The 56,782-nt window shown below is 71.7% G+C and carries 52 protein-coding genes, 1 pseudogene and 1 riboswitch (1 of these 54 cut by a window edge); of the genes and pseudogenes, 14 read left to right on the top strand and 39 right to left on the bottom strand.

Going from position 1 to position 56,782, the window contains the following annotated elements:
• Positions 1-928: the 5' portion of an amidohydrolase gene (locus ACFVYS_RS35190; RefSeq protein ID WP_389508771.1), read on the bottom strand. Its footprint begins 689 nt before the window's first position; only the first 928 of its 1,617 coding nucleotides appear in the window; the start codon lies at positions 926-928; its stop codon lies off the left edge, out of view.
• A 77-nt stretch (positions 929-1,005) separates the two neighbouring features.
• Positions 1,006-1,446: an Lrp/AsnC family transcriptional regulator gene (locus ACFVYS_RS35185; RefSeq protein WP_020128917.1), complete on the bottom strand. Its 441-nt coding sequence runs from the start codon at positions 1,444-1,446 to the stop codon at positions 1,006-1,008.
• 276 nt (positions 1,447-1,722) lie between these two features.
• On the opposite strand from ACFVYS_RS35185, the gene ACFVYS_RS35180 reads away from it, so the two are divergent.
• Positions 1,723-2,184, top strand: coding sequence for a hypothetical protein (locus ACFVYS_RS35180; RefSeq protein WP_389508769.1), 462 nt, complete (start codon positions 1,723-1,725; stop codon positions 2,182-2,184).
• 551 nt (positions 2,185-2,735) lie between these two features.
• On the opposite strand, the gene ACFVYS_RS35175 is transcribed toward ACFVYS_RS35180, so the two are convergent.
• Positions 2,736-3,911, bottom strand: a complete 1,176-nt coding sequence (locus tag ACFVYS_RS35175; RefSeq protein ID WP_389508767.1) for an acyl-CoA dehydrogenase family protein — start codon at positions 3,909-3,911, stop codon at positions 2,736-2,738.
• 230 nt (positions 3,912-4,141) lie between these two features.
• Here ACFVYS_RS35175 and ACFVYS_RS35170 point away from each other — a divergent pair, with 230 nt between their 5' ends.
• A complete protein-coding gene (locus ACFVYS_RS35170; protein ID WP_389508765.1) occupies positions 4,142-5,383 on the top strand; it encodes a glycoside hydrolase family 18 protein in 1,242 nt (413 codons plus the stop codon).
• Positions 5,384-5,532: 149 nt separating this feature from the next.
• Here the strand turns inward: ACFVYS_RS35170 and ACFVYS_RS35165 are convergent, their stop codons facing one another.
• From ACFVYS_RS35165 to ACFVYS_RS35155, 3 genes are all read right to left on the bottom strand, one after another.
• A complete protein-coding gene (locus tag ACFVYS_RS35165; protein WP_389508763.1) occupies positions 5,533-6,192 on the bottom strand; it encodes a TetR/AcrR family transcriptional regulator in 660 nt (219 codons plus the stop codon).
• 74 nt (positions 6,193-6,266) lie between these two features.
• Entirely contained in the window at positions 6,267-6,407 is a 141-nt protein-coding gene (locus ACFVYS_RS35160; protein ID WP_389508761.1) for an SCO1431 family membrane protein, read from the bottom strand.
• A 92-nt stretch (positions 6,408-6,499) separates the two neighbouring features.
• Complete coding sequence (locus ACFVYS_RS35155) at positions 6,500-7,867, bottom strand: peptidase C39 family protein (protein WP_389508759.1); 1,368 nt, start codon at positions 7,865-7,867, stop codon at positions 6,500-6,502.
• 192 nt (positions 7,868-8,059) lie between these two features.
• Between ACFVYS_RS35155 and ACFVYS_RS35150 the strand changes: the two genes are divergently transcribed.
• Together ACFVYS_RS35150 and ACFVYS_RS35145 are read left to right on the top strand one after the other, a co-directional pair.
• On the top strand, positions 8,060-8,680 hold the full coding sequence (locus tag ACFVYS_RS35150) for a uridine kinase (protein ID WP_389508779.1): 621 nt from the start codon (positions 8,060-8,062) through the stop codon (positions 8,678-8,680).
• Between the two features lie 438 nt (positions 8,681-9,118).
• Positions 9,119-10,981: an AAA family ATPase gene (locus tag ACFVYS_RS35145; protein WP_389508757.1), complete on the top strand. Its 1,863-nt coding sequence runs from the start codon at positions 9,119-9,121 to the stop codon at positions 10,979-10,981.
• Between the two features lie 18 nt (positions 10,982-10,999).
• Here the strand turns inward: ACFVYS_RS35145 and ACFVYS_RS35140 are convergent, their stop codons facing one another.
• The 9 genes from ACFVYS_RS35140 to ACFVYS_RS35100 form a co-directional block, all read right to left on the bottom strand.
• Complete coding sequence (locus tag ACFVYS_RS35140) at positions 11,000-12,124, bottom strand: hemolysin family protein (RefSeq protein WP_389508754.1); 1,125 nt, start codon at positions 12,122-12,124, stop codon at positions 11,000-11,002.
• Entirely contained in the window at positions 12,121-13,446 is a 1,326-nt protein-coding gene (locus ACFVYS_RS35135) for a hemolysin family protein (protein WP_389508752.1), read from the bottom strand. Before ACFVYS_RS35135 ends, ACFVYS_RS35140 begins: the two co-directional genes overlap by 4 nt.
• 206 nt (positions 13,447-13,652) lie before the next feature.
• Positions 13,653-14,120 carry a PH domain-containing protein gene (locus ACFVYS_RS35130; RefSeq protein ID WP_389508751.1) on the bottom strand — a complete coding sequence of 156 codons (468 nt, stop codon included), beginning with the start codon at positions 14,118-14,120 and terminating at the stop codon, positions 13,653-13,655.
• 14 nt (positions 14,121-14,134) lie between these two features.
• Positions 14,135-14,983, bottom strand: a complete 849-nt coding sequence (gene hisG, locus ACFVYS_RS35125) for an ATP phosphoribosyltransferase (protein ID WP_389508750.1) — start codon at positions 14,981-14,983, stop codon at positions 14,135-14,137.
• A gap of 86 nt (positions 14,984-15,069) precedes the next feature.
• The gene (locus ACFVYS_RS35120; protein ID WP_054239553.1) at positions 15,070-15,342 is read right to left on the bottom strand and encodes a phosphoribosyl-ATP diphosphatase; all 273 of its coding nucleotides are present in this window, start codon (positions 15,340-15,342) and stop codon (positions 15,070-15,072) included.
• 33 nt (positions 15,343-15,375) lie between these two features.
• Complete coding sequence (gene ribH / locus ACFVYS_RS35115; protein WP_020128903.1) at positions 15,376-15,861, bottom strand: 6,7-dimethyl-8-ribityllumazine synthase; 486 nt, start codon at positions 15,859-15,861, stop codon at positions 15,376-15,378.
• Positions 15,862-15,898: 37 nt separating this feature from the next.
• Positions 15,899-17,188, bottom strand: a complete 1,290-nt coding sequence (locus ACFVYS_RS35110) for a bifunctional 3,4-dihydroxy-2-butanone-4-phosphate synthase/GTP cyclohydrolase II (protein WP_389508748.1) — start codon at positions 17,186-17,188, stop codon at positions 15,899-15,901.
• The gene (locus ACFVYS_RS35105; protein WP_389508746.1) at positions 17,185-17,826 is read right to left on the bottom strand and encodes a nicotinamide riboside transporter PnuC; all 642 of its coding nucleotides are present in this window, start codon (positions 17,824-17,826) and stop codon (positions 17,185-17,187) included. Before ACFVYS_RS35105 ends, ACFVYS_RS35110 begins: the two co-directional genes overlap by 4 nt.
• Positions 17,823-18,428, bottom strand: a complete 606-nt coding sequence (locus ACFVYS_RS35100; RefSeq protein ID WP_389508744.1) for a riboflavin synthase — start codon at positions 18,426-18,428, stop codon at positions 17,823-17,825. Before ACFVYS_RS35100 ends, ACFVYS_RS35105 begins: the two co-directional genes overlap by 4 nt.
• Before the next feature lie 146 nt (positions 18,429-18,574).
• Positions 18,575-18,705, bottom strand: a riboswitch (FMN riboswitch).
• A 377-nt stretch (positions 18,706-19,082) separates the two neighbouring features.
• Here ACFVYS_RS35100 and ACFVYS_RS35095 point away from each other — a divergent pair.
• On the top strand, positions 19,083-19,826 hold the full coding sequence (locus tag ACFVYS_RS35095) for an SDR family oxidoreductase (protein ID WP_389508777.1): 744 nt from the start codon (positions 19,083-19,085) through the stop codon (positions 19,824-19,826).
• 15 nt (positions 19,827-19,841) lie between these two features.
• Here ACFVYS_RS35095 and ACFVYS_RS35090 read toward each other — a convergent pair whose 3' ends face one another.
• Complete coding sequence (locus tag ACFVYS_RS35090) at positions 19,842-21,098, bottom strand: ROK family transcriptional regulator (protein ID WP_389508742.1); 1,257 nt, start codon at positions 21,096-21,098, stop codon at positions 19,842-19,844.
• A 134-nt stretch (positions 21,099-21,232) separates the two neighbouring features.
• Here ACFVYS_RS35090 and ACFVYS_RS35085 point away from each other — a divergent pair, with 134 nt between their 5' ends.
• Positions 21,233-22,453 (top strand): MFS transporter, encoded by a 1,221-nt coding sequence (locus ACFVYS_RS35085; RefSeq protein WP_389508740.1) that lies wholly within the window; start codon positions 21,233-21,235, stop codon positions 22,451-22,453.
• Here the strand turns inward: ACFVYS_RS35085 and ACFVYS_RS35080 are convergent.
• Positions 22,413-22,872, bottom strand: a pseudogene (locus ACFVYS_RS35080) (acyl-CoA thioesterase). The gene ACFVYS_RS35085 and the pseudogene ACFVYS_RS35080 sit on opposite strands and share 41 nt — an antisense overlap.
• Before the next feature lie 329 nt (positions 22,873-23,201).
• Here ACFVYS_RS35080 and ACFVYS_RS35075 point away from each other — a divergent pair.
• Complete coding sequence (locus tag ACFVYS_RS35075; protein WP_389508738.1) at positions 23,202-24,425, top strand: RNA-guided endonuclease InsQ/TnpB family protein; 1,224 nt, start codon at positions 23,202-23,204, stop codon at positions 24,423-24,425.
• Between the two features lie 57 nt (positions 24,426-24,482).
• On the opposite strand, the gene ACFVYS_RS35070 is transcribed toward ACFVYS_RS35075, so the two are convergent.
• On the bottom strand, positions 24,483-25,601 hold the full coding sequence (locus ACFVYS_RS35070; RefSeq protein ID WP_389508736.1) for a glycoside hydrolase family 6 protein: 1,119 nt from the start codon (positions 25,599-25,601) through the stop codon (positions 24,483-24,485).
• A 142-nt stretch (positions 25,602-25,743) separates the two neighbouring features.
• Between ACFVYS_RS35070 and ACFVYS_RS35065 the strand changes: the two genes are divergently transcribed.
• Positions 25,744-26,472 carry a DUF5995 family protein gene (locus ACFVYS_RS35065; RefSeq protein ID WP_389508734.1) on the top strand — a complete coding sequence of 243 codons (729 nt, stop codon included), beginning with the start codon at positions 25,744-25,746 and terminating at the stop codon, positions 26,470-26,472.
• Positions 26,473-26,521: 49 nt separating this feature from the next.
• Here the strand turns inward: ACFVYS_RS35065 and ACFVYS_RS35060 are convergent, their stop codons facing one another.
• From ACFVYS_RS35060 to ACFVYS_RS35050, 3 genes are all read right to left on the bottom strand, one after another.
• Positions 26,522-28,234: a flavin monoamine oxidase family protein gene (locus ACFVYS_RS35060; RefSeq protein WP_389508732.1), complete on the bottom strand. Its 1,713-nt coding sequence runs from the start codon at positions 28,232-28,234 to the stop codon at positions 26,522-26,524.
• A gap of 67 nt (positions 28,235-28,301) precedes the next feature.
• Positions 28,302-29,090 carry a carbon-nitrogen hydrolase family protein gene (locus ACFVYS_RS35055; protein WP_389508730.1) on the bottom strand — a complete coding sequence of 263 codons (789 nt, stop codon included), beginning with the start codon at positions 29,088-29,090 and terminating at the stop codon, positions 28,302-28,304.
• Between the two features lie 214 nt (positions 29,091-29,304).
• Positions 29,305-30,408 (bottom strand): MFS transporter, encoded by a 1,104-nt coding sequence (locus ACFVYS_RS35050; protein WP_389508728.1) that lies wholly within the window; start codon positions 30,406-30,408, stop codon positions 29,305-29,307.
• 210 nt (positions 30,409-30,618) lie between these two features.
• On the opposite strand from ACFVYS_RS35050, the gene ACFVYS_RS35045 reads away from it, so the two are divergent.
• Positions 30,619-30,873: a hypothetical protein gene (locus tag ACFVYS_RS35045; protein ID WP_389508726.1), complete on the top strand. Its 255-nt coding sequence runs from the start codon at positions 30,619-30,621 to the stop codon at positions 30,871-30,873.
• On the top strand, positions 30,870-31,103 hold the full coding sequence (locus ACFVYS_RS35040) for a hypothetical protein (protein ID WP_389508724.1): 234 nt from the start codon (positions 30,870-30,872) through the stop codon (positions 31,101-31,103). Before ACFVYS_RS35045 ends, ACFVYS_RS35040 begins: the two co-directional genes overlap by 4 nt.
• Here the strand turns inward: ACFVYS_RS35040 and ACFVYS_RS35035 are convergent, their stop codons facing one another.
• From ACFVYS_RS35035 to rpe, 7 genes are all read right to left on the bottom strand, one after another.
• Positions 31,104-31,556, bottom strand: coding sequence for an Lrp/AsnC family transcriptional regulator (locus tag ACFVYS_RS35035; RefSeq protein WP_020128883.1), 453 nt, complete (start codon positions 31,554-31,556; stop codon positions 31,104-31,106).
• A gap of 10 nt (positions 31,557-31,566) precedes the next feature.
• A complete protein-coding gene (locus tag ACFVYS_RS35030) occupies positions 31,567-33,042 on the bottom strand; it encodes an amino acid permease (protein WP_389508722.1) in 1,476 nt (491 codons plus the stop codon).
• Positions 33,043-33,392: 350 nt separating this feature from the next.
• On the bottom strand, positions 33,393-34,841 hold the full coding sequence (locus ACFVYS_RS35025) for a GuaB1 family IMP dehydrogenase-related protein (RefSeq protein ID WP_389508721.1): 1,449 nt from the start codon (positions 34,839-34,841) through the stop codon (positions 33,393-33,395).
• Between the two features lie 122 nt (positions 34,842-34,963).
• Positions 34,964-35,269, bottom strand: a complete 306-nt coding sequence (locus ACFVYS_RS35020) for a barstar family protein (protein WP_314222064.1) — start codon at positions 35,267-35,269, stop codon at positions 34,964-34,966.
• Positions 35,266-35,685: a ribonuclease domain-containing protein gene (locus ACFVYS_RS35015; protein ID WP_389508718.1), complete on the bottom strand. Its 420-nt coding sequence runs from the start codon at positions 35,683-35,685 to the stop codon at positions 35,266-35,268. Before ACFVYS_RS35015 ends, ACFVYS_RS35020 begins: the two co-directional genes overlap by 4 nt.
• Before the next feature lie 49 nt (positions 35,686-35,734).
• The gene (locus ACFVYS_RS35010) at positions 35,735-36,778 is read right to left on the bottom strand and encodes a sugar-binding transcriptional regulator (RefSeq protein WP_389508716.1); all 1,044 of its coding nucleotides are present in this window, start codon (positions 36,776-36,778) and stop codon (positions 35,735-35,737) included.
• A gap of 90 nt (positions 36,779-36,868) precedes the next feature.
• The gene (gene rpe / locus ACFVYS_RS35005; RefSeq protein ID WP_389508714.1) at positions 36,869-37,555 is read right to left on the bottom strand and encodes a ribulose-phosphate 3-epimerase; all 687 of its coding nucleotides are present in this window, start codon (positions 37,553-37,555) and stop codon (positions 36,869-36,871) included.
• A gap of 161 nt (positions 37,556-37,716) precedes the next feature.
• On the opposite strand from rpe, the gene ACFVYS_RS35000 reads away from it, so the two are divergent.
• Together ACFVYS_RS35000 and argG are read left to right on the top strand one after the other, a co-directional pair.
• Entirely contained in the window at positions 37,717-39,879 is a 2,163-nt protein-coding gene (locus ACFVYS_RS35000) for an MMPL family transporter (protein ID WP_389508712.1), read from the top strand.
• 66 nt (positions 39,880-39,945) lie between these two features.
• Positions 39,946-41,400 carry an argininosuccinate synthase gene (argG, locus tag ACFVYS_RS34995; protein WP_389508710.1) on the top strand — a complete coding sequence of 485 codons (1,455 nt, stop codon included), beginning with the start codon at positions 39,946-39,948 and terminating at the stop codon, positions 41,398-41,400.
• Positions 41,401-41,487: 87 nt separating this feature from the next.
• Here argG and ACFVYS_RS34990 read toward each other — a convergent pair whose 3' ends face one another.
• Positions 41,488-42,915 (bottom strand): RsmB/NOP family class I SAM-dependent RNA methyltransferase, encoded by a 1,428-nt coding sequence (locus tag ACFVYS_RS34990; RefSeq protein WP_389508709.1) that lies wholly within the window; start codon positions 42,913-42,915, stop codon positions 41,488-41,490.
• Between the two features lie 201 nt (positions 42,916-43,116).
• Positions 43,117-44,049 (bottom strand): methionyl-tRNA formyltransferase, encoded by a 933-nt coding sequence (gene fmt, locus ACFVYS_RS34985; RefSeq protein WP_389508707.1) that lies wholly within the window; start codon positions 44,047-44,049, stop codon positions 43,117-43,119.
• Between the two features lie 223 nt (positions 44,050-44,272).
• Here fmt and ACFVYS_RS34980 point away from each other — a divergent pair, with 223 nt between their 5' ends.
• Entirely contained in the window at positions 44,273-44,914 is a 642-nt protein-coding gene (locus ACFVYS_RS34980; RefSeq protein ID WP_389508706.1) for a hypothetical protein, read from the top strand.
• A gap of 142 nt (positions 44,915-45,056) precedes the next feature.
• Here ACFVYS_RS34980 and ACFVYS_RS34975 read toward each other — a convergent pair whose 3' ends face one another.
• Entirely contained in the window at positions 45,057-47,210 is a 2,154-nt protein-coding gene (locus ACFVYS_RS34975) for a primosomal protein N' (RefSeq protein ID WP_389508704.1), read from the bottom strand.
• Positions 47,211-47,296: 86 nt separating this feature from the next.
• On the opposite strand from ACFVYS_RS34975, the gene ACFVYS_RS34970 reads away from it, so the two are divergent.
• Positions 47,297-47,962 carry a hypothetical protein gene (locus ACFVYS_RS34970; protein ID WP_389508702.1) on the top strand — a complete coding sequence of 222 codons (666 nt, stop codon included), beginning with the start codon at positions 47,297-47,299 and terminating at the stop codon, positions 47,960-47,962.
• A gap of 66 nt (positions 47,963-48,028) precedes the next feature.
• Here ACFVYS_RS34970 and metK read toward each other — a convergent pair whose 3' ends face one another.
• The 8 genes from metK to carB form a co-directional block, all read right to left on the bottom strand.
• Entirely contained in the window at positions 48,029-49,237 is a 1,209-nt protein-coding gene (metK, locus tag ACFVYS_RS34965; RefSeq protein ID WP_389508700.1) for a methionine adenosyltransferase, read from the bottom strand.
• A gap of 240 nt (positions 49,238-49,477) precedes the next feature.
• The gene (coaBC, locus tag ACFVYS_RS34960; protein ID WP_389508698.1) at positions 49,478-50,680 is read right to left on the bottom strand and encodes a bifunctional phosphopantothenoylcysteine decarboxylase/phosphopantothenate--cysteine ligase CoaBC; all 1,203 of its coding nucleotides are present in this window, start codon (positions 50,678-50,680) and stop codon (positions 49,478-49,480) included.
• A gap of 122 nt (positions 50,681-50,802) precedes the next feature.
• A complete protein-coding gene (rpoZ, locus tag ACFVYS_RS34955; protein WP_003988945.1) occupies positions 50,803-51,075 on the bottom strand; it encodes a DNA-directed RNA polymerase subunit omega in 273 nt (90 codons plus the stop codon).
• A 52-nt stretch (positions 51,076-51,127) separates the two neighbouring features.
• Entirely contained in the window at positions 51,128-51,721 is a 594-nt protein-coding gene (gene gmk / locus ACFVYS_RS34950) for a guanylate kinase (RefSeq protein ID WP_351767172.1), read from the bottom strand.
• 61 nt (positions 51,722-51,782) lie between these two features.
• Positions 51,783-52,106 carry an integration host factor gene (locus ACFVYS_RS34945; RefSeq protein ID WP_003977346.1) on the bottom strand — a complete coding sequence of 108 codons (324 nt, stop codon included), beginning with the start codon at positions 52,104-52,106 and terminating at the stop codon, positions 51,783-51,785.
• 279 nt (positions 52,107-52,385) lie between these two features.
• Complete coding sequence (pyrF, locus tag ACFVYS_RS34940; protein WP_389508695.1) at positions 52,386-53,228, bottom strand: orotidine-5'-phosphate decarboxylase; 843 nt, start codon at positions 53,226-53,228, stop codon at positions 52,386-52,388.
• Positions 53,225-54,331 carry a quinone-dependent dihydroorotate dehydrogenase gene (locus ACFVYS_RS34935; protein ID WP_389508693.1) on the bottom strand — a complete coding sequence of 369 codons (1,107 nt, stop codon included), beginning with the start codon at positions 54,329-54,331 and terminating at the stop codon, positions 53,225-53,227. Before ACFVYS_RS34935 ends, pyrF begins: the two co-directional genes overlap by 4 nt.
• A 78-nt stretch (positions 54,332-54,409) precedes the next feature.
• A partial coding sequence (gene carB / locus ACFVYS_RS34930) for a carbamoyl-phosphate synthase large subunit (RefSeq protein ID WP_389508691.1) occupies positions 54,410-56,782 on the bottom strand: 2,373 nt, incomplete at its 5' end.

The raw sequence follows: 56,782 nt of genomic DNA, 5'->3' as shown, positions 1-56,782 counted from the left end.
AGTCCGTGACGTGCGCGGCGATCTCGGCGGCGTCCAGGTAGCCGGTGCCGGTGTGGTCGGCGTCCGTGTAGGCGGCGTGCAGACAGGCGGTGTGGGAGCCGAGGGCGCCGTCGACGAACAGGTCTCCGGCGGCGCCGAGCGCGCCCAGCCGCCGGGCCTTCTCGACGTCCCGCTCGGCCCAGTAGCCGACGACCCGGGGGCCGGGCTCCTCGGCGGCGAGCCGCAGCAGGTCCGTGAAGTCGTCCTCGGAGGAGATCTCGGGTCCCGCGCACTCGTGGACCGAGCCGATACCGAGGGAGGCGGCGTGCGCGAGGGCGGCCCGCTGGGCCTCCGCGCGCTGAGCCGGCGTCACGGCTGCGAACGCGGCGGCGCGGACGGCGTGGTGGGCGTTCCGGGTGAGCGGCGCGCCGTCCGCGAACCCCGGCTCGGTGCGGGCCCCGGGCGCCAGATCCAGCAGCGCGGTGGTGGCCACGGCGGAGTGGACGTCGATCCGGCTGAGGTAGAGCGGACGGCCGCCGGTCGCCTCGTCCAGCTCCTCCCGTCGGGGCGGGCGGCCCTCCGGCCAGCGGGAAGCGTCCCAACCGTGCCCGAGCAGCACCTTGTCCTGTGGACGGGCCACCGCGAAGGCCCGTACGAGGGCGAGGGCGGCCGCCAGGGAGGGGGCGGTGGAGAGATCGAGACCGGTGAGCGCGAGGCCGGTGGACGTGGTGTGCACATGGGCGTCCGTGAAGGCCGGGGTGACCAGCGCGCCGTCCAGGTCGACCACCTCGTCGACGCCGTCCGCGAAGGCGTCGGCGGCGCCTTCGGAGCCGACCCAGGCGACCTGGCCGCGTTCGACGACCATCGCGGTCGCGAACGGATCGGCGGGGCTGTGTACCTCTCCTCGGCGGAGCAGGACGGTCTTCGGCTCGGCGGTGCGCTCACTCATGGGGAACAGTCTCGCGCCTCGCCCCGGCCGCTCGGCACGGGGACCCCCCGGATCCTTCCGGATCTCCTCGGATCCGCTCAGATGCGGGGCGGCCGGGCCTCGTACGGGGTGGACAGCACGACCGTCGTGCGCGTCGACACGCCGGCGAGCGCCCGGAGCCGCCCGAGCAGCTCCTCCAGCTCGTGCGGGGTGGCCACGCGCACCTTGAGGATGTAGTTCTCGTCACCGGCCACGCTGTGGCAGGCCTCGATCTCCGGTACGCCGGCCAGCCGCTCGGCGATGTCGTCGGGGGCGCTGGGATCGAACGGTTTCACCGAGATGAAGGCGGTCAGGGGCAGCCCGATGGCCTCGGAGTCGACGACGGCCGCGTATCCGCGGATGACGCCGCGCTGTTCCAGCCGGCGCACCCGTTGGTGCACGGCCGAGGTGGACAGGCCCGTGGCCTTGCCCAGGTCGGTGTAACTCATCCGCCCGTCCTTGACGAGCAGCTGCACGATTTGTCGGTCCAGCTCCTCCATGACGAAAGAACTTACCGTGCGCGCGATCTCCGCGTATACCTATGCAGCCCAGGTCATAGCCGGTTTGTGATGTGGCCGGGAATCGACGGCGGCCGGGTGCGGGTCGTTCGGGGCTCGACCGACGCACGAGGCACCTGCAAGCGGCATGTGACGAATGCCACAGCACTCGCCAACTCTTCGTGATGTCCTCGTGATTACCGCCGAGACGGGGCGGGAAGTGCTTGCTGTGGTCGAGGCCGCAGTGCCTTCACGGCCCAGCCCGAGGGGGAGAATCCCATGCAGAGTCTTAAGCGCCCTGGTCGCACCGCGCCCAAGCGGCTCCAGTCCGTCGTCGAACCCGAGCCGGAGGGCGTCGAACCCGACGCGGACTACTCCGACAGCTTCGACGTCGACGACGCCGATCACTTCGACGCGTACGACACGTTCGAGATGTACCGGGTGATCTGCCCGGACTGTGCGCAGCCCATCGCGCTGCTGGCGGACGAGGAGGTCCTGCCGGAGCACGCGCTGTGCGCCTCGCCGTGGAACCCCTTCGGGCTGACGGTCTGTGCCGGGACGGGACGGGGGGCCTCCGAGGCCCGGCCCGCGGACGAGTCCGTGGAGCCCCAGGAGCAGGACACCGCACTCCTGTTGACGCTCCCTCAGGGGCTGGACTGGCGCACACAGCCCTTCTCGCACGTCGGCGGCCCGGGCTCGCGCCCGATGCGCGTTCCGACGATGCGTCGCCTGGCCGCCTGAGCACCGCTTCCGCGCCCGTCTCACCGGCTCGACGCCCGTAGCTGCCCTGCACCATGGCCGGCAGGTCGCCGTGGTGCAGGATCAGTACGTCCGGAGCGTCCGGAACATTCGGGAGGCCGGCGGGGGCGAAATGCGCCTGTCGGTGGGCGATGCGCGCGGCGGGCGGGCGCGGCAACCTTGCTGATCCGTAAGGAATTTGACGGGTCGCCAGGTTGCATCGGACCGACCGGACACGTGTCGCGCCGGAATCGGGGGCACCCCCCGAACTCACGCTCGACCGTTCCTGCCGGTGACCTGTCCGGTGGCTTCGCGTTGCCCTGGTATGGCCCCCACCCAGTCAGTTGCGCCCGGGCGTCACCGCCAGCTCTTCGTCCCCGAGCGTCCGGAACCTGTCCGGGCAGAATCGGTTCCGCTGGCCCCGCCGCCCCCGCAGGACCCGCCCATCTACCGCGACCTTCTGCGCACCTGGGCCGACCGGGGCCGCACCCTTCCGGGACGCCACGACCCGGAGTGGGTACGGCTGGCGGCCCCGCAGGTGCGGCCGGGGCAGTTCAGCGGGTTTCCGGACCCAGTAGGTGACGGGCGATGACCATCCGCTGGATCTGGTTCGTGCCCTCGACGATCTGCAGGACCTTGGCCTCGCGCAGGTAGCGCTCGACGGGGAAGTCGGCGGTGTAGCCGTATCCGCCGAGGACCTGGACGGCGTCGGTGGTGACCTGCATGGCCGCGTCGGTGCAGTGGAGTTTGGCCATCGCCGCCTGCCGGCCGAACGGCCGTCCGGCGTCTCTCTGCCGTGCGGCCGCGAGGTACAGCGCCCGGCCCGCCTCGATCCGGGTCGCCATGTCGGCGATCAGGAAGCGCAGGCCCTGGAAGTCGGCGATCGGGTGCCCGAACTGCCGTCGCTGCCTCGCCCAGCCGACGGCCTCGTCGAGGGCCGCCTGGGCGAGGCCGACCGCGCAGGCCGCGATGCCGAGCCGCCCCGAGTCCAGCGCGGCCAGGGCGATCGCGAAGCCCTGGCCCTCGTCGCCGATGCGCCGGGTGTCGGGGATCCGTACCCCGTCGAGGTGCACCTGGGCGGTGGGCGACCCCTTCAGCCCCATCTTGCGCTCGGGGGCCGCGACGCTCAGTCCCGCGGCGTCACCGGGCACCAGGAACGCGGTGATGCCCGACGCGCCCGCGCCGCCGGTCCTGGCCAGGACGGTGTAGAAGTCGGCGAGTCCGGCGTGGGTGATCCAGGCCTTGGTACCGGTGATCACCCAGTCCCCGCCGCCCTCCCGCACGGCCCTGGTCCGCAGCGAGGCCGCGTCCGACCCGGAGGACGGCTCGGAGAGGCAGTACGCGCCGAGCTGCCCGCCGCCGAGCATGGCGGGCAGGTGCGCGGCCCGCTGCGCGTCCGTGCCGTGGGCGGCCAGCGGGTAGGAGGCCAGCGTGTGGACGCTGACGCCCAGCCCCACGGTGAGGCGGGCCGCGGCGAGCTCCTCGACGACCTGGAGGTACACCTCGTAGGGCTGGTCGCCGCCGCCGTACGCGGAGTCGTACGGCAGACCGAGCAGCCCCGATACGGACAGCAGGGTGAACAGCTCGCGCGGGAAGCGCCCGGCGTCCTCCTCCTCTGCGGCGGCCGGCGCGATCTCGCGCCGGGCGATGTCACGCACCAGCGCCATGAGTTCCCGGGCTTCGGCCGTGGGCAGGGAACGGTCCACCGCAGACGGCGCGCGGTCGGGCATGCGAGCTCCTCCTCCCGGACTGACCAGCGGCTTCGCGCTGTGAGTATGCCCGCGGGACACCGCCGCCGCACGGGCGGAACGCCGGAGGGACGGCAGGACGCACCGTCGGACGATTGGTCCGAACCATTGACCGAAGTGGTCTAGTCCTCCTACCGTTTCGCCCCAACGCTTCCCCGCGTTCATGCCAATCGGCGTGCGATCCCCTCTCTGTCCCTGCGAGGAGACACCCGATGCACACCCCGCTCCGCCCCCGCGCCCGGTTCCGGACGCTGCTGTCCGCCGTCTGTTGCGCCGCGCTCGGCGCCGCCCTCCTCGCCGGCGCGGGCACCGCCACCGCCGGCGAACCCCGCCCCGCCGAAGCCCGCGCGAACGGCTCCAAGGTCGTGGGCTACTTCACCGACTGGGGCATCTACGACCGCCAGTACTACGTCAAGAACATCGAGACGTCCGGCTCCGCGGACCGGCTCACCCACATCAACTACGCGTTCGGCAACGTCACCGACGGCAAGTGCGCCCTGGGCGACTCCTGGGCGGACACCGACCGGCCGTTCACCGCCGAGGAGTCCGTGGACGGTGTCGCCGACCCGGCGGACCAGCCGCTCAGCGGCAACTTCAACCAGCTGCGCAAGCTCAAGAAGCTGCACCCGAAGCTCAAGGTCATCTGGTCATTCGGCGGCTGGAGCTGGTCGGGCGGGTTCGGCGAGGCGGCCAAGGACCCGGCGGCCTTCGCCAGGTCCTGCCACGACCTGGTCGAGAGCTCACGCTGGGCGGACGTCTTCGACGGCATCGACATCGACTGGGAGTACCCGAACGCCTGCGGCCTCACCTGCGACACCAGCGGCCGCGAGGCCTTCCGGGACGTCATGAAGGCGCTGCGCGCCCAGTTCGGCGAGCGCGAGCTGATCACGGCCGCGATCACGGCGGACGCGACCGCCGGCGGCAAGATCGACGCGGCGGACTACGGGGGCGCGGCGCGGTACCTCGACTGGTACAACCCGATGACGTACGACTACTTCGGCGCATGGGCGGCCACCGGCCCCACGGCACCGCACTCGCCGCTGACCTCGTACCCGGGCATCCCGCAGCAGGGCTACGACACCGCCGCCACGATCGCCAAGCTCAAAAGCCTGGGCATCCCGGCACGCAAGCTGCTGCTCGGCATCGGCTTCTACGGGCGCGGCTGGACCGGCGTCACCCAGACGAAGCCGGGCGGCACGGCCACCGGTCCCGCGGCGGGGACGTACGAGGACGGCAACGAGGACTACAAGGTCCTCAAGGCCAAGTGCCCGGCGACCGGCACGGTCGGCGGCACCGCCTACGCCAAGTGCGGGAACGACTGGTGGAGTTACGACACCCCCGCGACCATCGCCACGAAGATGAAGTACAAGTCCCGGCAGGGGCTGGGCGGCACGTTCTTCTGGGAGCTGAGCGGGGACACGGCCGACGGTGAGCTGATCCGCGCGATCAAATAGCCCGGTCCATGCGGCACTTGGGGCGGAGGACCACGAGCCTCCGCCCCCCGGTGCGTCCGCCTCGCACGCCTGCCTCGCGCCTGCGCCCCGCGCCTCCGCCTAGCGCGCCGGTCCAGGCGCGTCAGTCCTCGTGCGTCGGTCCTCGTGCGTCAGTCCTCGCGGCGGGCCGGCTTCGGCGCGGCGAAGGCGGGGTCGAGTTCCTCGATGGCGCGCAGGCAGCCGCCCAGGGTCTTCACCAGCAGATCGCCCATGATCTCGCGGGAGAGTTCGGGACGGGCGATCCACTCCAGGGTGGCGCCCTCGACGCTGCACACCCAGGCGAGCAGGCCCATGCGGGGCAGTGCCGGAATGTCGCTGCTGCCGTACGCGCCCTCGGCGATGGTCGCCACGATCGCCGCGCGCACCCCGTCCCGGATGGCGTGCACCTCGGTGTCGAAGCCGACGCCGCCGCTGACGATCGTGCGGTAGGCGGCCGTATTGTGCTCGGCGTAGCGCAGATAGCTGTCGATGGTGCGGTGCACCCGGTCCACCTGGGGCAGTTCGAGGCCGCTCGCCGCGAAGGTGACCAGATCCGCGACGGAGTCCTGGATGATCGCCAGGTAGTAGCCGCGCTTGGACTGGAAGTAGTAGTAGATCAGCCCCTTGGCGACATGCGCCTGCCGGGCGATGTCGTCCATCGAGAGCGCGTCGTAGGACGTGTCGGCGAACAACTTCCGCCCGATGGAGATGAGTTCGGCGCGGCGCGCCAGTGAGCGCTCGGTGCCGCGTGCCCGGGGACGGGCGACTTCGCGCTGTTCACTGATATTCAATTTCGACCCTGGTCTCGGGCGGTCGGCGGGACCTCCGCAGTATGTCAGGTCAACCGTGCGTCAGGTCACGCCCGTCACAGCAGCCCGAGCTGGGTGACCAGCATCGCGACGACCGCGACGAGGACCCAGCCCATGAGGTGCTCGAGGATCTTCGGGCCGTCGGTCTCGGGGCCGCCGGTGCGGGTGCGGGTGGCGGTTGCTGTCTGTGCGGTCATGGTGTCTCGCTGAGGTCGGACGGACAGGGTGGTTCCCCCCACCGATCCGTCCACCTTGCCACCCGCCGGGGCTTTTGCGGCGGAGACCTTGCTCACACGGGGACCCCCACCGCCGTGAGGGCCTTGCACTGGCGGGCCGTCGGACGCGCCGGGAAGTAGAGGTAGCAGACGCCTCCGGTGCCCGACGCGACCTTGCCGCTCGCGTTGTACCGCTTGGTCCTGAGCCAGATGTTCTCGAACTCGCGCCGCCGGTACACGCGCCGCACCGCCGTGTCGTCCGCCGAGAACGGGTCGTTGGCGATCACATCGCCCTCGGCCGTGAAGCCGATCACGGTCATCAGGTGCCCGGAGGTGCCGTAGCCCGCGCCCGTGAGCTCCTCCTTGAGGAAGGACTGGGACGTTATGGCCGGGATCCCCGCCGCGATCAGGGTCTCCAGGTCGGTGAGCGAGCCGAGCCGGGTGACCACACCCTGGAGATCCTTGAAGGTGGCCGCGTAGGCGGCGTTGAACGGCCAGTTGCCGCAGCCGGCGTACTGGTGGTCGTACGTGTGCCTGGCCGCGTGGCAGACCTGCGGGTCGGCGTAGGACGGGTCGACCCACGCCAGCTGCTCGGCGGTGAGCCGGCCGCCCCAGTACTCGACGATCATCTGCGAGGAGGTGGGGCTGCACCAGGCCTCGCCGCCGTTGTCGTACTCGGGGTACTGGCCCAGGTGGATCTCCTGCGAGTAGCGCGGGACGGCCAGCTCCTGCGCGAGGCCGGGCACGGAGGCCGGGACGGTGAACCGGTCCGGGACGTCGGAGCCCATCACGCCCAGCCGCCACACGGTCGGGGTGAGCTTGGTGCCGGGGCGGCGGTACAGCGTGAGACGGAGTCGGCAGGAGGCGAGACGCAGGCCGGTCGAGGCGTCGTCGATCGCGAAGGTGTCGGTCCAGACGGTGCTCCGGCCGTCGGTCTGGTCGTCGACCGAGGTGCGCTTGATGTCCTGGTCGCCGGAGGCCCAGCGGCCCATCACGTACCAGGGGGTGTCCGTGCCGTCGGAGTACGTGCCCTTCAGCTCGACCTGGAGCCAGGTGCCGGCCGGGGTGCTCGCGTTCCAGGAGGCGATCACCTCCGTCGACGGGACGGCGAGCTTCTGAACCGGGGCCGTCCAGGTCGCGTACTCCCAGGTGGCCGTGGTCTTGGTGTGCGGGTCGGTGTAGTCGACGGTGCCGAGCGGGGCGCCGACGACCACACCCGGGCGCAGGCCCGCCACGGCACGGGTGCCCTTGGCCGTACCGGCGCGCCAGTCGGCGTACGTGGTCCAGGAGCGGTGGTCGACGGTCCGGGCCGGGGCCGACTCGGCGGTCGCGGTGTCCGTCGCGTCGGCGGCCGTGGCGGCCGGGGCCGAGCCCCCTGCCACCGCGGCGGCGACCGCGGCGACGAGGACCGTTCTGCGGGACGGCTGTTCGGCTCTGCTCATGTGCGGAAGACCCCCAGGGTGTCTGCGCGACTGTGCGCCAACTATGAACGGAGCGGGCCCCGCCTTCCAGCACTTCCGCCCGTGCCACGCCACCAATATTGGTCTGAGCCACTGGCGGCCCGGCCGGCCGACCGTAGACTTCGGCACCGTACGACGTCCCCCTTCACCCCGCTCTTCGTCCCGGGAATCGCCATCCATCAGCTCGCCTCCCGCCTGCGCCGTCTGCCGCCGTCCTGTGGACCGGTCCGGCTGATCGGTGTGGACGGACACGCGGGCTCGGGGAAGTCCACCCTGGCCGGGAGACTCGCCGAGGCGCTGGGGGGCGCGCCGGTGCTGCGTCTCGACGACCTCGCCAGCCACGACGAACTGTTCGACTGGACCGGGCGGCTGCTGACCCAGGTCATCGAGCCGTTCGGCCGCGGCGAGACCGCGCACTACGCCCCCTACGACTGGCACGCGCGTCGCTTCGGCCCGTCGCGGCCGCTGCCCGCGGCCCCCGTCGTCCTGGTCGAGGGGGTCGGCGCCGGCCGCCGGGCCCTGCGGCCGTTCCTGGCGTGTCTGCTGTGGATGGACATGCCACCCGAGGAGGCCTGGGCGCGCGGACGGTCCCGGGACGGGGAGGAGCAGCGGGAGTTCTGGGACGGGTGGGTCGCGGCCGAGAACCGTCACTTCGCCGATGACCCTTCGCGCCCCCATGCCGCCCTGCTGGTACGGCAGTTGAGGCAGGGATACGAGGTGCTGCCGGGACCGGTGGGAGACCTTGGACCACACCAGGATGTCACCCACCGTGATGGACCACCCGCGATGTGGTGAACGTGTGAAGGGCCCTGCGTTCGAACTTCGCCAACTGCTTGAACTGTGCTTGACCGACGGCCCGTACAGGACTTACGTTCTGAATGTGCGGCCATCACAGCCGCCCTCAGGACGCGAAGCCCCCGGTTGTTCCCCCGTGATCGGGGGCTTCGTTCTGTCCTCATCCCGCCCGGCGCCCCGTTTCCGGACGCGTCACGGCACGATTCGCTCACCCAGGGTCACCGCGCGTGATGCGCCCCGTGCGCTCCCACCTCGCCGAACGGCCTGTGCGCACCCTACGGCGAGCGGCTCCCACGCAGGTACGATGCCCTCGGTGCGACCTGGGCGACTGCCTCGCGCACCTTGCAACTCCGGTCCGCGGCACAGCGGTTCGACCAAGGCAGCCGAAGGGCGACGCCCGGCGGCACACCGACGGGGGCACGGTTTGTGGGGGACGTGATGGACTTCGGCACGCAGGGCCCCGACGCCCCGGCCGACCTCGCCTGGCTGCGAGGCGTGGACGCCTACACGATGGGCGCCTATCCGCAGGCGGAGGAGGAGTTCCGCACCGCGGTGCGGATCGATCCCGGTATGGCCGACGGCTGGCTCGGGCTGCACGCGCTGCGCGTCGACACGACGACCGCGCTGCTCAGGATGTACCGGCATCGCGAGCGCTTCGGCGAGCAGCGGACCCGGCACCGCCGCACCCTCAACTCCTGGTACTGGCTGGGCTGGTGGGTGCAACCGGTGCTGGAGAGTCCGCGCGACCTGCTGCTGGCGCACGCCTCGCACTGGCTGGACGGCCGCCATGTGCCCGAACTGGACCGGGCGCTCGCCGGGCTGCCGCCGGTCGACACCGATCACCAGGTCCGCTTCCTGCACGCCTGCCGCGCCTATCTGGTCAAGGACTGGGAGCAGCTGGTCCGGCACACCGACCCGCTGCTCGACGACACCCTGCTGGGCATCGAGGCCGGCCTCTTCGGCGGCATGGCCCGGGTCCGCCTGGAGATGTACGGACAGGCCGAGCCGCTGCTGTCGTCGGCCCTGATGCGCTGCCGCAGCGAGCAGCCGCAGCGCAAGGAGCTGCGGTACTGGCTGGCACGGGCCCATGAGGGAACGGGCCGTTCGGCGGCGGCTCTCCCCCTGTACCGGGCGGTGCACCGCGTCGACGCCGCCTTCATGGACACCTCCGCCCGGCTCGCCGCGATCGCCGAGGGCGACGGATACGACGATCCCGCCGACTTCGCGGCGATCACGCTCACCGGGGTCGGGCAGGACATGGTGGACGGCCCCGACGGCTTCGACCCGCTGTTCGGCACCGAGGGCCGGGATCTGCGGCTGACCGAGCCCTCCGACCTGCCGCCCGTCGTCCCGCTGCCGTCGGTGACCGACCCGGCGGTGCGGGAGAAGAGCGTCATCGCCTCCTCGCTGCCGGCCGGTCCCACCGATCCCGTGTTACTCGAGGAGGCGCTCGCCGAACTGGAGGGCATGGTCGGCCTGGAGCCGGTGAAACGCCAGGTCAAGGCGCTGTCCGCGCAGCTCAACATGGCGCGGCTGCGGACCGGCCAGGGCCTTCCGGTCCAGCCGCCGAAGCGTCATTTCGTCTTCTCCGGTCCGTCCGGCACCGGCAAGACCACGGTGGCCCGCATCCTCGGCCGGGTGTTCTACGCCCTCGGCCTGCTGGGCGGCGACCATCTCGTGGAGGCCCAGCGGGCCGACCTGGTCGGCGAGTACCTCGGCCAGACGGCCGTGAAGGCCAACGAGCTGATCGACTCCGCCCTCGGTGGCGTGCTCTTCGTCGACGAGGCGTACTCGCTCTCGAACTCCGGGTACGGCAAGGGCGACGCGTACGGCGACGAGGCGCTCCAGGTGCTGCTGAAGCGGGCCGAGGACAACCGGGACCACCTGGTGGTGATCCTGGCCGGCTATCCGGAGGGCATGGACCGTCTGCTGGCCGCGAACCCCGGGCTGTCCTCCCGCTTCACGACCCGTGTCGACTTCCCGTCCTACCGGCCGCTCGAGCTCACCTCCATCGGCGAGGTGCTGGCCGCGGAGAACGGCGACGCATGGGACGAGGAGGCCCTGGACGAGCTGCGCTCCATCGCCGGGCACGTCGTGGACCAGGGGTGGATCGACGAACTGGGCAACGGGCGGTTCCTGCGCACCCTGTACGAGAAGAGCTGCGCCTACCGGGATCTTCGGCTGTCGACCTGTCCGGGCGGGCTGACCCGGGACGACCTCGCGACCCTGCGCCTGCCGGATCTCATGCAGGCGTACGGGGAGGTGCTGTCGGGGAGGGGGCCGCAGGATCCGGCGGTGTGACGGATCCCGCGGCGCCGCTCAGCTCGCCAGCGCTTCCTCCGGGGACGGGGGTCCACTCTGCTCCACCGGAGCCGACACCCTGGGGGAACTCCCCCTCGGCTCCGTCAGCCGGATCCCGGAGACCTCGCGGTGCGCGGGGTCGGTGACCTCGCCCACCAGCAGCTCCAGTACGTCCTCCAGGGCGACCAGACCGAGCACCCTGCCGGACGCGTCGGCCACCTGCGCCAGGTGGGTCGCCGCCCGGCGCATCACCGTCAGCGCGTCGTCCAGCGGCAGCTCGGAGCGGAGCGTCGTCATCGGGCGCCACACCTGCTGCGGCACCGCCCGCTCGGATTCCTCCAGGTCGAGGACGTCCTTCACGTGCAGGTAGCCCATGAAGGCGCCGTTCTCCGCGGCCAACGGGAAGCGGGAGTAGCCGGTGCGGGCGGTCAGTCCGACGATCTCCCCGGGGGTGACCGACGGGCTGACCGTCACCAGCGACTCGCGCTTCAGCAGCACGTCCGTCACCGGGCGGGAGCCCAGCTCCAGCGCGTCCTCCAGCCGTTCCTGCTCCTCGGGGTCGAGAAGGCCGGCCTGGCCGGAGTCCTCCAGCAGGCGGTTCAGCTGCTCGCTGGTGACGACGGCCTCGACCTCGTCCTTGGGTTCGACGTGGAAGAGCCGCAGGATGCCGCGGGCGCAGGCGCCTAGGGCCACCGTGATCGGCCGGCAGACCCGGGCGAAGGCGACCAGGCCGGGGCTGAGCCACAGCGCGGCCTTCTCGGGGGCCGCCATGGCGAGGTTCTTCGGGACCATCTCGCCGATGACGAGGTGGAAGAAGACCACGGCCGCGAGGGCCACCACATAGCCCAGCGGGTGGATCATGCCGTGCGGGAGGTGGACCGCCTCGAGGACCGGCTCCAGCAGGTGCGCGACCGTCGGTTCGGCGACCGCGCCCAGGGTGAGGGAGCAGACGGTGATGCCGAACTGGGCCGCCGCCATCATCTGGGGCAGGCGTTCCAGACCGTAGAGGACCTGACGGGCCCGTGCGGTGCCCAGGGGCTCGATCTGGCTGCGGCGGACGGAGACGAGCGCGAACTCGGCGCCGACGAAGAATCCGTTGGCGAGCACGAGCAGCGCGGCGAAGAGAAGCTGGAAGGCGCTCATCGGGCGACCTCCACGACCTGGCTGGTCCGCACCAGGCGGACCCGCTCGGCGCGGTAGTGGCCGACGCGGCGTACGGAGACCCGCCAGCCGGGCAGTTCGGCCCGGTCGCCGACGGCCGGGATCCGGCCGAGTAGGTCGGCGACCAGCCCGGCGACCGTCTCGTACGGCCCCTCGGGGACCGCCAGGCCTATGCGCTGGAGGGTGTCGACACGGCAGCTGCCGTCCACGTCCCAGGCGGGCCTGCCCTCCTCGGGCGGGGCCGCGGCGAGTTCGGGCGTGTCCTGGCCGTCGTGCTCGTCACGGACCTCGCCGACGATCTCCTCGACGATGTCCTCGAGCGTGACCACGCCGGCCGTGCCGCCGTACTCGTCGACGACGACGGCGATGGGCTGCTCGCTGCGCAGCCGGGCCAGCAGGGGCTGGACGGGCAGGGTCTCCGGGACCAGCAGCGCGGGGCGGGCGATACGGCCGAGCGGGGTACGCAGCCGGTCGTGGACGGGGATCGCCAGGGCGTCCTTGAGGTGGACCATGCCGACGATCTCGTCGATCTTCTCGCGGTAGACGGGGAACCGGGACAGACCGGTGGCGCGGGTCAGGTTGACCACGTCCTCGGCGGTGGCCGAGGACTGCAGGGCGCTCACCTTCACCCGTGGGGTCATGACGTGCTGAGCGGTCAGCTCGGCAAGCGACAGGGTCCGGACGAAGAGGTCGGCCGTGTCCTGTTCGAGCGCCCCGGCCCGGGCCGAGTGACGGGCCAGCGAGACGAGTTCGCCGGGGGTGCGCGCGGAGGCCAGCTCCGCGGTGGGCTCGATGCCCAGGGCGCGCACCAGCCGGTTGGCCACGGTGTTGAGCGCCGCGATCACCGGCCGGAAGAGGCGGGAGAAGCCGGCCTGCGGGCCCGCGACGAAGCGCGCGACCTGGAGGGGCTTGGACACCGCCCAGTTCTTGGGCACGAGCTCGCCGATCACCATCTGCACGGCGGAGGCCAGCAGCATGCCGACGACCACGGCGACACCGGAGACGGCACCCTCGGGGACGCCGATCGCGGTGAACGGGCCGTGCAGCAGCTCGGCCAGCGCCGGTTCGGCGAGCATGCCGACGACGAGGGAGGTGATGGTGATGCCGAGCTGGGTGCCGGAGAGCTGGAAGGACAGTTCCTTCAGCGACTCGACGACCGTGCGGGCTCGTCTGTCGCCCTCGGCGGCGGCCTTCTCGGCGTCCGGCCGCTCGACCGTGATGAGGCCGAACTCGGCGGCGACGAAGAAGCCGTTGGCGAGGATGAGCAGGAACGCGGCTGCCAGGAGCAGCAACGGGGTGGTCATGATGCCGCCGCCTCCGAAAGAGGTCGGACAGGGGCGGCGCAGGTACTACAGGACGAACCGTCCATCGCCGGAGGGAGTCACTCCTCGGGTAGCAGGAACCCCTGTGCACCCGGCTGGGAGCCACAGGGGCGGAGGCGTCGGAAAAACGCCTCCGTCACCAGGTTAATCAAGACACGGGCTTCAGCGGCAGGGTGGACGGCCCCGAGTCAGCCCTGATCTTGCTCTGTGGACTCCTCGGGGTCCCGGACGGACCGGGCTTCCGCGAGGGTCCGCAGGGTGCGCGCGTCGGCGATGGCCTGCTGCTTGTCGATGCCCGGCTGGATACCGAGGGCGGGCAGGCTGGTGCCGTCGCTGAGGTTGAGGAACACCCAGGGGTCGCCCGGACGGAGGTTCACCTGGACGATCTCGGCCCAGTCCAGGCGCCGCCTGCTGGCGATGTTCACGACGGTGACGCCGGAGTCGTCGGCGACGACCCGCACCCGGGCGAGCTGGGCCAGCACCCAGAAGATGAGGGCGCCGGTGAGGATGAAGCTGAGCCGCTCCCCCGGGCCGAGCTGCTCCAGCAGCATCGCCACGGCGGAGATGACGAGGAGGATCACCACTCCGGCCGTGAGCAGCACCACACGGGTGCGCCCTGGCCGGAAGGTGACGGGGAGGTTCGGCAGGTTGGACATGTTCCCGGCTGAGGTCAGAGTCGGCAGGCGTGGATGGCCGTGGTCAGGATGGCGCGGGCGCCGATGTCGTAGAGGTCGTCCATGATCCGCTGGGCCTCCTTGGCCGGGACCATGGCGCGGACGGCGACCCAGCCCTCGTTGTGCAGCGGGGAGACGGTCGGCGACTCCAGACCCGGGGTCAGCGCGACGGCCTTCTCGAGCTGCTCGACCCGGCAGTCGTAGTCCATCATCACGTACGTGCGGGCGACCAGGACGCCCTGGAGGCGGCGCAGGAACTGCTGCACCTTGGGCTCCTCGACGTCGGCGCCGGTGCGCCGGATCACGATGGCCTCGGACTTCATGATGGGCTCGCCGAAGACCTCGAGGCCCGCGTTGCGCAGTGAGGTGCCGGTCTCGACGACGTCGGCGATGACCTCGGCGACACCCAGTTCGATCGCGGTCTCGACGGCGCCGTCGAGGTGGACGACCGAGGCGTCGATGCCCTGCTCCGCCAGGTGCTTGGCGACGATGCCCTCGTAGGAGGTGGCGACCGTGCGGCCCTGGAGGTCCTCGATGCCGTCGGCCGTGCCCGGCTTGGCGGCGAAGCGGAAGGTGGAGCGGGCGAAGCCGAGCGGGAGGATCTCCTCGGCGTTGGCGCCGGAGTCGATCAGCAGGTCGCGGCCGGTGACGCCGATGTCGAGGCGCCCGGAGGAGACGTAGATCGCGATGTCCCGGGGGCGGAGGTAGAAGAACTCGACGTCGTTGACCGGGTCGACGATCCGCAGCTCCTTGGACTCGCGGCGCTGCTGGTAGCCGGCCTCATGCAGCATCTCCCCCGCGGGGCCTGACAGGGAACCCTTGTTGGGGACGGCGATGCGCAGCATGAGGTCGGCTTCCTTCGCATGGAACGTGACGATCGGGGCGGATGTCTGCGGTGGTGATGTGTGCGGTGGTGTCTGAAAAATGATGTTTACAGGTGGGCGTACACGTCGTCCAGCGAGATTCCGCGGGCGACCATCATCACCTGGACGTGGTAGAGCAGCTGCGAGATCTCCTCGGCGGCTGCCTCCTTGCCTTCGTACTCGGCCGCCATCCAGACCTCTGCGGCCTCTTCGACGACCTTCTTGCCGATGGCATGGACGCCCTTCCCGACCAGTTCTGCGGTGCGGGAAGTGGCGGGGTCGCCGCTGGCGGCCTTCTGCTGGAGCTCGGTGAAGAGCTCCTCGAACGTCTTCTTGGACATGGTGATCCCACCCTAGCCGTTGTGCCGGCCTGCCTACCGCCAGGGTTCGGATACTGAGCGGAGGGTGGCCGCGGTCGCCACCGCCGCCGTCACCGCCTCGTGTCCCTTGTCCTCGTTGGAGCCCTCGAGGCCGGCCCGGTCCAGGGCCTGCTCCTCGGTGTCACAGGTGAGGACGCCCATGCCGACGGGCACGCCGGTCTCGACGGACACCTGGGTGAGTCCCTGGGTGACGCCCTGGCACACGTACTCGAAGTGCGGGGTGCCGCCGCGGATGACGACGCCGAGGGCGACGATCGCGTCGTAGCCCCGCCCGGCCAGCACCTTGGCGACGACCGGGAGCTCCCAGCTGCCGGGGACCCTCAGCAGGGTCGGCTCGTCGATGCCGAGGTCGTGCAGGGCGCGCAGAGCGCCGTCGACCAGTCCGTCCATCACCTTCTCGTGCCACTGTGCCGCGATGACGGCGACCCGCAGGTCACCCACATTGCGTACGGACAGCTCCGGTGCGCCCTTGCCGCTCACGTCTCTCCTCTTGCCTTTCGTATCTTGCCGACTTGCGTTACTGGTTGCCGCAGGGGGACACGGGGGCCGTGTCCAGCCAGGGCAGGTCGTGTCCCATCCGGTCCCGCTTGGTGCGCAGGTAGCGGATGTTGTGCTCGCCCGCCTGTACGGGCATCGGCTCGCGCCGGGTGACCTCGATGCCGTGCCGGACGAGGGCGTCGGTCTTCTCGGGGTTGTTGGTCATCAGGCGCACGCTGCGCACGCCGAGGTCCTCCAGGATCTGCGCGCCGGCCGCGTAGTCACGGGCGTCGGCGGGCAGGCCCAGCTCCAGGTTGGCGTCGAGGGTGTCGTGCCCCTGCTCCTGGAGCTCGTAGGCCCTCAGCTTGGAGAGCAGACCGATGCCCCGGCCCTCGTGTCCGCGCAGATAGACCACCACGCCCCGGCCCTCGCTCTGGATGCGCTCCAGGGAGGTGTCGAGCTGGGGGCCGCAGTCGCAGCGCTGGGAGGAGAAGATGTCGCCGGTGAGGCACTCGGAGTGCACCCGGACGAGGACGTCCTCGCCGTCGCCGATCTCGCCGTGGACCAGGGCGACGTGCTCGACCCCGTCGACGGTGGAGCGGTAGCCGTACGCGGTGAAGGTGCCGTGGACGGTGGGCAGCCGGGTCTGCGCCTCGCGGCGGACGGTGGGCTCGGCGCTGCGGCGGTAGGCGATCAGGTCCTCGATGGAGATGATCGTCAGGCCGTGCTTGCGGGCGAACGGGATCAGTTCGGGCAGGCGGAGCATCCGGCCGTCCTCGCCGGCGATCTCGACGATCGCGCCGGCCGGGCGCAGCCCCGCGAGACGGGCGAGGTCGACGGCCGCCTCGGTGTGGCCGTCGCGGGTCAGCACACCGCCGGGCTTGGCGCGGAGCGGGAAGATGTGTCCCGGGCGGACGAAGTCGGTCGCCTCGGTGGCGCCGCTCGCCAGGAGCCGCAGCGTGGTGGCACGGTCGGCGGCGGAGATGCCGGTGGTCACGCCGTGGGCGGCGGAGGCGTCGACGGAGACCGTGAACGCGGTCTTCATCGACTCGGTGTTGTCCTCGACCATCTGCGGGAGCTCCAGGCGCTCCAGTTCGTCCCCCTCCATGGGGGCGCAGATCAGGCCGCGGCACTCGCTCATCATGAAGGCGACGATCTCCGGGGTGGCCTTCTCCGCGGCGATGACGAGGTCTCCCTCGTTCTCGCGGTCCTCGTCGTCGACGACCACCACGGGGCGGCCGGCGGCGATGTCGGCGATGGCCCGCTCGACGGGGTCCAGCGCGAAGTCCTCGATGCCGTCCGTGCTGTAGAGGATCGGTGCGGTACTCATGCCGGCGCTCCTTCCAGAGCGGGTTGCGAGGCCTTGCGGGAGCGCAGCCACCAGTCGCGCATGCCCCACAGGACGAGCGCGCCGTAGATGACGTAGACGAAGCCGGAGAAGGCGTAGCCGTTGGCGAAGTTCAGGGGGACGCCGACGAGGTCGACGAGGAGCCAGGCGATCCAGAACTCGACCATGCCGCGTGCCTGGGCGTACATGGCGACGATGGTGCCGACGAAGATGTAGGCGTCCGGCCAGGGGTCCCAGGACAGGGACGGGTGGGCCTTGAAGAGCAGGGCCACCGCGACCGTGCCGACGGCGGCGGCGCCGGCCATGGCCGCGCGCTCGATCCAGGTCGCGAAGCGGGGCGTGATCTGACCGTCCGCCGACCGCCCCTTGCTGCGGTTCCACTGCCACCAGCCGTACAGGGCGACGACCATGACGACGACCTGCTTGCCGGCGCTGCCGGTCAGATGGCCGAAGAAGGCGCCGAAGAGGACGAGCCCGGAGAGGAACTGCACCGGCCAGGTCCACAGCGAGCGGCGCCAGCCGAGGGCGAGGGTGATCAGGCCGAGGAGGTTGCCGATCATGTCCGACCAGAGGATGTGCTGGTCGAGGAGGGTGAAGGCCTCGGAGTTCAGCGAGTTCACCGCGCCGCTCCCCGGGTGGTGGCCAGCAGGCGCTCGACGTACTTGGCGACGATGTCCACCTCGAGGTTGACCGGGTCGCCGGCCTGCTTGAGGCCGAGCGTGGTCAGGGCGAGGGTGGTGGGGATGAGGCTGACGGTGAAGAAGTCGGGGCCGGCCTCGACCACCGTGAGGCTGATGCCGTCGACGGTGATCGAGCCCTTCTCCACGACGTACCGGGCGAGGTCGGCGGGGAGGGAGATCTTGATGATCTCCCAGTTCTCGGAGGGCTTGCGCTCCAACACCGCGCCGGTGCCGTCGACATGACCCTGCACGATGTGCCCGCCGAGGCGGTCGCCGACGGCGGTGGGGCGTTCGAGGTTGACGCGGGAGCCTACGCCGAGTGCTCCGAGGCTGGAGCGGTTCAGGGTCTCCGCCATGACGTCGGCGGTGAACTCGTCGCCCTCGTGCTCGACGACGGTGAGACAGACCCCGTTCACGGCGATGGAGTCGCCGTGCTTCGCGCCGTCGGTCACGACGGGGCCGCGCAGCCGGAAGCGGGAGGCGTCGCCGAGATTCTCGACGGCGGTGACCTCACCCAGCTCTTCGACGATTCCGGTGAACACTTCCCGGGTCCTCCTGCCACGTAGGGCACGGACTCCGGGGCCTGTCGATGACGACAGCAGGTACGGGCAACGACACCGGGGGCGACGCCGGACGTACTCGTCCGCGGACGAGTACGTATACGGCGGCGCGCACGAATGCCCGCCCGCCGCGCACTGCCTCCCATCCGGACTTTAACCGTCGGTCCAGGAATTTCACCTGGTCAACCGGTCGCTGGAAGCGACCGGGTCGCGGACTGTAACCGCCGGTTCGGACTTTCACCGACCCCGGAGTGCGCTGCTTTGGTTTACAGGGCCAGTGTGCCACGCCGGGTAGGCGTCCATACAGGTGAAGGATGTGGGGTGGCTCACAGGTCGTCACTTCGGCTTGCGCCCGGCCGGGTTCGCGGCACGGCCGGCTCGAACCGGGATTGGTCCATACCTATTGACGTACTGGTCTAGTCCTTTCTAGGGTCGACGGAGTGCGGCCCGGCGGCGGTGACGACGGCCCTTGCCCGCCGCCGGGTCCCTTCACCCCGGCCGATGGTCGTGCGTTCCGGCGGGCGGGATCCCCGCCGTGAGCTGCGGGACATGCGAGCCGCGGCCGGCCCCGACAAGCTGGACCGGACGGAGGGCGTTCCGGCCGGGAGCGCCCGGGGTCCGAAGGGGCTGAACGGTATGACCACGATCCTGGTGACCGGCGGTACGGGAACCCTCGGCCGGCTCGTCACCGAACGGCTGCGTTCGGACGGGCACGAGGTGCGGGTGCTCAGCCGGCACACCCGGCCGTACGCCGTCGACCTGCGCGAGGGCGGGCCAGGACTCGACGCGGCCGTCACGGGCGTGGACACGATCGTGCACTGCGCGACCACTCCGCGCGGCGACGATGTGCAGGCGGCCGCGAACCTGATCGCCGCGGCGCGGCGGGCCGGGGTGGCACACCTGCTCTACATCTCGATCGTCGGCGTCGACCAGGTGCCGTTCGGCTACTACAAGGCCAAGCTCGCCGTGGAGGAACTGCTGGCGGAGTCGGGGCTCGGCTGGACGGTGCTGCGGGCGACCCAGTTCCACGACCTGCTGGTCCAGCTCTTCCAGGGGCTGGCCAAGGTCCCGGTGATGATGCTGCCGGCCGGGGTGAGCGACCAGCCGGTGGAGGTCACCGAGGTCGCCGGCCGGCTCGCGGAACTGGCCGCGGGCGCGCCGGCCGGCCGGGTGGACGACATGGCCGGGCCCGAGGTCCGCACCTTCGAGTCGCTGGCCCGCGCGTTCCTGAAGGCGAGCGGCCGACGGTGCGCGGTGGTGAACGTGCCGCTGTGGGGCGCGGCCTACCGGGGCTTTCGGGCGGGCGGCCACCTGGCGCCGGAGCGGGCCGTGGGCAAGGGCACCTTCGAGGACTACCTGGCGACGCGTATCCGCCGTTAGGCCGCCGGACACCCGTCAGGCCGTGGACATGCCCTGGGGCACCTCGGTCCTGTGCGCCGTCGAGAAAAGCTCCTCCTGGGCGGCGTCACGGGCCGTCAGCAGCGCCCCGCGCAGCACCGCGCCGCCGCCCAGGACACTGGCGCGCACCTCCGTGGGCAGCGGAGCCATCCGCCGGAGCCGCCCTGCCACCCGGCTCGCGAGCACCTCCCCGCCTGCCTGTCCGACCTCCCCGCCGAGGACCACACAGCCGGGGTCGAGGACGGCGACGACGGAGGCCGCGCCGAGGGCGAGCCGGTCGGCCAGGGCGTCGAGAAAGCCGGCGGCGGCCCCGGTGTCCGGCGCGTCGACCGCCGCGCGCACCAGCGCCGCCGCCACCGGTCCGGCGGGGCGCGCGTGCGCCGTCAGCCCGTACTCCCCCGCCAGTGCGGCGATCGCCGCCGAACCGGCCAGCGAGTGGAAGCCGCCCTCGCAGTCCGTCGCCGAGGGCAGGCCGTCGGTGCCGGGGACCGGCAGGAAGCCGATCTCGCCGGTGCCGCCGGAGGCACCGCGGCGCAGTGCGCCGTCCAGGACGACGGCCGCGCCGGTGCCGTGGCCCAGCCACAGCAGCACGAAGGTGTCGCGGTCCCGGGCGGCGCCCTCGCGCTGTTCGGCCAGGGCGGCGAGGTTCGTCTCGTTCTCGACGTGCGCGTGAGCGGCCGGGAAGCGTTCCTGCAGCGCGGCCACCAGTCGGCGGTGCCACTCGGGCAGGCCGCTGGAGTCGCGCAGCTCGCCGCTGGCGGGGTCGATCAGCCCGGGCGCGCCGATGCCGAGGGTGTGCAGCCGCCCCCCGGCCCGGAGACCCTCGCGCGGGGGTGCCGCGACGGTCTCGGCCTCCTTCACCGCCCGCTCGACCAGCGAGACCGCCTGTTCCACGGCCGTCCCGGTGCCCGTGTCGCCGCCGATCGGCACGGACGCCTCGACGAGCACCCGGCCGACCAGGTCCGAGACGAGCACCGTGACCCCGTCCGTGCGCACATCCAGCGCGGTCAGCAGGGCGCGGTCGGCGACGATGCCGTAGAGCCTGGCGTTCGGCCCCCGGCGCTGCTCGCCCGCCTCCCCGACCACCTCGATCAGACCGGCGGCGGTGAGGCGTTCGACCAGGTCGGCGACCGACGGGCGGGACAGGCCGGTGAGCTGCTTCAACTGCCCTGCCGTCAACGGGCCTTCATGCTGGAGCAGCCGGAGGGCGAGCCGGTCGTTGATGGCCCGGGCGGTGCTCGGAGATGCGGGCATGGCGGGAATCCTCCCATGGCCGAGGGGACCCGATCGGCTGCCGCCGACCGTCGGCCTCTATTTATCAGGCAGGGTTCCTGATAGTTTACGACGGCATCGCGACGGCGCGGCGCGGATCCGGAAGGGACGGGAGAATGAGCGGAGTGGACGAAGTGATCCACGCACCGTCGGAGGTGCGGCGCGCCCGGTACGCCGTGGCGGCCGTGTTCGCCGTGCACGGCGCGGTCACCGGTTCGTTCGCCACCCGCGTGCCGTGGATCCAGGACCACGCCGACGTGTCCACCGGACAGCTCGGGTTCGCGCTCGCCTTCACGGCGTTCGGCGCGGCCTGCGCGATGCCGCTGGCCGGCTCGATCACCCATCGCTTCGGCAGCCGCGCGGCCCTGCGCGGACTGCTCGCGCTGTGGACGCTGTCGCTGACGCTGCCCGCCCTCGCCCCGAACCTGCTGACGCTCTGCCTGGCGATGTTCACGTACGGCGCGAGCGCGGGCATGGCCGACGTCGCGATGAACGCCCTGGGCGTCGAGGTCGAGCGACTGCTCGACAGGTCGATCATGTCGGGGCTGCACGGCATGTGGAGCGCGGGCGCCCTGATCGGTTCGGCGGGCGGGACGCTCGCCGCGCACCTCGGTGCGGACGCGCGCGTGCACCATGTGCTGGCGGCGGCCGTCCTCACCCTGCTCGGCCTGCTGGCCTGCCGCTGGGTGCTGGATCTGCGGCCCGCCGCGGACGAGGAACCGCCCCCGCGGTTCACCCTGCCGCCCCGCTCGGCGCTGCTGATCGGCGCGGTCGGCTTCTGCGCGGTGTTCGCGGAGGGCGCCAGCCTGGACTGGTCGGCCGTCTACCTGCGCGACCAGCTCGGCTCGTCGGCCGGGGCGGCGGCCGCCTGTACGACCGGCTTCATGTTCACGATGGCGGTGGCCCGGATCGTGGGCGACGCGGTGGTGAACCGGTTCGGCGCGGTGCGTACCGTCCGGGCGGGCGGTGTCCTCGCCGCGCTGGGCGGACTGCTGATCGTCGTGGCGGGGCACCCGGCGGTCGCGATGGGCGGGTTCGGGCTGATGGGGCTCGGCATCGCGGTCGTCGTACCGCTGTGCTTCGCGGCGGCCGGGCACAGCGGGCCGAACCCGAGCCAGGCCATCGCGGGCGTCGCGACGATCACGTACACCTCCGGACTGATCGCCCCGAGCCTGATCGGCGGCGTGGCCCAGGCGACCAGCCTGGTGGTGTCCTTCGGCGTGGTGACGGTCCTGGCGTGCGGGCTCGTGCTGTTCGCGGGTGTGCTGCGGGGCGGCGAGCGGATCGGCGCGAAGGTCAGTCCGCAGGCCGCAGCAGTGCCCGGCCCGCGGTCCTGAAGGCGTCGCTCCACGGCGTGGGGCGCATCGTGGTCGCGTCGAGTCGCACCAGGACGCGGGTGCCCCGCGCGTGCGTCGTGACTCCGTCCGCCGAGCAGAACCGGAAGCCGTAGGTCAGTCCCGTGGTACCGAGCCGGTCCAGCCAGAGGTGGACGCCGTACGTGCCGGTACGGGTGACCGGGTTCTCGTAGCCGATCAGCAGTTCCCTGACCACGTTGCAGGCGTCCCCGGCACTCGCCCAGTCACCCTCGAAGCGGACCCCCGTTGTCCTGCCAGAACTCGGTCCAGGCCCGCTCGACGAGCAGCGGGTAGCGGGCGTTGTGCAGCATGCCCAGTGCGTCCAGATCGTCGAAGTGGACGGTGACGGGCATGAGCCGGCCGTACGACACAGCGGGGGCGATCGGGGCTTCGGCGGTCACGGCGGGGGCTCCTGTGCAGGTACGGGGTGCGTGTACGGGGTGCATGTATGGGGAAACTACCCTCATCGTACGGGGTCGCTAAGCGGTCGCTCACCCTCCGTTTAACGTGAGGCCTCAGGGCGGGGAGGCCCCTGCTGGACGAGGGCACCAGGAGCTGCCGGGATTCATTCGCAGTACTCCGGGGTTCACCCCGGGGGTGAAGCGAATCTCACGCCTGCGAGGCGGAGTGTCGCGGTGCCCTTCCGACAGAGCCGGGCTGCGGCGACGGTGAAGGTTCGCTCACATGTTCCCGGTGACGGTGCCTGTTCGACCCGCCTAGTGTGATCGTCATGCAGCTCCGGTACGCGTTTCGCCTGTACCCGGACGCCGGTCAACAGGTCGCGTTGGCGAGGGCGTTCGGGTGTGCGCGTGTCGTGTTCAACGACTGCGTGCGTGCCCGCGAGGACGCCCGCAGGGCGGGCAAGTCCTTCCCCAAGGCCGGTGAGCTGTCCACCCGTCTGATCACCGAGGCGAAACGGACCGCCTCGCGGTCCTGGCTGGGTGAGGTGTCCGCGGTCGTCCTGCAGCAGTCGCTGCGCGACGCCGAGGCCGCCTACAAGAACTTCTTCGCCTCCCTGAAGGGCGCCCGCAAAGGTCCAAAACTGGGTGCGCCCCGGTTCAAGTCCCGCAAGGACAATCGGCAGTCGATCCGGTTCACCGCCAACGCCCGCTGGAAGATCACCGACAGCGGGCGGCTGGACCTGCCCAAGGTCGGGGCCGTGAAGGTGAAGTGGTCCCGGACCCTGCCCGCCACCCCGACCTCTGTCACCGTCATCAAGGACAGTGCGGGCAGATTCTTCGCCTCGTTCGTCATCGACACCGACCCCGCTGCCGACGCGAACCGTATGCCCGCCACCGGCCAGAACATCGGCATCGACCTCGGCCTCACCCACTTCGCCGTCCTGTCCACCGGCGAGAAGATCGACTCACCCCGGTTTCTACGCCGGGCGGAGAAGAAGCTGAAGAAGGCCCAGCGGGAACTGTCCTGCAAACAGAAGGGATCGAAGAACCGCGAGAAAGCCCGTCTCAAGGTCGCCCGCGCCCACGCCCAGGTCACCGACGCCCGCAAGGAGTTCCACCACCAGCTCTCCACCCGGCTGATCTCCGAGAACCAAGGAATCGCCGTGGAGAGTCTGTCGGTGACGGGACTGGCGCGCACCCGGTTGGCCAAGTCCGTCCACGACGCAGGCTGGACGGCGTTTGTGAGCATGCTCGAATACAAAGCCCAGCGGTACGGACGAACCCTGATCAAGATCGGCCGGTACGAGCCGACGAGTCAGGTCTGCTCCACCTGCGGGGTCAAGGACGGTCCCAAACCCCTCAACATCCGGGAATGGACCTGTACCGCCTGCGGCACCCTCCACGACCGGGACCACAACGCCGCACTCAACGTCAAATCGGCCGCCGGACTGGCGGTATCAGCCTGCGGAGCGCCGGTAGGACCAGAACTTGTTCTGGCACAGCGCGAAGAAACAGGAAGCCACGGATTCTCTACCGGAAACCGTGCCGCGTAGCGGCACTGCAACCGGTAAAGAAGGCCAGACTCCTCGCCCTTCAGGGCGAGGAGCATGTCAAGACGAGGCCAGTTCGTAGGCGTACGACGGGCTGAACTCGCCGGCCGCCCCCTTGCAGCCGTCCGACTCCCCCGGCAGCTTCACCCACAGGTAGGCGTGGATCCGGGCCTCACCGGTCCGGAAGGTGGGGGCCCGGCCGATGCTCCGGCCGTCCGGGTCGCACCACTCGCCGCCGGTGGGCGCGCCGTTGCCGTTGCGGCTGGTGTCGATGACGGCGCCCAGGCCGGGCGGGCCGCCCAGGGCGTCCAGGACCCGGCGGTCGTAGGCCACCTCGTCCGCCGTGCGGTGGAAGTTGGAGACGTTGCTGAAGATCCCGTCGGAGGAGGCGGCCGAGGCGGCACCGGCCTGTCTCAGCAGCGCGGCCTGCTCGGCCGGGTCGTTCCAGCCGGAGTGCCCGGCGTCGTAGTAGACGCGTGCCTTCGGGTCGGCCGCCTTCAGCACGCGTCCCGCGCGGGCCAGCGCGGCGAGCCGGCCGGCCCGCCCGGCCTCGTCGAGACAGTCGGTCTGGGCTATCGAGTCGGGCTCCAGGACGACCACGACCTCGCCGGAGCCGAGCCCGGCGGCGAAGGCGTCGATCCAGCCCGCGTAGGCGTCGAGGCCGGGCGCCCCGCCGTCGGAGGCGCCGCCGCAGTCGCGGTCCGGGATCGCGTACGCCACGAGGACGGGCACCCGGCCCTGACCGGCGGCGCCCGCCGTGACCGCGCGGACCCGCGAGGTGACGGTGTCGGGGGCGTACTCGGTGAACCACACGGCGGCCGGCCGGCTCGCGATCCGGGACTCGATGACGGCGGTGCGCGGATCCGCCGGGTTGGCGCGCACCCAGTCGAGGACCTGGGACTCGGGGTGGCGGTAGAGGCTCGTGGTCACGGCGGCCGCCCGCGGCTTTCGCGCGGTACGGCCGGGCGAGGGCGTCGGCCGCACGGTCGGGGCGGAGGCCGAGGGCGACCCGGACGGCGACGGCGGGTTCGCGGTCGAGGGGGACAGGAGCGTCGCGCTCACCTTCGGACGGGCCCGGTCCGTGCCGCGCGGGTCGTCGCCGTCGTCGCCGTCGCCGAGCGCGGTCAGCAGCCCGGCCGCGGTGCCCAGGGCCACCACCACCGAGGCGGCGGCGACCATGACACTCCGCCGCCCGGACCGTCGCTCACGTACGCCTCGCACCGTGCTGTTCCCCTCCCGTACGACGGGCTCGTTCCCCCGTTCCGGGGAAGCGTCGGGCCCGCCGACACGCGGGCCAGCCTAGGACTGCCACCCTGCCCCCATGCCGCAATTGGAACAGTTCACCGCTTCCGTCGAGACAGGCCCCGACACGGACCGCGCGAGTGTCGACGATGTGCTCGCCCGGATGCGCGCCCTCGACGCGGCCCTGCCTCCCGGGGACGGCATCGCGGTCTTCAACCGCGTCTACCTCGCGGTGACCCGGGAGGTCGACCGGCGCATCGACACCGGCCGCTTCCCGGACGCACGGGCCGCCACCACGCTGGACGTTCGGTTCGCGAAGCGCTACCTGGACGCGGTGGGCCCCGGGCCCGCCGACCGGCGGCCACCGGCCTGCTGGCGCCCGATGCTCCAGTTCCGCCGCCATCCCGGCGTACGCCCGCTGCAGTTCGCGCTCGCGGGCATCAACGCGCACATCGGACACGACCTCGCGCTCGCCGTGGTGGACGCCTGTCGTAGCCTCGGCTGCGAACCGGCCGAGCTGGAGGACGAGTTCGACCGTGTGGGCGAGCTACTCGGCTCGCTGGAGGAACGCATCCGCGAAGAGCTGATGCCGGGCCCCGACCTGTTGCAGATCGCCGACCCCCTCACCCATCTGCTCGGCTCCTGGAGCCTGGACCGCGCCCGGGACGCCACCTGGACGGCGGCCCGGGCCCTGTGGGCGCTGCGCCGGCTCCCCGACGTGGCCGAGGAGTTCACCGAACGCCTCGACACCGCCGTCGGCTTCGCGGGCCGCATGATGCTCACCCCGCTGTCGGGCCTCGCGCTGTGAGACCTCGTGCTGCGGGGCCTCGTCCAGTGAGACCCCGTGCCGTGCGGCCTCAGTCCTCCGGGAGTTCCACCGGCGCGATCTCGTCGTACACGTCGCCCGGGCCCGGGTTGGTCGCGTCGGTCGTCCCGCCGAAGTGGTGCATGACGCCCCAGACCGCGTTCAGCGCGGTCTGCACGGCCCCCTCGGCCCAGCCCGCGGTCCAGGAGATGTCGTCGCCGGCGAGGAAGACGCCGCGCTTGTCCTCGGGCAGCCGGTCCTGCATGAAGTGGGTGAACAGGCGCCGCTGGTAGCGGTAGTGGCCGGGCAGGTTGGCCTTGAACGCGCCCATGAAGTAGGGCTCGTTCTCCCAGGAGACCGTCACCGGGTTGCCGATGATGTGCTTCCTGATGTCGACGTTCGGATAGATCTCGCCGAGCGACTTCAGCATGACCTCCATCCGCTCGTTCGCCGACAGCGGCAGCCACTTCAGGCTGTCGTCGCACCAGGTGTACGAGAGGCAGATGACGGCGGGCTTGTCCGGGCCGTCGTCGAGGAGGTAGGTGCCGCGCGTCATACGGTCGGTGAGCGTCATCGACATGACGTCCCGGCCCGTGGGGTTCCCCCTGTCGTCGACGGCCTTGTCCAGCCAGAACGGCCGGTCGACCGGTACGAACAGCTTGCTGGACTCCATGTAGTGGGTGCGCTCGATCGCCGTCCAGTGGTCGATCGGGAAGAGCGAGTCGTCACAGGCGATCTTCGACAGCAGCATCCAGGACTGCGCGGTGAAGATCGCCGCCCGGTAGGTGCGGATGTCGCCGTTCGCGTCCGTCACGGTGATCCGGTTGCCGGCGGTGCGGTGCAGCCGGGTCACGGCCGGGCGGGGCTCGCCGCCCTCGTGCAGGCCCGCCAGCGAGGTGCCGTGGGCCCAGTGGACGATCTTCTCCGGCTCGCGCTCCCAGAGGCGCAGCGGCAGCTGCTGGGAGCCGCCGACGATACCGCGGTGGTGGTCGTCGGCCTCGGTGTAGACGACCCGCAGGATCTCCAGGATGGAGTTCGGGAAGTCCGTGTCCCAGCCACCGGTGCCGAAGCCGACCTGGCCGAAGATCTCGCGGTGCCGGAAGGACCTGAAGGCCTCGGAGTCGCAGAGGAAGCCGTAGAAGGTCTGGTTGTCGAGCTTCTCGACGAGCTTCGCCCAGATCTCGCGGATGCGCGGCACGTCCCGCTCGCGCATGGCCTGGTTCATGTCGGAGAAGTCGGCGCCCTCTTCGAGGCACTTGTTCCAGGCGGCGGCGACATCGCGGTAGACCTGCGGCAGGTCCTCGGCCGTCTCGGCGTAGTGCGACTCGCCCTTGAGGTCGACGACCGTCGACGGGGTCGTCTCGGCGAGCGGGTTGGGGAACGGCTGGGTCCGCAGTCCCACCAGGTCGATGTAGTGCTGGAGCGCCGTGGAGGACGGCGGGAAGCGCATCGCGCCCATCTCGGCGGTGAGGGACGGGTCGCAGCCGTCGAAGCCGACGGTGCGCAGCCGTCCGCCGATCCGGTCGGCCTCGTAGACGACCGGCTTGAGGCCCATCTTCATCAGCTCGTACGCGGCCACGATGCCGGACAGTCCGCCGCCGATCACGGCGACCTCGGTGCCGTGCTCGGTCGCGGGGATCTGCCCGAGACCCGCCGGGTGGGCGAGGAAGTCGTCGTACGCGTAAGGGAAGTCCGGGCCGAACATGGTGATCGGCGGCTGCTGCTCGTCTGCGTGCTCGAGGGCGTTGGGCACGGTGGACGTCATGGGGTACGGACTCCTTGCGCGTGGTGACTCGGGGGGAGGCTCAGGGGGTGACAGGTGCGGGCCGGGGTCAGACCAGGGATCCGTAGAGGCCGGGGCGGCGGTCCTTCAGGTACGGGTTCGCCTCGCGGGACGCGGCCAGGGCGACCGGGTCGGCGTCGGCGAACACCAGCTCCTCGCCGCGTCCGGCGCGGGCGCGGGCGACTCCGTCGGGCCCGGCCAGTGTGGAGAGGCCGACGAACTCGAACTCGCCCTCCCGGCCGACCCGGTTGACGTACGCCACGTACAGCTGGTTCTCGAAGGCGCGGACCGGGATCACCGACTCGGCGACGAACTGGAAGGGGTGCATCTGCGCGGTCGGCACGACGAGGAGGTCGGTGCCGGCGAGGGCGTGGGCGCGGACGTTCTCCGGGAACTCGACGTCGTAGCAGATCATGAGGCCGACGGTGAGGCCGTTCAGTTCGGCCTGGACGACCGGCTGCCCGCCCGGCTCGAAATGGTCGCGCTCGAAGCAGCCGAAGAGGTGGGTCTTGCGGTAGTTCGCGAGCCGGCCGCCGTCGGCGGAGATCAGCTGGGCGGAGTTGTGGACCGTCTCGCCGTGGCGCTCCGGGTAGCCGTACGCGATCGCGAGGCCGTGCCGGCCGGCGATCTCGGCGACGGCGTCCGCGGAGTCCCCGTCGGCGGGCTCGGCGAGGCGGGCGATGTCGTCGCCGATCGCGTACCCGGTGAGGAACATCTCCGGCGCGACGAGCAGCCCGGCGCCCGCGGCGGCGGCCCGGTCCGCGGCCTCGTCGAGGACCTTCAGGTTCTCGACGACGGAGCCGGGGCGGCCGGAGCTCTGGAGCAGGGCGGTGCGCATGCGGGATCCTCACCGGGCGAAAGGGTGGTTGTGGGGGCCATCTAGACGGTACGGGCGCGCGCCCGGGCGGGACAAGAAGGAGCCGTTGCGCGCCGGTGAGCGGAACGTTGCGTGCGCGGACCGCCGGGCGGCGATTCGTTGCGCCCCTTCACTCGCCCCCCACTCGCCGCCCTCGCTCACACCGTCCCCTCGCTCACCGCCTCCTCGCTCGCCCTCACCAGTCCCTCCCCCGGGCCACCGTCGACATCGTCAGCGCGGTCAGCAGGTACGGCACCGCGCACAGGGCGAAGACGACGCCGTGCGGGAACGTCGAGCCGAGGGCGCCGTACGCGCCGTACACCGCGATGGTCACCACCTCCGTGCCGAGGCTCGCGACCGAGGTGAGGGTGGCCCGGCCGGTGCCCTCGATGCGCTGCTGGAGCCGGACGTCGGCCAGCACGGTCGCCAGCTGGAAGCCGCCGAAGGCGAGGGCGACGAGGGTGATGCCGGCCGGCGTGCCGCTGATCCCTCCGACGGCGAGGGCGAGCGCGGAGAGGGCGAGCAGCGCGGCGAATCCCCTGCGGCCCAGGCGCTCGGCCGGTCCGGCCAGCAGGCTTCCGGCGGTGACGCCGGCCCAGATCAGCACCAGCAGGTGGGGGACGCTCGCCTCCGGTACGCCCGTCTGCCTGACCAGCAGGGGTGTGTACTCGTCGAGGGCGCCCCACACCGCCGTCACGGCCGGGACGAGCAGCAGGGCACCGCGTACGGAGCGGTCGCGCCGGGCGTCGGCCAGTCCGGCGCGCAGGGTCGCGGCCCCGCCGTCGCCGTCGGCCGTCGGCCGCCGGTGCTCGACGAAGCGGGTCGCCGTCGCGGCGCAGAGCAGACACGCCAGCACACTGGCCGCACCGACGGCCGGGTACCCGCCGACCGCGAAGACCGGCCCGGCCAAGCCCATCGCCGCCATCACGGCCACCTGGCCCACCGCGTGCGCGCGGCCCGTCAGCCGGGCGTACCGGTCAGCGGCACCGGCCCGGTCCAGCTCCTCGTAGACCAGTGCCTCCAGCGCGCCGGATCCCAGCGCGCCACGCGCGCCCCACAGGACGAAGCCGGCCGCGAAGGCCCAGTACGACGGGAACAGCACCCACAGGGCGAAGCCGGCCGCGCCCAGCAGCGGGCCGATCCACAGCAGCAGCCGTCGGGAGACGGCGTCCGCCCAGGCGCCCGAGGGCACCTCCAGCAGGACGCCGGTCAGCGACCACAGGACGAACAGGGAGGAGATCTGCCCGACGGACAGGCCGCTGTCCGAGAACAGCAGCGCGTACACCGGGTAGAGCAGCACGAACTCGTCGAGGAACGCGTACGCGTACAGCGTGGCGGTCAGTCGACGGACGTCGGAGCCGGTCGTGGATCAATGTCGCCAGGTCATGCGACCGATGGTAGACAGGTCCGGCTCCGCTGCCCAGCGAATACGCAACGCCGCGACGCCGACGCCCGACGGTCGATCGCCGACCCACCGCCGTCCCTTCGCTCGGCCTGTGGGAGGGTCGCGGTGGGGGACGGGCCCGACGTCATGGAGGTCCTGGTGGAGATCACTGCGTTGCCGCGGGTCGACGAGCACACGACGATCATCACGGCCGAGGCCGCCGACGTCTGGAGGGGACTGGGCGAGACCCTCGACCGGTCCTTCACCCGGCCGGGCTCCGCTACGCGCGCCTCGTCGGCGCCACCGACCGTACGGCCTCGGGGCCCGGCCCCCTCGCCGAGGGCTCGACGCTGCACGGCTTCCGGGTGGCGGAAGCGGTGACCGGACGGAAGCTCGTCCTCGTGGGCGGCCACCGCTTCTCGTCGTTCGCCCTCGTCTTCCGGCTGGACGAGGCCGGCCCGGGGCGCACCCGGCTGTGCGCCGAGACCCGGGCCGCCTTCCCCGGCCGAGCCGGCGGCCTCTACCGCGGGCTCGTCATCGGCACGGGCGGGCACGGACTCGTCGTACGGAGGATGCTGGCGTCAGCCCGTCGCCGCGCGGAACGCCGCTGATCAGGTCGGGGACCCCGCGGAGAAGCGGCGCAGCAGGGGTGACAGGACCAGCACGGACTTCGTCCGTTCCACGAACGGCTCTCCCGCAATGCGCTCCAGCACCCGCTCGAAGTGGCGCATGTCGGCGGCGAAGACCTGGGCGACGGCGTCCGCCTCCCCGGTGACGGTGGACGCGGCCACCACCTCCTGGTAGCGCTCCAGGCCCCGCTGGATGGTCTCCGGGGAGGTGTTGCGCCGGCAGTAGATCTCGACGAACCCCTCGGTCTCCCAGCCGAGGGCCGCCGGGTCGACCCGTACGGTGAAGCCGGTGATGGCTCCGGTGGCCCGCAGCCGGTCCACCCGCCGCTTCACGGCGGGTGCGGACAGCCCGACCAGTTGCCCGATGTCCGCGAAGGAGCGGCGGGCGTCCTCGGCGAGGGCGTGCACGATGCGTTCGTCGAGATCGTTCAGCACAGTGGGTTGATCACTTCTCAGATGGTGCGGGCGCTGCGAGACGGGAGCGGCGGTGGCCGTAAAGGAAGTAGAACACGAGCCCGACCGCCATCCAGACTCCGAAGACCACCCAGGTGACGGCCGACAGGCTGCCCATCATCCAGACGCAGAAGGCGAGCCCCAGCGCCGGCAGTACCGGCGAGAGCGGCACCCGGAAGGTCCGGGGCATCTCGGGACGGGTCCGGCGCAGCACCACGACCGCGATGTTGACCAGCCCGAACGCGAACAGCGTACCGATGCTGGTGGCGTCCGCCAGCTGGCCCAGCGGGATCGCGGCGGCCAGCACACCGCAGAACAGCGACACGATCACCGTGTTCGTGCGGGGCGTGCCGGTCTTCGGGTGGACGCGGGAGAACACCTTGGGCACCAGGCCGTCCCGGGACATCGCGAAGAGGATGCGGGTCTGGCCGTACAGCACGGTCAGGACGACGCTCGCGATGGCGATGACCGCGCAGAAGGCGAGGAGGGTGCCCCAGAAGGACTGGCCGGTCACCTCGCGCATGATCTGCGCGAGCGCGGCCTCGGAGTCGCCGAACCGCCGCCAGGGCTTGGCGCCCACGGCGACGGCCGCGACGAGGACGTACAGCGCCGTCACGATGACGAGCGACAGCATGATCGCGCGGGGCAGGTCGCGCTGCGCGTTCTTGGCCTCCTCACCGGCGGTGGAGGCGGCGTCGAAGCCGATGTACGAGAAGAACAGCGTCGCACCGGCCGCGCTGACGCCCGCCATGCCCAGCGGCATGAAGTGCTCGTAGTTGCCGGAGCGGAAGCCCTGGACGCCGATGGCGCAGAACAGCACCAGCGCGGCGATCTTCACGGCCACCATGACGGTGTTGGCGCGCGCCGACTCGCGGGCACCGCCGAGCAGGAAGGCCATGGCGAGCAGGACGACGATGAGGGCCGGCAGGTTGAAGATGCCACCGTCCCCCGGCGGCGCGGACAGCGCGTCCGGGATGGTCACGCCGATCGTCCCGTCGAGCAGCTCGTTGAGGTACTCGCCCCAGCCGACGGCCACGGCGGCGACCGACACGCCGTACTCCAGGACCAGACACCAGCCGCAGATCCAGGCGATCAGTTCGCCCATCGTCGCGTACGCATACGAGTACGAGGAGCCGGCGACCGGGATGGTGCCCGCCAGCTCGGCATAGGACAGAGCCGAGAAGAGCGCGGTGAGTCCGGCGATCACGAAGGAGAGCGTGACGGCGGGACCGGCCTTGGGCACCGCCTCCCCGAGGACGACGAAGATGCCGGTGCCGAGGGTGGCGCCGATGCTGATCATCGTGAGCTGCCACAGCCCGAGGGAGCGCCTGAGGGAGCCTCCCTCGCCCTGGCCACCCTCGGCGACCAGGTGTTCCACGGGCTTGCGCCGCATGAGCCGCGCGACGGGCCCCGGGGACGCGGGGGCGGTCCGACTGCGTTGTTGCGGGGGTGCGCCTTGATCGAGCACGCGCTGACTCCTTCGTCGCTGCCTCTCGGCGTGACGGGAACCGGCGGCACACCTGCGCGAGCAGGAACCCACCGAGCGGGGTCCCCGCCACGCTACGTACAGCGCACGACCCTACGAGCAGGGCCGTAGCACTCGTAATGCTGCAATCTTGCGCATACACGCAAGATCGTTGCGTTCATCGCACCAGGGTGCGTATTCATTGCACGGGAGCTGAAGCGCCCTGAAGGGGCGCGGGGCCGTGTCGATATGCGGCTCCGCCACGCGGGCGCGACCGGCCACAACCCACTCGCATCCGAGACACGGCGACGAGCACCGTTCATCCGGGCTGCCCTGCGGAGCGCCTCGCGGAGCTACCAGCTCGCGTGCAGCGGCTTGCCCTCCGCGTAACCGGCCGCGCTCTGGATACCGACGACGGCCTTCTCCGCGAACTCCTCGAGCGAGCCCGCGCCCGCGTAGGTGCAGGAGGAGCGCACACCCGCGATGACCGAGTCGATCAGGTCCTCGACACCCGGGCGGGCCGGGTCGAGGAACATCCGCGAGGTGGAGATGCCCTCCTCGAACAGCGCCTTGCGGGCACGGTCGTACGCCGACTCGTCGGAGGTGCGGTTGGCGACGGCGCGCGCGGACGCCATGCCGAACGACTCCTTGTACAGCCGGCCGCCCGCGTCCTGCTGGAGGTCGCCCGGGGACTCGTAGGTGCCCGCGAACCACGACCCGATCATCACGTTGGACGCGCCGGCGGCCAGCGCCATGGCGACATCGCGCGGGTGCCGGACCCCGCCGTCGGCCCACACGTGCTTGCCGTACTTCTTCGCCTCGGCCGCGCACTCCAGGACCGCCGAGAACTGCGGCCGGCCCACACCGGTCATCATGCGGGTGGTGCACATGGCGCCCGGGCCGACCCCGACCTTGATGATGTCGGCGCCCGCGTCGATCAGGTCCTTGACGCCCTCGGCGGAGACGATGTTGCCGGCGACGATCGGCACCCGCGGGTCGAGCGAGCGCACGGTCCGGATCGCGCTGATCATCGACTCCTGGTGGCCGTGCGCGGTGTCGATGACGAGCGTGTCCACGCCCGCGTCGAGCAGCTGCTTGGCCTTGCCGGCGACATCGCCGTTGATCCCGACGGCCGCGGCGACGCACAGCTTGCCCGCCGCGTCGACGGCCGGCGTGTACAGGGTGGCGCGCAGGGCGCCCTTGCGGGTGAGGATGCCGGCGAGCTTGCCCTCCCGGTCGACGGCGGGGGCGTAGCGCCGGTTGGCCGTGTCGAGGGTGTTGAAGGCCTCGCGCGGGTCGATGTCGGCGTCCAGGAGCAGCAGGTCCCGGGACATGACGACCTCGAGCTGGGTGAAGCGGTCGACCCCGCTCAGGTCCGCGTCGGTGACGACACCGACCGGGCGGAACTCCTCGTCGACGACGACACCCGCGTTGTGCGCGCGCTTGGGCAGCAGGGCCAGGGCGTCGGCGACCGTCTGGTGCGGGGCGAGCACGATGGGGGTGTCCAGCACCAGGTGGCGGCTCTTGACCCAGGTGACGACGTCGGTGACGACGTCGATCGGAATGTCCTGCGGGATCACCACCAGCCCGCCGCGACGGGCCATGGTCTCGGCCATCCGGCGACCGGCCACGGCGGTCATGTTGGCGACGACCAGCGGAATCGTGGTGCCCGTGCCGTCCGGGGCGGCCAGGTCGACAGCCTGACGCGACCCGACCGCGCTGCGGCTCGGCACCATGAAGACGTCATCGTAGGTGAGGTCGTACGCGGGCTGGATGTCGTTGAGGAAACGCACGTGCTGCACATCCCAGTCGATCAGAGGTGACCCCCGGACAGGTCAGCCAGGGGGAGAAGCACGTACTTCATTCTCCCACGACGGCCGCGATGCGATGCCCGGACAGAACATCCAAGCAGCTCAGGGGGGTCTTAGGAGGATCCTCCGAGGGCGAGCAGCACGGACAGCGCCGGCACCTGGTCGACCGCCTGGGCGAACACGTCCTGCGCGATCACCCACTCCTGCGGCCGTGCCTCGGCGTACGGCCGCCAGTTCCGTACGACGATCTGGAGCCCGCCGTCCCCGGGCGGGGCCTGGAGGTCGGTGAGGCTGTCGGCGAGGGCGTCCCAGTTGCGCCCGAACCAGTCGGGCAGGCCGAGGGCGTCGGCGCAGCGGTCCATCAGGGCGGACTTGTCGGTCACCCCGTCGAGATCCAGCGTGACCACGAACTGCGTCATCTCAGCACCGCCCGGAAGGTGTCGTAGTGATCATCGGTGTAGTAGATCTCGTCGCCCTGCCCGGTGACAACGCGCCGGGCGCCGCGGTCGCGCGAGCCCGGCGTCTCGACGGTGTATTCGTGGTAGTAACCCCGCTTGTGCGCGGGCAGCAGCCCCTCGAAGTTCCCGAAGACGGCGCCGTCCTTGGCGTACGGGAAGGGGCCGCCGTCGTCGATGAGCCGGAGCGTCCGGCGGGCGTCGGCGGGCAGTTCGGACTCCCGGACCGTGGCCAGGCCGCCGGCCCAGGACGGCTCGGCGGCCGTGGCGACGGCCGCGGTGGAGTCCTGCGGGCCGGGCTCCCCCGTCGTACAGCCGGTGAGCAGGGCGAGCGGGAGGAGCAGTCGTACGAGCACGCGGGGGACGAACCGCAGCAGCATGCGTTCGATGCTGTCACGGCCGTCCCCACCTGGCCTGATTCCCGGCGGATCAGATGCCGTCCGGGTCCGTCCGGTTGAGGGCGGGCTTCGGAGTCGGCCCCGCCGTCATCAGGTAGTCGGCCGCCGAGGTGTCCGTCACCAGGCTGGTGACGAGCCCGGAGCGGAGCACCGCGTCGATCGCGGCCGCCTTGCGCTGCCCGCCCGCGATCGCGACGACCTCGGGGACCCGGCGCAGCTGGTCGGTCTTGACCGTGATGCACCGCTCGCCCAGGTCCCGACCGACCCGGCGGCCCTCGGTGTCGAAGAGGTGCGCGGACATCTCGGCGGCGACCCCGAGCGAGGCGTAGTGCGCCCGCTCCTCATCGCTGAGCATGTCGTGCACCGTCGAGATGCCCGGCTCCCAGGAGCCGATGGAGACACAGGCGACCGTGACCTTGTCGAAGTACTCGAAGGCGCGGGCGATCCCGGTCTGGTGGCGCAACGCGGCCGCGGTGGCCGCGTCCGGCAGCAGCATCGGCGCGTAGATGGGGTGCGCGTCGCCGCCGGACACCTGGGCGGCACGGCGGACGGCCTCGACCGAGCCGCGCTCCGCGGTCCCGGCGTCGTAGACGCCCGTCAGCTGCACGACCGTGCACGGCGGCAGCCGGTCCAGCGCCGCCGCCATGTGAATGGTGGACCGGCCCCAGGCCAGCCCCAGTACGTCCCCCTCGTCGACCAGTTCGCCGAGCAGGTCCGCTGCCACTTCCCCCAGGTTCTCGGGGTCCGTGGTCTCCTCGGCCTCGGCCGGGGACTCGACCACGACGGCGTGCCTGAGGCCGTAGCGGGCACGGAGCGCGTCCGAGCGCTCCGCGTCCAGCTCGGCCGGCACGCGGATCTCGATCCGTACGAGATCCCGTTCGAGGGCGGTCTCCAGGACCCGGGCCACTTTGAAGCGGCTGACGCCGAACTCCTCCGCGATCTGGATCTTGGACTTTCCCTCAAGGTAGAAGCGGCGGGCCATGGCCGCCGCCTGCACCAGCTCAGCGGGTCCCATCCGCATGGCTGACCGGCCCGCCGACATACCCGACACGGCGTTCTCCTCACTGCTGTTCACACTCTGGATACGCCGTTCATCCTCGCAGATCCGGCGCAGTTGATCAGCTCTGTTGGGAGCCGTTCACATACCTGTCGGTAAGTGGTTGGTTCAGTGTCCACATGCCCAGGTGGCGCCGGCGGTCGCCGCCTCCGCCTGAGCCCGCAGGCCACGGACCGCCTCCGCCGGGTCGTCCGCCCCGTATACGGCCGAGCCTGCCACGAACACGTCCGCGCCCGCCTCGGCGCACCGCTCGATCGTCGAGGCCGAGACCCCGCCGTCGATCTGGAGCCACAGGTCGAGGCCGTGCTTGCTGATCAACTCGCGGGTGCGGCGGATCTTGGGGAGCATGATGTCGAGGAAGGCCTGGCCCCCGAAGCCCGGCTCGACCGTCATGATCAGCAGCATGTCGAGTTCGGGCAGCAGGTCCTCGTACGGCTCGATGGGCGTAGCCGGCCTGAGTGCCATGGAGGCACGGGCGCCCTTCGCCCGGATCTCGCGGGCGAGTCGCACGGGTGCGGCGGCGGCCTCGACGTGGAAGGTGACGGACGAGGCACCCGCCTCGACGTACTGCGGGGCCCAGCGATCGGGGGCCTCGATCATCAGATGGCAGTCCAGCGGGGTGTCCGTCGCACGGGCCAGTGACTCTACGACCGGCACACCGAGCGTGAGGTTCGGGACGAAATGGTTGTCCATGACGTCGACGTGGAGCCAGTCGGCTCCGGCGACCGCCTCCGCCTCGTCCGCGAGGCGGGCGAAGTCGGCGGACAGGATGCTGGGGTTGATCTGCACGGCCATGACCCAAGCCTGCCATGCCCTCCGGGGGTTGCGGGCACCGGTCCCGCGGGGGGAGCGTGGTTCGTCGCCCGCGGACCGGCTGTGACTGATCGCGCAGCGCCCCGTGCCCCGTGCGGGAGGCGGCCGCACACGGTGGTGACAGAACGGCTCGGAGGGTAGGCATGGCCGAGAATCGCGGTGTCGCGCACCTGGTCTGCGGGCGGCGTGCGAAGTGGCTGGTGCTGGCGTTGTGGCTGGTGCTGCTGTTCCTGACGGCACCCTTCGCCCAGAAGCTCACCGACGCCCAGGACAACGACGCGGCCTCCTGGCTGCCGGGGTCGGCGGAGTCCACCCAGGTGCTGGAGATCTCGCAGGACTTCAGGCCCGAGCAGATCCCCGCGGTCGTCGTCTACGCCCGTGACGGGGGCCTGACGGCCGAGGACCGGGCACAGATCACCGAGGACGCGGCGCAGCTCAGGCAGCTCACCGACCACGGCATCCGCGGCGCCGAGACCCGCGGCCCGGTCTACGACCGCCCGGCCGACCCGCGCGCCGCCCAGATCTACGTGCCGATCACCATGGACGAGCAGGGCTGGGAGCGCATCGCCCCGGCCGTCGACTCGATCCGCGACGTCGTCGGCGAGGGCGGCGCCGGTCTGGCCGTGCACATCACCGGACCCGGCGGTACCTCGGCGGACTTCTCCGAGGCCTTCGAGGGCATCGACTCGACCCTGTTGCTGGCGGCGATGGGGGTGGTCGTCATCATGCTCCTGATCACCTACCGCAGCCCCACCCTCCTGGTCGTCCCGGTGCTCGCCGTGGTCGCCGCCCTGTTCACCGCGCAGGCGCTGATCTACTTCCTGGCCGAGCACGCGGGCCTGACGGTGAACGGTCAGAGCGCGGGCATCCTCACGGTGCTCGTGTTCGGCGCGGGCACCGACTACGCCCTGCTGCTGGTGGCCCGTTACCGGGAGGAGCTGCGCCGGCACGAGGACCGGCACGAGGCGATGGCCCTGGCGCTGCACCGCGCGGGCCCGGCCGTCCTGGCGTCCGGCGCCACGGTCGTCCTGAGCATGCTGATGCTGCTGGCCGCCGAGATGAACTCCACCCGCGGGCTGGGTCCGGTCGCGGCCATCGGCGTGGCGGTCGCGCTGCTGGCGATGATGACGCTCTTCCCCGCCCTGCTGGTGATCTGCGGTCGCTGGATCTTCTGGCCGGCGATCCCGCACTTCGGCTCCTCGGACCCGACCGAGCACGGCGTCTGGGCCCGCACGGGCCGTGGCATCGCCCGCCGCCCGCGCATGGTCTGGGCCGTGACGGCGCTGGTCCTGGCGGTCTGCTCGCTGGGCCTGATCCAGCTGCGCGCCGAGGGCATCGGCAACGCGGACGCGTTCACCGGCACACCGGACTCGATCACGGGCCAGGAGGTGTCGGCGAAGTACTTCCCGGCGGGCAGCGGCGACCCGCTGGTCGTCATCGCCGACCAGCCCCGGGCCGGGCAGGTGAAACGCGCGGTCGCGGGGACGGAGGGCGTCGTGCCGACCTCCCTCGGCCTGCCGCCGGGCACGAAACCCGTCCACGACGGCCAGGTGCTGTTCGAGGCGACCATGACCGACCCGGCCGACAGCGAGGCCGCCAAGCAGACCGTGGAACGGGTCCGGGACGCGGTGCACGAGATACCGGACGCCGACGCCAAGGTGGGCGGCGGCACGGCGGCGCTGCTCGACATGGACAAGGCGACCACGCACGACAACCTGCTGATCATCCCGCTGGTCCTGGCCGTGGTCCTGCTCATCCTGGGTGCCCTGCTGCGCTCCCTGATCGCCCCGCTGCTGCTGGTCGGGACGGTGATCCTGTCCTTCGCCGCGGCCCTGGGCCTCAGCGCGCTGGCGTTCCGTCACCTCTTCGACTACGCGGGCGAGTCGACGGACTTCCCGCTGTTCGTCTTCGTGTTCCTGGTCGCCCTGGGCATCGACTACAACATCTTCCTGACCACCCGGATCCGCGAGGAGGCCGCCCGCCAGGGCACCCGGCAGGGCGTGGTGACCGGCCTGGCGGCCACCGGCTCGGTGATCACCTCGGCGGGCCTGGTCCTGGCCGGCACCTTCGCGGCCCTCGCCACCCTTCCCATGGTCGCCTTCGCGGAGATCGGCTTCGCGGTGGCCCTGGGCGTCCTCCTGGACACCTTCATCGTGCGGTCGGTGCTCGTCACCTCCCTGTTCCTGGACATCGGACCGAAGATCTGGTGGCCGCACCGGCTGGCCCGGGAGAGCCACGCGACCCTGTCGAAGGGACCCACAGGCACCACGGGCCCCGCGCAGCCGGCCGAGAGCACCGAGCCCTGAGAGGCCGAGCGGGTCCGTCAACCTCCACCCTTTGCATGACCATGCGAGTTCATGCATAATCTTCCTATGTCCAAGGTCCTCACCTCCCTTCCCGCCGGCGAGCGCGTCGGCATCGCCTTCTCCGGCGGGCTCGACACCTCGGTCGCGGTCGCGTGGATGCGCGACAAGGGTGCCGTCCCGTGCACCTACACCGCCGACATCGGCCAGTACGACGAGCCCGACATCGCCTCGGTGCCCGGCCGCGCGAAGACCTACGGCGCCGAGATCGCGCGCCTGGTCGACTGCCGCGCCGCACTCGTCGAGGAGGGCCTGGCCGCACTCACCTGCGGGGCGTTCCACATCCGCTCGGGCGGGCGCTCCTACTTCAACACCACGCCCCTCGGCCGTGCCGTCACCGGCACCCTCCTGGTCCGGGCGATGCTCGAGGACAACGTCCAGATCTGGGGCGACGGCTCGACCTTCAAGGGCAACGACATCGAGCGGTTCTACCGCTACGGCCTGCTGGCCAACCCGCACCTGCGGATCTACAAACCCTGGCTGGACGCGGACTTCGTGACCGAGCTCGGCGGCCGCAAGGAAATGTCGGAGTGGCTCGTCGCCCACGACCTGCCCTACCGGGACAGCACGGAGAAGGCGTACTCCACCGACGCCAACATCTGGGGCGCCACCCACGAGGCGAAGACCCTGGAGCACCTGGACACCGGCGTCGAGACCGTCGAGCCCATCATGGGCGTGCGGTTCTGGGACCCGTCGGTCGAGATCGCCACCGAGGACGTGACGATCGGCTTCGACCAGGGCCGCCCCGTGACGATCAACGGCAAGGAGTTCGCCTCCCCCGTCGATCTGGTGATGGAGGCCAACGCCATCGGCGGCCGCCACGGCCTCGGCATGTCGGACCAGATCGAGAACCGCATCATCGAGGCCAAGAGCCGCGGCATCTACGAGGCGCCCGGCATGGCCCTGCTGCACGCGGCCTACGAGCGTCTCGTCAACGCGATCCACAACGAGGACACCCTCGCCCAGTACTACAACGAGGGACGGCGCCTCGGCCGGCTGATGTACGAGGGCCGCTGGCTGGACCCGCAGGCCCTGATGGTGCGCGAGTCGCTCCAGCGCTGGGTCGGCGCGGCCGTCACCGGCGAGGTGACGCTGCGACTGCGGCGCGGTGAGGACTACTCGATCCTCAACACCGTCGGCCCGGCCTTCAGCTACCACCCGGACAAGCTGTCCATGGAGCGCACCGAGGACTCCGCGTTCGGCCCGGTGGACCGGATCGGCCAGCTCACCATGCGCAACCTCGACATCGCCGACTCGCGCGCCAAGCTGGAGCAGTACGCCACGCTCGGTCTGATCGGCACCGGCAGCCCCGCGATCGGCGCCGATCAAGCGGCCGCGACCGGTCTCATCGGCACCATGACGGAACTGCCGGAGGGTGGCGCCGAGGCCATCGCCTCCCGCGGCGAGGTCTCCGACGACGACCAGCTGCTGGACCGCGCCGCGATGGAGTTCGGCACGGACTGACCCCGCGAGGGCACCCGCCCGTGCAGAAGGCCGGCCCCACGCCGTCGACGTGGGGCCGGCCTTCTCGCGTGTCCGTCCGCGCGGGCCTCAGCCCGTCTTCCTGATCAACGCCAGGTACATGGCGTCGGTCCCGTGCAGATGCGGCCACAGCTGGACGTCGGGCCCGTCACCCAGCTCGGGTACGCCCGGCAGCAGCGGCCGCGCGTCGATCAGCTCGGCCTCCGGGTACTGCTTGAGGACGTCGGAGACGACCGACCGGGTCTCGGCGAGGTGCGGCGAACAGGTGGCGTACCCGACGACGCCCCCGACCCGCACGGAGTCCAGCGCGGTCCGCAGCAGCCCGCGCTGGAGCGGCCCGAACCCGTCGAGGTCCTCCGGCCTGCGCCGCCAGCGGGCCTCGGGCCGCCGCCGCAGGGCGCCGAGGCCCGTGCACGGCACGTCCATCAGCACCCGGTCGAAGGAGCCGGGCCGCCACGGCGGCCGGGTCCCGTCGGCCGCGATGACCTGGTAGGGGCCGGGGTTGCCGGCCAGCGCCTTGGCGACGAGCTTCGCGCGGTGCGGCTGCTTCTCGGAGGCGAGCAGCGCGGCCCCCCGTTCGGCGGCGAGGGCGGCGAGCAACGCCGCCTTGCCACCGGGCCCGGCACACCCGTCCAGCCACAACGCGTCGGGCCCGTCGAGCGGCACGTTCGCCAGCGCGAGCGCCACGAGCTGGCTGCCCTCGTCCTGCACGCCCGCCCGCCCGTCCCGTACGGCGTCGATGGCCCCGGGCTCACCGCCCTCGGTGAGCCGCACGGCGTACGGCGACCAGCGCCCGGCGACCGAGGCCTCCTCCCGGAGCAGCTCCTCGGTGGTGGCCCGCCCGGGCCGGGCGACGAGCGTGACCTCGGGCCGCTCGTTGTCCGCCGCCAGCAGGTCCTCGATGCCGGCCCGCCCGCCGCCGAGGGAGTCCCACAGCGCGGAGACCACCCAGCGGGGGTGCGAGTGCACGACGGCGAGGTGGTCCTCGGGATCGTCGTCGTAGGGCGGAGCGACCTTGTCGAGCCACTCGTCGAGATCGTGCGCCGCGACCTTGCGCAGCACGGCGTTGACGAACTTGGCGCGTCCGTCGCCGAGCACGACCCGGGCCAGCTCCACGGAGGCGGACACGGCCGCATGGGTCGGGATACGTGTCCCGAGCAGCTGATGCACGCCGAGACTCAGCACATCGAGGACCGGCGGATCGACCTCGCGCAGCGGCCGGTCGACACACGCGGAGATGACGGCGTCGTACGTCCCCTGCCGGCGCAGCGTCCCGTAGACCAGCTCGGTGGCGAGGGCGGCGTCCCGTGCGTCGAACTTGTCGGGTCCCTCCTTCTCGCGCGCCTTGCGCAGCAGCGGCGGCAGCACGAGGTTGGCGTACGCGTCCCGCTCGTCCACGGCCCGCAGTGCCTCGAAGGCGAGCATGCGGACGGGGTCCTTCTGAGGCCGGCGGTAGGGCTTGCCCGGCTTGCGGGAACGGTGGGGCTGGTCGCTCACGAAAAGGTGCTCCGGATTGCAGAAGAGAAGAAGGAAAAGGGAAAGGCCAAAGGAGGAAAGGAGGAAAGGTGCGTCCAGCGTACGTCGGTGGTACGCCGGGCGGGCTTGCCGCCGCGGGGGCCGCGGAGCCGGGCCGCGGACCGCGGGCGGGGCTCACGGACCGGCGGGGCTCACGGACCCGGCGGCGCTTGTGCAGGAGCGTTACGCCCCGACGGCCTCCCCTTCCCCGATCCGGGCGCCCCGGGCCCAGTCGGCGGCCCGCATCGGCTTCTTGCCCTGCGCCTGCACCCACAGCAGCTCGACCGCGTACGAGCCGGTGCCGACGTGCACGCTGTTCTTGCCGACGAGCAGCGCGCCCGGGGCGAGATCGGTCCGCTCGGGAACCGGCTGGACCTGGATGAGCTTGAGCCGCTCCCCGCGGAAGACGGTCCAGGCGCCGGGGGCCGGGGTGCAGCCGCGCACGACGCGGTCGACCCGCAGGGCCGGGGTGGTCCAGTCGACCTGGGCGTCCTCGACGGTGATCTTCGGCGCGAGGGTGATCCCCTCGCCCGGCTGGGGAACGGCCTTCAGGGTGCCGTCCTCGATCCCGTCCATGGTCGCGGCGAGCAGCCCGCTGCCGGCGAAGGCCAGCCGCGTGAGCAGGTCACCGCTGGTGTCGGTGGGCCGGATCTCCTCGGTGACCGTCCCGTAGACCGGCCCCGAGTCGAGTCCCTCCTCGATGAGGAAGGTGGACGCGCCGGTGATCTCGTCCCCCGCCATGACGGCGTGCTGCACGGGAGCGGCCCCGCGCCAGGCCGGCAGCAGCGAGAAGTGCAGGTTGACCCAGCCATGGGCCGGGATGTCCAGCGCCACCCTGGGCAGCAGCGCCCCGTAGGCCACGACGGGACAGCAGTCGGGCGCGATCTCCCTCAGCCGCTCCAGGAACTCCGGGTCGCGCGGCTTGGCGGGCCTCAGCACTTCGATGCCCGCCTCCTGGGCGCGCTGGGCGACGGGAGAGGCGATCAGCCTGCGCCCCCGGCCGGCCGGCGCGTCGGGCCGCGTGACGACGGCGGCCACCTCGTGCCGCCCGGAGGCGATCAGAGCGTCCAGGGCGGGAACGGCGACCTCGGGGGTACCGGCGAAGACGAGCTTCATGAGTGGGCGGGGCCTCTCGGGCGGGACGGACGACGGGCAACGCACAAGTTTATGACGCCGACCGGGCGGGCCGCCGACGGGCGGGAGGCCCCACGAGCCGCGACCCCCGGGGGGCGTACGCATATGCCCATACGCCCCCACACCGTGACCAGCGGCGCGAACCCGCGTTGGTCAAGAAAGAGTTGACCACACCTTCTTCAACGCCGGTTCGAGAGGCTTGTTCATGGCCGACCATGCAACCCACGACGCCCAGGCCCGGGCCAGCCTGCACTTGCTGGTGCGGGACATCGAGCGCGTCCGACGGCAGGTGGACGCACTGCGCACCCTCACCGCCCAGCTGGGCAACGTCTACCGCCCCCGCCGCTCCGGCCCGTCCACGGGCTTCGTCGTCTACGGACGCGCCCCCGCCCCCACGGTCCGCCTCGCCCAGGAGCTGCGGGACAGCGTCGAGACCCTGGTCACCGCGGCGGTGGACTTCGACCGTTCGCTCGGCTTCTCGTGGGACGCGGTGGGCTCCGCCCTCGGGGTCACCAAGCAGGCCGTACACCGCCGCTACGGCGCCCGCCGGGCCGCGGCCCAGGCCGCCACCGCCGAGGCCGAGCGACCCGCCGAGCCCACCGCCGCCCGCACGGTCACCGTGAACACGGGCATCCCGACGGTTCCCACGGTTCCGGCCGCCCGCTCGATGCCGACCCAGCCGACGGCCGGCAGCCCGGCCCTGCGCGACGCGGGGACCCCGGCCCTGCGCGAGGCCGGCGCCCCGGCCCTGCGAGACGTCGGCAGCCCTGCCTTGCGCGAGGTCGGCAGCCCGGCCCTGCGCGACGAGGCGAGGCCGACCGCCTTCCCCGGCCCGCGCAACGGCTGACGCACCGCATCCCGCACCGAGCACTCCCCACCCCGTCCCCTCCCCACCCTGCCCTCTCGGCCCACGCCCGAGAGGGCAGTCGCACGCCCGGCCCTCCCCCCACCGCGCCCCCACCGCACCGGCGCCGACTCCGCGTCGTCCCTCAGCCGATGTCCGGGGGATCGATCCGCACCCGTACGGCCTCCTCGCCGCCCCGCGCCATCCGAGCCGCCTGCGCCGTCTTCAGCGCGGCGGCCAGCGCGGCGCCCCTCCCGGGCGGCACCCGGAGCAGCGCCCGTTCCCACTCCTCCCCCGGGGGCGGCGCCCCCGGCCGCCGAGGCTGCCCCGCCGGGCCCGCCGGCACCGGAACCGGCCCCAGCAGCTCCGCCTCCGACGGCAGTTCGACGGCGTCCAGGAACGCGGTCACGGCCTCCGCCGTCCCCGACACCGCCGCCATCCGCGACACCGGCGGAAAGCCCAGCTCGGCCCGCTCGGAGAGCTCCCGCACCGCGTGTCCCACCGGATCCCAGCGCACCAGCGCCTGGACGGGCCGCAGGGTCGGCTCGGCGACGACCACCACGGTTCCCCCCTCCCCCGACGGCCGTACGAGCGCGGCGGCCGCGATCCAGCGGCGCAGCGCGTCCTCCCCGGCCCTCAGGTCGGGTCGCCCGAGCATGGCCCAGCCGTCCAGCAGCAGCGCGGCCGCGTACCCGCCCTCGGCGACCGGCTCGGCCCCGGGCGTGGACACGACGAGCGCGGGCGCCTCCGGCACGGTGTCCAGCACCTGCTCACGCCCCGACGTCCGCACCGGCACTGCGGGAAACGCCCGCCCCAGCTCCTCGGCGGTCCGCCGGGCCCCCACGATCTGTGCCCGCAGGCGGAACGAGCCGCACTCCGGACAGTGCCAGGCACTCTCCTCACGCCCGCACCAACCGCACCACACCGCACCCCCGTCCCGCGCCTCCAACGGCCCGGAGCAGTGCCGGCACCGGGCGGCGGCCCGGCACTGCGCACACGCCATCCGCGGCACATAGCCCCGCCGGGGCACCTGGACGAGCACCGGCCCGTGCCGCAGCCCCTCCCGGGCCGCCTGCCAGGCGAGGGTGGGCAGCCGGGCGGCCCGGGCGGCCTCGTCCCGCGCGAGGTCCTGGTCGCCCACGGTGCGCACCAGCGGAGCGCTGTGCCGCACCTGCTCCCGCGCGGCGATCAACGGCCGCGCCCACCCGCTCTCGACGAGCTGCGCGCCCTCCACGGTGCAGCTCCAACCCCCCATCAGGAAACCGCACTTGTCCTGCGCGGCCCGCAGCAGCAGCACCTCGCGCGCATGGGGCTGCGGCGCGTGCTGCTCGCTGTGGCTGTCGTCCCCGTCGTCCCAGAGGGCGACCAGACCGAGGTTCCGGACCGGCGCGAACATCGCGGCACGCGTGCCGACGACCGCCCGCACGGAACCCCGCCGTACGGCGAGCCACTCCCGGTACCGCTTCTCGGGCCCGGCGTCCGCGGTGAGCAGTGCGTGCCGTCCCTCCCCCAGCAATGCCGTCAAGGCGGCGTCGACCCGTGCGGCGGCCCGCCCGTCGGGTACGACGACCAGGGCCCCGCGCCCCGAGGCGAGCGTCGCGGCGACGGCCCGCGCCAGCTCCTCGCTCCACCGGGGGCCGGGCAGCGCGTTCCACACCGCCCGGGGCGCGCCCCCGGACGCCAGCGCCTCGAGGAACGCGCCCCCTCGCTCGTACCGCCCCCAGGACCCGGTCTCCGGCGCCCCCGGCGGCGGCAGCGGCGCCGGGGAGGGGCGCTGCTCGGCGCGCGCGTTACGTGGCGGCACAGCCAGCTGAAGGACGTCGGCCAGGCTCCCCGCGTACCGGTCGGCGACGGCCCGCGCCAGTCCCAGCAGCTCCTCGCTCAGCACCGGCTCGGGCGACACCACCTGGGCGAGCGCCGCGAGCGGCCCGGAGTAGTCCGACGCGGCGAGCCGCTCGACGAGGAACCCGTCGATGAGCCCGCCGCCCTCGCGCCGCCCTTCCCGCACCCGGCCGCGCCCGGCCCCGAACCGCACCCGCACCCGCACCCCCGGCTGGGCGTCGGCGTCCAGCTCGGCCGGCACCGCGTAGTCGAAGTACCGGTCCAGATGCAGCACACCCTTGTCGACGAGCACCCGCGCGACCGGCAGCTCCCCGGCCAGCGCGGCCCCCCGCCAGGTCCGGGGCTTGGCCCGCGGCGCCTTGGCCTGCCGCACGCTCTCCCGGATCAGCGCGAGCTGCTCGGGCGGCGCGCCCTCCCCGGCCGCACCGCCGTCCCCCTGCCCGTTCTCGCTGCTCACGCTTGCATTTTTACCAAACGCCACTGACAACGGTCCTTCCGCCGAAGATCTGTTCCCCGTCCGGCCGCAGGCGGTTGGATGGGCACGTGACCGTTCAGGACGTTGCCCCGAAGCTGCCCGCCGTCGATCTCCTGCGGGACCACTGCCGTGCGCTGGCCGTACTGGAGGCGATCCTGAGCCCCGATGGGACCGACCGCCACCACGCCTTCGACGCCCACTGGTCGGAGGCCGAGGAGACGGCGTCCCTGCGCGACGGTTCGGGTGACGAGTACGACATCGTCTTCTCCCCCGCCGGCGCCTGGATCCGCGGCTTCGCCCACGAGTCGCCCATGAGCCCCTACGCGCAGGACGGCCCCTGGCCCGGAGTGCTGGACGACGTCCCCGAGGTGTTCCGGTCCTGCGTCGAGGAGCCGGCGTTCACCGACGAGGACGGGATGCCCGTCGCCACCGCCTGTCTGTGGCGCGAGAGGGCCGACGACGGCTGGTCCACGGGCACGATCGACTTCCCCGACCACCCGGCGGACGACCCGGACGGCGCCGCGCACCTGTTCCGGCTGCTCACCGACCGCTCGCCGTCGGCCTTCCAGCAGTGGGCTGAGGACCACTACGAGGTCCCGGTCGATCCGGAGGCCCTCCGGCACGTGCTCGCCTCCCGTCCGCTGACCCCGGCGGTGATCGCCGTCCTGAACCCCGAGCTCGCCCTGACCGACCTGGCGAAGGTCGTCGAGCAGACCGGCTACCCGCGGCGGTGACCCGCGCAAACGCCGAGGCCCGGCCTCCCTGAGGAGGCCGGGCCCACACGTCGTGCCGGGGCGGACCTACAGTCCCGCGGCCTTGCGCAGCGCGTCCACGCGGTCCGTGCGCTCCCACGTGAAGTCGGGCAGCTCACGGCCGAAGTGGCCGTACGCGGCGGTCTGGGCGTAGATCGGACGCAGCAGGTCGAGGTCGCGGATGATCGCGGCCGGGCGCAGGTCGAAGACCTCGTCGATGGCCTTCTCGATCTTCTCGGCGTCGACCTTGGCGGTGCCGAAGGTCTCCACGAAGAGACCGACCGGCTCGGCCTTGCCGATCGCGTAGGCGACCTGCACCTCGCAGCGCGCGGCGAGGCCCGCGGCGACCACGTTCTTGGCGACCCAGCGCATCGCGTACGCCGCGGAACGGTCGACCTTGGACGGGTCCTTGCCGGAGAAGGCGCCGCCGCCGTGCCGGGCCATGCCGCCGTAGGTGTCGATGATGATCTTGCGGCCGGTGAGGCCGGCGTCGCCCATCGGGCCGCCGATCTCGAAGCGCCCGGTCGGGTTGACCAGCAGACGGTAGTTCTCGGTGTCGAGCTTGATGCCCTCGTCCAGGAGCGCCTTCAGCTCGACCTCCACCACGAACTCCCGGATGTCCGGGGCCAGCAGGGAGTCCAGGTCGATGTCGCTCGCGTGCTGCGAGGAGACGACGACCGTGTCGAGACGGAGGGCCTTGTCGCCGTCGTACTCGATGGTGACCTGGGTCTTGCCGTCGGGACGCAGGTAGGGGATGGTCCCGTTCTTGCGGACGTCCGACAGGCGCTTCGACAGCCGGTGCGCCAGGAAGATCGGCAGCGGCATCAGGGTGGGGGTCTCGTCCGACGCGTAGCCGAACATCAGGCCCTGGTCGCCGGCGCCCTGGCGGTCCAGCTCGTCCTCGTCGCCCTCGACGCGGTTCTCGTACGCCGTGTCGACACCCTGGGCGATGTCCGGGGACTGCGCGCCGATGGAGACCGAGACGCCGCAGGAGGCGCCGTCGAAGCCCTTCTTCGAGGAGTCGTAGCCGATCTCGAGGATCTTGTCGCGCACGAGCTGGGGGATCGGCGCGTAGGCCTTGGTGGTGACCTCGCCGGCCACATGCACCAGACCGGTCGTGATCAGGGTCTCGACGGCGACCCGGGAGGCCGGGTCCTCGCGCAGCAGGGCATCGAGAATGGTGTCGCTGATCTGGTCAGCGATCTTGTCGGGGTGACCCTCGGTCACAGACTCCGAGGTGAACAGGCGACGGGACACAACGCTCCCTGGGGTTGCAGCGGCTGCTGGCTGATCATTGGCGGACGCGACAGGAGCTGCGCCCGGCGTCGTCCGAGAACAGTTTATCGGTCGTGCCCCTCCACCGGGCCACCCGTCTCGCCTCTCGGGAGCGCTGTGACCTGCGGCACGGGCATTCTGCCGAATGCCGAGCACCGTTGGCCAGGGGCGCCGCACCCGAATCGACCGAGCGGGAGGACGACGGGGAAGCGCATCAAACAGTCAGTCCAGCCGCCGCGTCACCAGGTCCCACACGGTTTCGGCCAGGGCCTCCTTGGGCCCGTACGGCACGGGGATTTCGCTGCCGTCGGCCCCCAGCACGACCGCTTCGTTCTCCTCGGAGCCGAAGGTCTTGCGCTCCCCCACCTCGTTCACCACCAGCAGATCGCAGCCCTTGCGCCGGAGCTTCGACCGGCCGTTGGCCAGGACGTCGTCGGTCTCGGCCGCGAAGCCGACAACCACCTGGTTGGAGCGCGCCCGGTCGGCGGAGACCTCCGCGAGGATGTCCGGATTCCGTACGAGAACGATGGGGTCCGGTTCCCGGCCGTCCTGCTTCTTGATCTTTCCGGCCGCGTATGTCTCCGGCCGGAAATCGGCCACTGCGGCCGCCATGACGACCGCGTCGGCGTCCGCGGCCGCCTTGAGGACCGCCTCGCGCAGCTGCACGGCCGTGCCGACCTGGACGACGTCGACCCCGGCCGGGTCGGGCAGACCGGTGTTCGCCGCGATCAGCGTGACGCGGGCGCCGCGGGCGGCGGCGGTGCGGGCGAGGGCGTAGCCCTGCTTGCCGGAGGAGCGGTTGCCGAGGAAGCGGACCGGGTCGAGGGGCTCGCGGGTGCCGCCGGCGCTGACCACGACGTGCCGGCCGGCGAGGTCGGGTTCGCGCACCCCCCTGGCCAGGACCCGGCGGCAGACCTCGAAGATCTCGGCCGGGTCGGGCAGCCGCCCCTTGCCGGTGTCGACGCCGGTGAGCCGGCCGACGGCCGGCTCGATGACGAGGGCGCCCCGGCGGCGCAGTGTCGCCACGTTCTCCTGGGTGGCCGGGTGCTCCCACATCTCGGTGTGCATCGCGGGGGCGAAGACGACCGGACAGCGGGCCGTCAGGAGGGTGTTGGTGAGGAGGTCGTCGGCGAGGCCGTGGGCGGCCTTGGCGAGCATGTCCGCGGTGGCCGGGGCGACGACCACCAGGTCGGCGTGCTGGCCGATGCGGACGTGCGGGACCTCGTGGACGTCGTCCCAGACCTCCGTGGAGACGGGGTGGCCGGAGAGGGCGGACCAGGTGGCGGCGCCGACGAAGTGCAGCGCGGAGGCGGTGGGGACCACCCGGACGTCATGGCCCGACTCGGTCAGTCTGCGCAGCAGCTCGCAGGCCTTGTAGGCGGCGATGCCCCCACTGACCCCCAGAACGACCTTCGGCTTGTCCACCGTTTCTCCCCGGACCTCGGAAAACGTACGCCGCGGCTCCCGGCGTACGAGTCCATGAGACACCACAGGCCCGGCAGTCGTGCTGCCGGGCCTGTGGAAAAACCAACTGCGAACCGAAAATACTACTGAGCGGGGCCTTCGACGGCCTCGGACGTCAGCAGACCGGCGTTGATCTCGCGGAGGGCGATCGAGAGCGGCTTCTCGTGGACGTGGGTGTCCACGAGCGGACCGACGTACTCGAGGAGGCCCTCGCCGAGCTGCGAGTAGTACGCGTTGATCTGGCGGGCCCGCTTGGCCGCGTAGATCACGAGGCTGTACTTCGAGTCGGTGGCCTCGAGGAGCTCGTCGATCGGCGGGTTGATGATGCCCTCGGGCGCGGAGATGGAAGAGGACACGCTCTACCTTCCGATGGATGGGAAAAGACCGGTCGTGATCACAGGCTCGTAATCACACAACATCGACCAAGGCTAGCAGCTCACGCGCGACGTCCTCGACGGAGGTGTTGACCAGGGTCACGTCGAACTCCGGCTCGGCCGCGAGTTCGATCTTCGCCGCCGCCAGGCGGCGCTCGATCACCTCGGGCGGTTCGGTGCCCCGCCCGGTGAGCCTGCGCACCAGTTCCTCCCAGGAGGGAGGGGCCAGGAACACCAGTTGGGCCTCGGGCATGGACTCACGGACCTGCCGGGCACCCTGGAGGTCGATCTCCAGGAGGACGGGCTCACCCGACTCCAGGCGCTCCAGCACCGCGGTGCGCGGAGTGCCGTAGCGGTTGCCCGCGAACTCGGCCCACTCCAGCAGCTCGCCGTTGGCGATCAGCTTGTCCATCTCCTCGTCGGTGACGAAGAAGTAGTGGACTCCGTGCTTCTCGCCGGGCCGCGGCCTGCGGGTCGTCGCCGACACCGAGAGCCAGGCCTCGGGGTGTTCCTTGCGCATATGAGCGACGACCGTGCTCTTGCCGACCCCGGAGGGGCCGGAGAGCACGGTCAGCCGCGGACGTGCGTCCGGGGTTTCGGGGGTCGTCCCCCGGAGTTTTACTGCCATGCAGCGATTATTCCAGCAATCCCGGAGTGCCCGGGACTCCCTTCCCCGCGGCACCCGGGAATCAGGAGCCGGTGCTGCCGAACTCACGCTCCAGGGACGCGATCTGGTTGGAACCGAGGCCGCGCACGCGGCGGCTCTCGGAGATGCCGAGTCGCTCCATGATCTGCTTGGCGCGGACCTTGCCCACGCCCGGGAGCGACTCCAGAAGGGCGGAGACCTTCATCTTGCCGATGACGTCGTTTTCCTGACCCTGCTTGATGACCTCGTGAAGCGAGGCGCCGGAGTGCTTGAGTCGATTCTTGACCTCGGCCCGCTCCCGGCGAGCCGCGGCGGCCTTTTCGAGCGCGGCTGCGCGCTGTTCGGGGGTAAGGGGCGGAAGAGCCACGCCTACGTCACCTCGGATGTCGAACTGTCGGATACGGACCGGTGAGGAACCTAGTCGCCCCACACCTGGTGAGTTACGAGCAACACGCGCTGCCCGTTCACTCTCCGTCGGAGACTAGCGGCCAACTCCGCCAGAGTCAGCGAGAACCAAGGAAAAGTCCTGGTCAGCCTCCATCAGGCCGGACATTTAAGACATAGTGCCCCGGATTTGAGGATGTATCCAGACTCAAGTCGCCGCGGAGCCGCCCGACCGAGCCCCCGGTCGGGCGGCCGACGCCCGTCAGGCGGCGTCCACGGCCGACCTGACCTCTCGCGCGAATCGATGTACCGCGTCACGCAGAGCGACGATGTCGGGACCGTGACGCAACACACCCCGACTCACGTTCGGTACGACGTTGCGCACCGCGGACCCGAAGACCCGCGGAAGGTCGGCCGGGGTCGCCCCCTGAGCGCCGACGCCCGGCGCGAGGAGCGGACCGTTGATGTCGAGGTCGTACGTCGAGAGGTCGCCCAGGGTGGCGCCGACCACCGCCCCGAAGGAGCCCAGCGGCTCCTCCCCCGCGTTCTCCGCGGCCAGGTGCGCCAGCATCGTCGCGCCCACGTCCCGCCCGTCGGCCCGCACCGCGTGCTGGACCTCGCCGCCCTCCGGGTTCGAGGTCAGCGCCAGCACGAACAGCCCGGCGCCGCTCTCGCGCGCCGACGCCACCGCCGGGGCCAGGGATCCGTACCCGAGGTACGGCGACACGGTGAGGGCGTCGGAGAACAGCGGGGCGTCCTTGTGCAGGAAGGACTCGGCGTACGCGGCCATGGTGGAGCCGATGTCACCGCGCTTGGCGTCCATCACCACCAGGGCGCCGGCCGCCCGGGCCTCCTGCACCGTCTTCTCCAGGACGGCGATACCGCGTGAGCCGAACCGCTCGAAGAAGGCGATCTGCGGCTTCAGCAGGGCGACCCGGTCGGCCGTCGCCTCGACGACCGTGCGGCTGAACCGCTCCAGGCCGGCCACATCGTCGTTCAGGCCCCACTCGGCGAGCAGGGAGGCGTGCGGGTCGATGCCGACGCAGAGCGGGCCACGTTCGTCCATGGCCCGGCGCAGCCGCGCGCCGAAGGGCTCCAGGGTCATGCCGTCTTCCTCACGTCGGCGCCGACCGCGTCGGCGAGAGTGGCGTAGGGGCTCGTCCGCAGGCGGGCGGCCAGGCCCTTGTGGATCGCACGGCCCCAGAAGGGCCCCTCGTAGACGAAGGCGCTGTATCCCTGGACCAGCGTGGCACCGGCCAGGATGCGCTGCCAGGCGTCCTCGGCGTCCTCCACGCCGCCGACGCCCACCAGGGTGACGCGGTCGCCCACGCGCGCGTAGAGGCGGCGCAGCACCTCCAGGGAGCGTGCCTTGAGGGGCGCCCCGGACAGTCCGCCGGTCTCCTTCACCAGCGAGGGGTCGGAGGTCAGCCCGAGGCCCTCGCGCGCGATGGTGGTGTTGGTGGCGATGATCCCGTCCAGGCCGAGTTCCACGGCCAGGTCGGCGACCGCGTCGACGTCCTCGTCGGCCAGGTCCGGGGCGATCTTGACCAGCAGCGGGACCCGCCGCGAGGTCACCACGCGGTCGGCGGCCTCGCGGACGGCGCTCAGCAGCGGCCGCAGCGCCTCGGTGGCCTGGAGGTTGCGCAGCCCCGGGGTGTTCGGCGAGGACACGTTGACGACCAGGTAGTCGGCGTACGGCGCGAGCCGCTCGGTCGACTTCACGTAGTCGCCGACGGCCTCCTCCTCCGGTACGACCTTGGTCTTGCCGATGTTGACGCCCACCACGGGCTTGAAGACCGGGGTACGGGAGGCCAGGCGGGCGGCGACGGCCAGCGAGCCCTCGTTGTTGAAGCCCATCCTGTTGATGAGGCCCCTGTCCTTCACGAGCCGGAACAGCCGCTGGGCGGGGTTGCCGGGCTGCGGCTCGCCGGTGACCGTGCCGATCTCGACGTGGTCGAAGCCCAGCATCGACATCCCGTCGATCGCGACGGCGTTCTTGTCGAAGCCGGCGGCGAGTCCGAAGGGGCCGTGCATGCGCAGCCCGAAGGCCTCGGTGCGCAGTTCCTCGTAACGGGGGGCCAGGGCGGCCGCGACGAACGTGCGCAGCACCGGGATCCGCACGGCGAGCCGGATCCAGCGGAAGGCCAGGTGGTGGGCGCGCTCGGGGTCCATCCGCTGGAAGACCAGCCGGAAGAATTGCTTGTACATGATCATGTCCTCCAAGGAGCCTCGCGAAGAGGTGTCATGAAGAGGGGGACACCGTTTCCGGTGTCCCCCTGAGGGCTGCTAGTCGCGGGCCGCGGTCAGGTGTTCCGCGTGTTCCTGGAGTGAGCGCACGCCCACGTCCCCGTGGTTGAGGGCGTCGATGCCCTGGACGGCCGCGGCGAGCGCCTGGACCGTCGTCAGGCAGGGCACGGACCGCGCCACGGCCGCCGTACGGATCTCGTAGCCGTCGAGGCGGCCACCGGTGCCGTACGGGGTGTTGACGATGAGGTCGACCTCGCCGTCGTGGATGAGCTGGACGATCGTCTTCTCGCCGTTCGGGCCGGTGCCCTCGGACTGCTTGCGCACGACCTTCGCGGTGAGGCCGTTGCGCCTGAGCACCTCGGCCGTGCCGGAGGTGGCGAGCAGCTCGAAGCCGTGGGCGACCAGCTCACGGGCCGGGAAGATCATCGAGCGCTTGTCGCGGTTCGCCACCGAGATGAACGCGCGGCCCTTGGTGGGCAGCGGGCCGTACGCGCCGGCCTGCGACTTGGCGTACGCCGTGCCGAAGACGGAGTCGATGCCCATGACCTCGCCGGTGGAGCGCATCTCCGGGCCGAGGACGGTGTCGACGCCGCGGCCGGAGGTGTCCCGGAAGCGGGTCCACGGCATCACGGCCTCCTTGACGGAGATCGGCGCGTCCAGCGGCAGCTCACCGCCGTCGCCGGTGGCCGGGAGCAGTCCCTCGGCGCGCAGCTCGGCGACGGTCGCGCCGAGCGAGATCCGGGCGGCGGCCTTCGCCAGCGGCACCGCGGTCGCCTTCGAGGTGAAGGGGACCGTGCGGGACGCGCGCGGGTTGGCCTCCAGGACGTAGAGGATGTCGCCGGCCATCGCGAACTGGATGTTGATCAGACCGCGCACGCCGACGCCCTTGGCGATCGCCTCCGTTGAGGCCCGCAGGCGCTTGATGTCGAAGCCGCCCAGGGTGATGGGGGGCAGGGCGCACGCCGAGTCGCCGGAGTGGATGCCGGCCTCCTCGATGTGCTCCATGACGCCGCCGAGGTACAGCTCCTCGCCGTCGTAGAGGGCGTCGACGTCGATCTCGATGGCGTCGTCGAGGAAGCGGTCGACGAGCACCGGCCGGGTGGGGCTGATCTCGGTCGACTCGGCGATGTAGGAGGACAGCCGGGTCTCGTCGTAGACGATCTCCATGCCGCGGCCGCCGAGCACGTACGACGGACGCACCAGGACCGGGTAGCCGATCTCGTCCGCGATGGCCTTGGCCTCGGTGAAGGTGGTGGCCGTGCCGTGCTTCGGGGCCGGCAGACCGGCCTCGGCGAGCACGCGCCCGAAGGCGCCCCGGTCCTCGGCCGCGTGGATGGCCTCGGGGGAGGTGCCGACGATCGGCACGCCGTTGTCCTTCAGCGCCTGCGCCAGGCCCAGCGGGGTCTGGCCGCCGAGCTGGACGACGACGCCGGCGATGGGTCCTGCCAGCGACTCCGCGTGCACGATCTCCAGCACGTCTTCCAGCGTCAGCGGCTCGAAGTACAGGCGGTCGGAGGTGTCGTAGTCGGTGGAGACGGTCTCCGGGTTGCAGTTGACCATCACGGTCTCGTACCCGGCCTCGGACAGCGCGAAGGAGGCGTGGACGCAGGAGTAGTCGAACTCGATGCCCTGGCCGATGCGGTTCGGGCCGGAGCCCAGGATGATCACCGCGGGCTTCTCGCGGGGCGCGACCTCGCTCTCCTCGTCGTAGGAGGAGTAGAAGTACGGCGTCTTCGCGGCGAACTCGGCGGCGCAGGTGTCGACCGTCTTGTAGACCGGGCGGATGCCCAGCGCGTGCCGGACCTCACGGACGACGTCCTCGCGCAGCCCGCGGATCTCGGCGATCTGCTGGTCGGAGAAGCCGTGCCGCTTGGCCTCGGCGAGCAGCTCGACGTCGAGGCGGTCGGAGGCGGCCAGCTCGTCGGCGGTCTCCTTGATGAGGAAGAGCTGGTCGACGAACCAGGGGTCGATCTTCGTGAACTCGAAGACCTCCTCGGGGGTGGCGCCCGCGCGGATGGCCTGCATGACGGTGTTGATCCGGCCGTCGGTGGGCCGTACGGCCTCGCGCAGCAGCTCTTCCTTGTCGCCGGGCTCGCCGACGAACGTGAACTGGCTGCCCTTCTTCTCCAGCGAGCGCAGCGCCTTCTGGAAGGCCTCGGTGAAGTTGCGGCCGATGGCCATGGCCTCGCCGACCGACTTCATGGTCGTGGTCAGCGTGGAGTCGGCGCTCGGGAACTTCTCGAAGGCGAAGCGCGGGGCCTTCACGACCACGTAGTCGAGCGTCGGCTCGAAGGAGGCCGGGGTCTCCAGCGTGATGTCGTTGGGGATCTCGTCGAGGGTGTAGCCGACGGCGAGCTTGGCGGCGATCTTGGCGATCGGGAAGCCGGTGGCCTTGGAGGCCAGGGCCGAGGA

The sequence above is a fragment of the Streptomyces sp. NPDC058295 genome (assembly GCF_042880655.1).
Taxonomy (GTDB): Bacteria; Actinomycetota; Actinomycetes; order Streptomycetales; family Streptomycetaceae; genus Streptomyces; species Streptomyces coriariae.
The sequence above is the reverse complement of the archived record's forward strand: the minus strand, read 5'-3'. Positions and strand labels throughout refer to the sequence as shown.

Bases quoted from the DNA above. Each gene is read 5' to 3' on its own strand.
- ACFVYS_RS35185 (WP_020128917.1), bottom strand. From the start codon at position 1,446: ATGGAGGAGCTGGACCGACAAATCGTGCAGCTGCTCGTCAAGGACGGG.
- ACFVYS_RS35180 (WP_389508769.1), top strand. From the start codon at position 1,723: ATGCAGAGTCTTAAGCGCCCTGGTCGCACCGCGCCCAAGCGGCTCCAG.
- ACFVYS_RS35175 (WP_389508767.1), bottom strand. From the start codon at position 3,911: ATGCCCGACCGCGCGCCGTCTGCGGTGGACCGTTCCCTGCCCACGGCC.
- ACFVYS_RS35170 (WP_389508765.1), top strand. From the start codon at position 4,142: ATGCACACCCCGCTCCGCCCCCGCGCCCGGTTCCGGACGCTGCTGTCC.
- ACFVYS_RS35160 (WP_389508761.1), bottom strand. From the start codon at position 6,407: ATGACCGCACAGACAGCAACCGCCACCCGCACCCGCACCGGCGGCCCC.
- ACFVYS_RS35155 (WP_389508759.1), bottom strand. From the start codon at position 7,867: ATGAGCAGAGCCGAACAGCCGTCCCGCAGAACGGTCCTCGTCGCCGCG.
- ACFVYS_RS35145 (WP_389508757.1), top strand. From the start codon at position 9,119: ATGGACTTCGGCACGCAGGGCCCCGACGCCCCGGCCGACCTCGCCTGG.
- ACFVYS_RS35140 (WP_389508754.1), bottom strand. From the start codon at position 12,124: ATGAGCGCCTTCCAGCTTCTCTTCGCCGCGCTGCTCGTGCTCGCCAAC.
- ACFVYS_RS35135 (WP_389508752.1), bottom strand. From the start codon at position 13,446: ATGACCACCCCGTTGCTGCTCCTGGCAGCCGCGTTCCTGCTCATCCTC.
- ACFVYS_RS35130 (WP_389508751.1), bottom strand. From the start codon at position 14,120: ATGTCCAACCTGCCGAACCTCCCCGTCACCTTCCGGCCAGGGCGCACC.
- hisG (WP_389508750.1), bottom strand. From the start codon at position 14,983: ATGCTGCGCATCGCCGTCCCCAACAAGGGTTCCCTGTCAGGCCCCGCG.
- ACFVYS_RS35120 (WP_054239553.1), bottom strand. From the start codon at position 15,342: ATGTCCAAGAAGACGTTCGAGGAGCTCTTCACCGAGCTCCAGCAGAAG.
- ACFVYS_RS35110 (WP_389508748.1), bottom strand. From the start codon at position 17,188: ATGAGTACCGCACCGATCCTCTACAGCACGGACGGCATCGAGGACTTC.
- ACFVYS_RS35095 (WP_389508777.1), top strand. From the start codon at position 19,083: ATGACCACGATCCTGGTGACCGGCGGTACGGGAACCCTCGGCCGGCTC.
- ACFVYS_RS35090 (WP_389508742.1), bottom strand. From the start codon at position 21,098: ATGCCCGCATCTCCGAGCACCGCCCGGGCCATCAACGACCGGCTCGCC.
- ACFVYS_RS35085 (WP_389508740.1), top strand. From the start codon at position 21,233: ATGAGCGGAGTGGACGAAGTGATCCACGCACCGTCGGAGGTGCGGCGC.
- ACFVYS_RS35075 (WP_389508738.1), top strand. From the start codon at position 23,202: ATGCAGCTCCGGTACGCGTTTCGCCTGTACCCGGACGCCGGTCAACAG.
- ACFVYS_RS35070 (WP_389508736.1), bottom strand. From the start codon at position 25,601: ATGGTCGCCGCCGCCTCGGTGGTGGTGGCCCTGGGCACCGCGGCCGGG.
- ACFVYS_RS35065 (WP_389508734.1), top strand. From the start codon at position 25,744: ATGCCGCAATTGGAACAGTTCACCGCTTCCGTCGAGACAGGCCCCGAC.
- ACFVYS_RS35060 (WP_389508732.1), bottom strand. From the start codon at position 28,234: ATGACGTCCACCGTGCCCAACGCCCTCGAGCACGCAGACGAGCAGCAG.
- ACFVYS_RS35055 (WP_389508730.1), bottom strand. From the start codon at position 29,090: ATGCGCACCGCCCTGCTCCAGAGCTCCGGCCGCCCCGGCTCCGTCGTC.
- ACFVYS_RS35020 (WP_314222064.1), bottom strand. From the start codon at position 35,269: ATGACGCAGTTCGTGGTCACGCTGGATCTCGACGGGGTGACCGACAAG.
- ACFVYS_RS35015 (WP_389508718.1), bottom strand. From the start codon at position 35,685: ATGCTGCTGCGGTTCGTCCCCCGCGTGCTCGTACGACTGCTCCTCCCG.
- rpe (WP_389508714.1), bottom strand. From the start codon at position 37,555: ATGGCCGTGCAGATCAACCCCAGCATCCTGTCCGCCGACTTCGCCCGC.
- ACFVYS_RS35000 (WP_389508712.1), top strand. From the start codon at position 37,717: ATGGCCGAGAATCGCGGTGTCGCGCACCTGGTCTGCGGGCGGCGTGCG.
- argG (WP_389508710.1), top strand. From the start codon at position 39,946: ATGTCCAAGGTCCTCACCTCCCTTCCCGCCGGCGAGCGCGTCGGCATC.
- fmt (WP_389508707.1), bottom strand. From the start codon at position 44,049: ATGAAGCTCGTCTTCGCCGGTACCCCCGAGGTCGCCGTTCCCGCCCTG.
- ACFVYS_RS34980 (WP_389508706.1), top strand. From the start codon at position 44,273: ATGGCCGACCATGCAACCCACGACGCCCAGGCCCGGGCCAGCCTGCAC.
- gmk (WP_351767172.1), bottom strand. From the start codon at position 51,721: ATGGCAGTAAAACTCCGGGGGACGACCCCCGAAACCCCGGACGCACGT.
- pyrF (WP_389508695.1), bottom strand. From the start codon at position 53,228: ATGACCCTGGAGCCCTTCGGCGCGCGGCTGCGCCGGGCCATGGACGAA.
- ACFVYS_RS34935 (WP_389508693.1), bottom strand. From the start codon at position 54,331: ATGTACAAGCAATTCTTCCGGCTGGTCTTCCAGCGGATGGACCCCGAG.